Origin of the sequence: Sphingopyxis selenitireducens (assembly GCF_051550705.1) — a bacterium.
In the GTDB taxonomy this organism is placed as follows: Bacteria; Pseudomonadota; Alphaproteobacteria; order Sphingomonadales; family Sphingomonadaceae; genus Sphingopyxis.
In genome coordinates this window covers 111253-168484 of record NZ_JBPULG010000003.1, presented here as the reverse complement: position 1 = coordinate 168484, position 57232 = coordinate 111253, and the positions used below count along the sequence as shown (strand labels likewise).

52 protein-coding genes and 1 pseudogene (2 of these 53 running past the window's edge) are annotated in these 57232 nt (G+C 63.7%); 23 read left to right on the top strand and 30 right to left on the bottom strand.

What is annotated here, in order from left to right; all coding sequences use genetic code 11:
* The 14 genes from ACSYDV_RS10870 to ACSYDV_RS10805 form a co-directional block, all read right to left on the bottom strand.
* Positions 1-440 carry the start of a peptide MFS transporter gene (locus ACSYDV_RS10870; protein WP_438323830.1) on the bottom strand. The gene continues 847 nt to the left of window position 1, outside the view, so 440 of the gene's 1287 nt are visible here — the first part of the coding sequence; the start codon lies at positions 438-440; its stop codon lies off the left edge, out of view.
* Positions 437-1447, bottom strand: a complete 1011-nt coding sequence (locus ACSYDV_RS10865) for a dipeptide epimerase (RefSeq protein ID WP_438323829.1) — start codon at positions 1445-1447, stop codon at positions 437-439. Before ACSYDV_RS10865 ends, ACSYDV_RS10870 begins: the two co-directional genes overlap by 4 nt.
* Positions 1447-3411: a serine hydrolase domain-containing protein gene (locus ACSYDV_RS10860; protein ID WP_438323828.1), complete on the bottom strand. Its 1965-nt coding sequence runs from the start codon at positions 3409-3411 to the stop codon at positions 1447-1449. The genes ACSYDV_RS10865 and ACSYDV_RS10860 overlap by 1 nt, the downstream gene beginning before the upstream one ends.
* A gap of 145 nt (positions 3412-3556) precedes the next feature.
* The gene (locus ACSYDV_RS10855) at positions 3557-4849 is read right to left on the bottom strand and encodes a metal-dependent hydrolase family protein (RefSeq protein WP_438323827.1); all 1293 of its coding nucleotides are present in this window, start codon (positions 4847-4849) and stop codon (positions 3557-3559) included.
* Between the two features lie 27 nt (positions 4850-4876).
* The gene (locus ACSYDV_RS10850; protein WP_438323826.1) at positions 4877-5887 is read right to left on the bottom strand and encodes a dipeptide epimerase; all 1011 of its coding nucleotides are present in this window, start codon (positions 5885-5887) and stop codon (positions 4877-4879) included.
* A gap of 21 nt (positions 5888-5908) precedes the next feature.
* Positions 5909-7354 (bottom strand): serine hydrolase domain-containing protein, encoded by a 1446-nt coding sequence (locus ACSYDV_RS10845; protein ID WP_438323825.1) that lies wholly within the window; start codon positions 7352-7354, stop codon positions 5909-5911.
* 10 nt (positions 7355-7364) lie between these two features.
* The gene (locus tag ACSYDV_RS10840; RefSeq protein WP_438323824.1) at positions 7365-8987 is read right to left on the bottom strand and encodes an N-acyl-D-amino-acid deacylase family protein; all 1623 of its coding nucleotides are present in this window, start codon (positions 8985-8987) and stop codon (positions 7365-7367) included.
* A 44-nt stretch (positions 8988-9031) separates the two neighbouring features.
* Complete coding sequence (locus ACSYDV_RS10835; protein ID WP_438323823.1) at positions 9032-10111, bottom strand: alpha/beta hydrolase; 1080 nt, start codon at positions 10109-10111, stop codon at positions 9032-9034.
* Positions 10108-11703, bottom strand: a complete 1596-nt coding sequence (locus ACSYDV_RS10830) for a serine hydrolase (protein WP_438323822.1) — start codon at positions 11701-11703, stop codon at positions 10108-10110. Before ACSYDV_RS10830 ends, ACSYDV_RS10835 begins: the two co-directional genes overlap by 4 nt.
* Positions 11700-12869 carry a YkvI family membrane protein gene (locus tag ACSYDV_RS10825; protein ID WP_438323821.1) on the bottom strand — a complete coding sequence of 390 codons (1170 nt, stop codon included), beginning with the start codon at positions 12867-12869 and terminating at the stop codon, positions 11700-11702. The genes ACSYDV_RS10830 and ACSYDV_RS10825 overlap by 4 nt, the downstream gene beginning before the upstream one ends.
* Positions 12866-13912: an N-acetyltransferase DgcN family protein gene (locus ACSYDV_RS10820; protein WP_438323820.1), complete on the bottom strand. Its 1047-nt coding sequence runs from the start codon at positions 13910-13912 to the stop codon at positions 12866-12868. The genes ACSYDV_RS10825 and ACSYDV_RS10820 overlap by 4 nt, the downstream gene beginning before the upstream one ends.
* A gap of 182 nt (positions 13913-14094) precedes the next feature.
* Positions 14095-16077 carry a serine hydrolase domain-containing protein gene (locus tag ACSYDV_RS10815; RefSeq protein WP_438323819.1) on the bottom strand — a complete coding sequence of 661 codons (1983 nt, stop codon included), beginning with the start codon at positions 16075-16077 and terminating at the stop codon, positions 14095-14097.
* Between the two features lie 250 nt (positions 16078-16327).
* Entirely contained in the window at positions 16328-17038 is a 711-nt protein-coding gene (locus tag ACSYDV_RS10810) for a helix-turn-helix domain-containing protein (protein WP_438323818.1), read from the bottom strand.
* A 117-nt stretch (positions 17039-17155) separates the two neighbouring features.
* Positions 17156-17620, bottom strand: coding sequence for an Lrp/AsnC family transcriptional regulator (locus ACSYDV_RS10805; RefSeq protein WP_438323817.1), 465 nt, complete (start codon positions 17618-17620; stop codon positions 17156-17158).
* 132 nt (positions 17621-17752) lie between these two features.
* On the opposite strand from ACSYDV_RS10805, the gene ACSYDV_RS10800 reads away from it, so the two are divergent.
* Genes ACSYDV_RS10800 through ACSYDV_RS10790 form a run of 3 tightly spaced genes read left to right on the top strand, consistent with a single transcriptional unit; the run spans position 17753 to position 21318 of the window.
* Positions 17753-19003: a thiamine pyrophosphate-dependent enzyme gene (locus ACSYDV_RS10800; RefSeq protein WP_438323816.1), complete on the top strand. Its 1251-nt coding sequence runs from the start codon at positions 17753-17755 to the stop codon at positions 19001-19003.
* Positions 19004-19016: 13 nt separating this feature from the next.
* Positions 19017-20024, top strand: a complete 1008-nt coding sequence (locus ACSYDV_RS10795; RefSeq protein ID WP_438323815.1) for an alpha-ketoacid dehydrogenase subunit beta — start codon at positions 19017-19019, stop codon at positions 20022-20024.
* Between the two features lies 1 nt (position 20025).
* The gene (locus ACSYDV_RS10790) at positions 20026-21318 is read left to right on the top strand and encodes a dihydrolipoamide acetyltransferase family protein (RefSeq protein WP_438323814.1); all 1293 of its coding nucleotides are present in this window, start codon (positions 20026-20028) and stop codon (positions 21316-21318) included.
* Positions 21319-21420: 102 nt separating this feature from the next.
* Here ACSYDV_RS10790 and ACSYDV_RS10785 read toward each other — a convergent pair whose 3' ends face one another.
* Genes ACSYDV_RS10785 through ACSYDV_RS10770 form a run of 4 tightly spaced genes read right to left on the bottom strand, consistent with a single transcriptional unit; the run spans position 21421 to position 26882 of the window.
* Positions 21421-22533 carry an NAD(P)-dependent alcohol dehydrogenase gene (locus tag ACSYDV_RS10785; protein WP_438323813.1) on the bottom strand — a complete coding sequence of 371 codons (1113 nt, stop codon included), beginning with the start codon at positions 22531-22533 and terminating at the stop codon, positions 21421-21423.
* A gap of 10 nt (positions 22534-22543) precedes the next feature.
* Complete coding sequence (locus ACSYDV_RS10780; RefSeq protein WP_438323812.1) at positions 22544-23434, bottom strand: helix-turn-helix domain-containing protein; 891 nt, start codon at positions 23432-23434, stop codon at positions 22544-22546.
* Entirely contained in the window at positions 23431-24648 is a 1218-nt protein-coding gene (locus ACSYDV_RS10775; protein ID WP_438323811.1) for a cytochrome P450, read from the bottom strand. The genes ACSYDV_RS10780 and ACSYDV_RS10775 overlap by 4 nt, the downstream gene beginning before the upstream one ends.
* Before the next feature lie 2 nt (positions 24649-24650).
* The gene (locus tag ACSYDV_RS10770; RefSeq protein WP_438323810.1) at positions 24651-26882 is read right to left on the bottom strand and encodes a TonB-dependent receptor; all 2232 of its coding nucleotides are present in this window, start codon (positions 26880-26882) and stop codon (positions 24651-24653) included.
* 233 nt (positions 26883-27115) lie between these two features.
* On the opposite strand from ACSYDV_RS10770, the gene ACSYDV_RS10765 reads away from it, so the two are divergent.
* Positions 27116-27883: a hypothetical protein gene (locus tag ACSYDV_RS10765; protein ID WP_438323809.1), complete on the top strand. Its 768-nt coding sequence runs from the start codon at positions 27116-27118 to the stop codon at positions 27881-27883.
* 2 nt (positions 27884-27885) lie between these two features.
* Here ACSYDV_RS10765 and ACSYDV_RS10760 read toward each other — a convergent pair whose 3' ends face one another.
* Together ACSYDV_RS10760 and ACSYDV_RS10755 are read right to left on the bottom strand one after the other, a co-directional pair.
* Complete coding sequence (locus ACSYDV_RS10760) at positions 27886-28941, bottom strand: NADP-dependent oxidoreductase (protein WP_438323808.1); 1056 nt, start codon at positions 28939-28941, stop codon at positions 27886-27888.
* Between the two features lie 104 nt (positions 28942-29045).
* Entirely contained in the window at positions 29046-29810 is a 765-nt protein-coding gene (locus ACSYDV_RS10755) for an SDR family oxidoreductase (RefSeq protein WP_438323807.1), read from the bottom strand.
* 150 nt (positions 29811-29960) lie between these two features.
* Here ACSYDV_RS10755 and ACSYDV_RS10750 point away from each other — a divergent pair, with 150 nt between their 5' ends.
* Genes ACSYDV_RS10750 through ACSYDV_RS10690 form a run of 13 tightly spaced genes read left to right on the top strand, consistent with a single transcriptional unit; the run spans position 29961 to position 42200 of the window.
* Positions 29961-30836 (top strand): CoA transferase subunit A, encoded by an 876-nt coding sequence (locus tag ACSYDV_RS10750; protein WP_438323806.1) that lies wholly within the window; start codon positions 29961-29963, stop codon positions 30834-30836.
* 12 nt (positions 30837-30848) lie between these two features.
* On the top strand, positions 30849-31649 hold the full coding sequence (locus ACSYDV_RS10745; RefSeq protein WP_438323805.1) for a CoA-transferase subunit beta: 801 nt from the start codon (positions 30849-30851) through the stop codon (positions 31647-31649).
* A gap of 3 nt (positions 31650-31652) precedes the next feature.
* Complete coding sequence (locus tag ACSYDV_RS10740) at positions 31653-32561, top strand: enoyl-CoA hydratase (protein WP_438323804.1); 909 nt, start codon at positions 31653-31655, stop codon at positions 32559-32561.
* A complete protein-coding gene (locus tag ACSYDV_RS10735; RefSeq protein WP_438323803.1) occupies positions 32561-33640 on the top strand; it encodes an NAD(P)H-dependent flavin oxidoreductase in 1080 nt (359 codons plus the stop codon). Before ACSYDV_RS10740 ends, ACSYDV_RS10735 begins: the two co-directional genes overlap by 1 nt.
* Positions 33641-33643: 3 nt before the next feature.
* Entirely contained in the window at positions 33644-34399 is a 756-nt protein-coding gene (locus ACSYDV_RS10730; protein ID WP_438323802.1) for an enoyl-CoA hydratase family protein, read from the top strand.
* Positions 34399-35550 carry an acyl-CoA dehydrogenase family protein gene (locus ACSYDV_RS10725; RefSeq protein WP_438323801.1) on the top strand — a complete coding sequence of 384 codons (1152 nt, stop codon included), beginning with the start codon at positions 34399-34401 and terminating at the stop codon, positions 35548-35550. The genes ACSYDV_RS10730 and ACSYDV_RS10725 overlap by 1 nt, the downstream gene beginning before the upstream one ends.
* A gap of 6 nt (positions 35551-35556) precedes the next feature.
* Positions 35557-36630: an acyl-CoA dehydrogenase family protein gene (locus ACSYDV_RS10720; protein ID WP_438323800.1), complete on the top strand. Its 1074-nt coding sequence runs from the start codon at positions 35557-35559 to the stop codon at positions 36628-36630.
* A gap of 11 nt (positions 36631-36641) precedes the next feature.
* On the top strand, positions 36642-37793 hold the full coding sequence (locus ACSYDV_RS10715) for an acetyl-CoA C-acetyltransferase (protein WP_438323799.1): 1152 nt from the start codon (positions 36642-36644) through the stop codon (positions 37791-37793).
* Positions 37794-37798: 5 nt separating this feature from the next.
* Positions 37799-38701 carry an SDR family oxidoreductase gene (locus ACSYDV_RS10710; RefSeq protein ID WP_438323798.1) on the top strand — a complete coding sequence of 301 codons (903 nt, stop codon included), beginning with the start codon at positions 37799-37801 and terminating at the stop codon, positions 38699-38701.
* Position 38702: 1 nt separating this feature from the next.
* The gene (locus ACSYDV_RS10705) at positions 38703-39767 is read left to right on the top strand and encodes an acyl-CoA dehydrogenase family protein (protein ID WP_438323797.1); all 1065 of its coding nucleotides are present in this window, start codon (positions 38703-38705) and stop codon (positions 39765-39767) included.
* On the top strand, positions 39764-40945 hold the full coding sequence (locus ACSYDV_RS10700; protein WP_438323796.1) for an acyl-CoA dehydrogenase family protein: 1182 nt from the start codon (positions 39764-39766) through the stop codon (positions 40943-40945). The genes ACSYDV_RS10705 and ACSYDV_RS10700 overlap by 4 nt, the downstream gene beginning before the upstream one ends.
* Before the next feature lie 11 nt (positions 40946-40956).
* Positions 40957-41739 (top strand): SDR family oxidoreductase, encoded by a 783-nt coding sequence (locus ACSYDV_RS10695; RefSeq protein WP_438323795.1) that lies wholly within the window; start codon positions 40957-40959, stop codon positions 41737-41739.
* Positions 41736-42200, top strand: a complete 465-nt coding sequence (locus ACSYDV_RS10690; RefSeq protein ID WP_438323794.1) for a MaoC family dehydratase — start codon at positions 41736-41738, stop codon at positions 42198-42200. The genes ACSYDV_RS10695 and ACSYDV_RS10690 overlap by 4 nt, the downstream gene beginning before the upstream one ends.
* A 40-nt stretch (positions 42201-42240) precedes the next feature.
* On the opposite strand, the pseudogene ACSYDV_RS10685 reads toward ACSYDV_RS10690, so the two are convergent.
* Positions 42241-42982, bottom strand: a pseudogene (locus tag ACSYDV_RS10685) (IS30 family transposase).
* 200 nt (positions 42983-43182) lie between these two features.
* Between ACSYDV_RS10685 and ACSYDV_RS10680 the strand changes: the two are divergent.
* Positions 43183-44661 carry a DUF4403 family protein gene (locus tag ACSYDV_RS10680; protein ID WP_438323793.1) on the top strand — a complete coding sequence of 493 codons (1479 nt, stop codon included), beginning with the start codon at positions 43183-43185 and terminating at the stop codon, positions 44659-44661.
* A 3-nt stretch (positions 44662-44664) separates the two neighbouring features.
* On the opposite strand, the gene ACSYDV_RS10675 is transcribed toward ACSYDV_RS10680, so the two are convergent.
* The 3 genes from ACSYDV_RS10675 to ACSYDV_RS10665 form a co-directional block, all read right to left on the bottom strand.
* Entirely contained in the window at positions 44665-45126 is a 462-nt protein-coding gene (locus ACSYDV_RS10675; protein WP_438323792.1) for a DUF1579 domain-containing protein, read from the bottom strand.
* 72 nt (positions 45127-45198) lie between these two features.
* Positions 45199-46212 (bottom strand): inorganic phosphate transporter, encoded by a 1014-nt coding sequence (locus ACSYDV_RS10670; protein WP_438323791.1) that lies wholly within the window; start codon positions 46210-46212, stop codon positions 45199-45201.
* Positions 46213-46227: 15 nt separating this feature from the next.
* Positions 46228-47352: a DUF47 family protein gene (locus ACSYDV_RS10665; RefSeq protein ID WP_438323790.1), complete on the bottom strand. Its 1125-nt coding sequence runs from the start codon at positions 47350-47352 to the stop codon at positions 46228-46230.
* A 207-nt stretch (positions 47353-47559) separates the two neighbouring features.
* Here ACSYDV_RS10665 and ACSYDV_RS10660 point away from each other — a divergent pair, with 207 nt between their 5' ends.
* Entirely contained in the window at positions 47560-49098 is a 1539-nt protein-coding gene (locus tag ACSYDV_RS10660; protein WP_438323789.1) for a flavin-containing monooxygenase, read from the top strand.
* A 3-nt stretch (positions 49099-49101) separates the two neighbouring features.
* Here the strand turns inward: ACSYDV_RS10660 and ACSYDV_RS10655 are convergent, their stop codons facing one another.
* The 4 genes from ACSYDV_RS10655 to ACSYDV_RS10640 are packed head-to-tail and all read right to left on the bottom strand — an operon-like array spanning position 49102 to position 51722.
* Positions 49102-49665 (bottom strand): hypothetical protein, encoded by a 564-nt coding sequence (locus ACSYDV_RS10655; protein WP_438323788.1) that lies wholly within the window; start codon positions 49663-49665, stop codon positions 49102-49104.
* A 59-nt stretch (positions 49666-49724) separates the two neighbouring features.
* Positions 49725-49907 (bottom strand): DUF3008 family protein, encoded by a 183-nt coding sequence (locus ACSYDV_RS10650; protein WP_438323787.1) that lies wholly within the window; start codon positions 49905-49907, stop codon positions 49725-49727.
* A gap of 21 nt (positions 49908-49928) precedes the next feature.
* A complete protein-coding gene (locus tag ACSYDV_RS10645; RefSeq protein WP_438323786.1) occupies positions 49929-50864 on the bottom strand; it encodes an SDR family oxidoreductase in 936 nt (311 codons plus the stop codon).
* A gap of 15 nt (positions 50865-50879) precedes the next feature.
* Positions 50880-51722: a DUF4163 domain-containing protein gene (locus ACSYDV_RS10640; protein ID WP_438323785.1), complete on the bottom strand. Its 843-nt coding sequence runs from the start codon at positions 51720-51722 to the stop codon at positions 50880-50882.
* Positions 51723-51776: 54 nt separating this feature from the next.
* Here ACSYDV_RS10640 and ACSYDV_RS10635 point away from each other — a divergent pair, with 54 nt between their 5' ends.
* The 3 genes from ACSYDV_RS10635 to argC all read left to right on the top strand — a co-directional run bounded on the left by ACSYDV_RS10635 (position 51777) and on the right by argC (position 55139).
* On the top strand, positions 51777-53189 hold the full coding sequence (locus tag ACSYDV_RS10635; RefSeq protein ID WP_438323784.1) for a leucyl aminopeptidase family protein: 1413 nt from the start codon (positions 51777-51779) through the stop codon (positions 53187-53189).
* Positions 53190-53264: 75 nt separating this feature from the next.
* Positions 53265-54209 carry a C40 family peptidase gene (locus ACSYDV_RS10630; RefSeq protein ID WP_438323783.1) on the top strand — a complete coding sequence of 315 codons (945 nt, stop codon included), beginning with the start codon at positions 53265-53267 and terminating at the stop codon, positions 54207-54209.
* Positions 54210-54212: 3 nt separating this feature from the next.
* Positions 54213-55139: an N-acetyl-gamma-glutamyl-phosphate reductase gene (argC, locus tag ACSYDV_RS10625; RefSeq protein ID WP_438323782.1), complete on the top strand. Its 927-nt coding sequence runs from the start codon at positions 54213-54215 to the stop codon at positions 55137-55139.
* A 2-nt stretch (positions 55140-55141) separates the two neighbouring features.
* On the opposite strand, the gene ACSYDV_RS10620 is transcribed toward argC, so the two are convergent.
* A complete protein-coding gene (locus tag ACSYDV_RS10620) occupies positions 55142-55357 on the bottom strand; it encodes a hypothetical protein (RefSeq protein ID WP_438323781.1) in 216 nt (71 codons plus the stop codon).
* Between the two features lie 182 nt (positions 55358-55539).
* Here ACSYDV_RS10620 and ACSYDV_RS10615 point away from each other — a divergent pair, with 182 nt between their 5' ends.
* Entirely contained in the window at positions 55540-56883 is a 1344-nt protein-coding gene (locus ACSYDV_RS10615) for a PQQ-dependent sugar dehydrogenase (RefSeq protein ID WP_438323780.1), read from the top strand.
* Between the two features lie 184 nt (positions 56884-57067).
* Here ACSYDV_RS10615 and dnaN read toward each other — a convergent pair whose 3' ends face one another.
* A protein-coding gene (gene dnaN / locus ACSYDV_RS10610; protein ID WP_438323779.1) for a DNA polymerase III subunit beta crosses the window boundary here: on the bottom strand, positions 57068-57232 show its 3' end. It continues 951 nt past the right edge of the window; the window shows 165 of its 1116 coding nt (coding positions 952-1116); its start codon lies off the right edge, out of view — the gene reads right to left on this strand; the stop codon is at positions 57068-57070.

Sequence of the window (57232 nt, the reverse complement as noted above, 5' to 3'; positions counted from 1 at the left end):
ACATAATAGACATTATAGGCCCAGCCGCGCCGCGGATCGCCCGCCTTGTACAGGTCGTTGATCTGGCTGGGCAGGCTGGGGAGGAAAAGCCCGTTGCCAAGCGCGATCGTTCCGAGCGCGAAGTAGAACATCGGCTCGAACGCCATCATGAAATGGCCGATCGCCATGATGGTGGCGCCCAGCACGACCGCGCGCCGCTTTCCGAGCAGCCGGTCGGCGATCACGCCGCCGACGATCGGGGTAAAATAGGCGCAGGCGGTATAGGCGCCATAGACGAAGCTGCTGTGACCCTGCGTCATCAGCAGCTCTTTGGTCATATAATAGACCAGCAGCGCGCGCATCCCGTAGTAGGAGAATTGCTCCCACATATTGGTCAGGAACAGCACGGTCAGCCCGCGCGGCTGCCCGAACCAGGTGGGCTCGCTCGCTTGGCCGGTCATGCGGTGGCCACCGCCCGCGCGCCCCAGACCGCTTCGTCGCACCAGATGGTGCCGTCCTTATATACCACGCCCGGCGTCCGGTCCTGCTTCAGGAAGGTCGGTCCGTCGAGGTCGACCAGATCGCAAAGCTGCCCGACAACAAAGCCCGGCGCGGCGCCAAGGCTGCTGCACACCATGCATCCGACCATCACGTCCAGCCCGGCTTCGCGCGACGCGGCAGCGATCATCAGCGCCTCGGTCAGCCCGCCGCATTTGTCGAGCTTGATGTTGAAGACGTCGAAGCGGCCCTTCAGCCCCGCGACATCGTCCAGCGTCAGCGCGCTTTCGTCGGCCGCCAGCGGAATGGGTGCGTCATAACCGTCGAGATCGGCCTCGCGTCCGCGCGCCAGCGGCTGCTCGATCAGCGAGACGTCAGCCGCGACCATCGCCGCGACGAGCCCGTCGAGGTCGCCGATCACAAAGCCCTGATTGGCGTCGACGCCCAGCCATACATCGGGCCGCGCCGCACGGATCGCATTCACCCGCGCGACATCGAGGTCAAGGTCGCCGGTCAGCTTGATCTTGATCGACAGCGCCTGACGATAGGCGGCGGCTTCCGCCGCCATCTTAGCGGGCTCGTCTGCCCCGACCGTGAAGGTCGTGCGCAGCGGGCGCGGGGCGTCGAGCCCCGCGAGCGCCCACACCGGCTTGCCCGACTGTTTCGATTCCAGCTCCCACAAGGCCGCATCGACGGCGTTGCGTGCCCCGCCCGCGGGCAGGATCGACCGCAGCTCGGCGCGCGAAGGGCCGGCCTCGATCGCGTCGCGGGCGCGGTCCAGATCGGCGAGCATATGGGCGAGGTCGTCGCCGATATAATAGACGCCCGTCGCCTCGCCCCGCCCGACATGGGTGCCGTCGTCGAGGGTGACGATGACCGCATCGCGCCCGTCAAAGACATGGCCCGAAATACGAAAGGGAGCGGCAAGGCGGAGCGTCTCGACCGAGACGCCCAGTTTCAAACGTGACATCAGTAATTCACCGTCATCGAAATAAGGCCAAAGGTCCATGCGACATAGAAGGTCAGCAGGACCGCGAGCAGGACGAGCGTCGCCCAGAGCGTGCGGAACCAGCCGCGCTTTTCCCGGGTCACGTCCCGCAGGTTGAGCGCCGCCAGAACGGTGCCGCCGACCAGAATGACCAGCCCGGCGATCTGCAGGAACCACAGCCACGGATCATAGGAAGGCAGCGCCTTCAGCGTCGACAGGCTGACCGCCCATGCGGCGACCAGTGCCACCACCAGCCCCGACGCAGCACGAACCCCGCGATAGACCCGCAGCGAACGGCGCGAAAGCGTCAGCGGCGCCTTGTAATGACGGCGGATCAGCGCCGACACCGGCCACTGCAGCAAGGTGATCAAAAGGACGCCAAGGCCGACATACATCGCGGGCAAAATCCATGCGGAGGATTTCGACGCCGGGGCGCGATCGAACACCATGAAGGGCGATATGCCGTCGATGCTCCAGCGCACGACTTTGCCATCGACGACCTTTGCAGAAAGCCGTCCATGGCCGTCGGCATTGTGCCAGACGAAGGGCGAGGTCTCGACCCATTTCGCAGGCTTGCCGCTGAGGTCGCGGCCGGCCGGAACGATCAGTTCACCCTTGGCATTGACGCCGATCTTCACCTGACCGAACAGCGAAGCGAGCGCATAGAAGTTCGTCTCCGCGCGGCGGCTGTTCAGCCAGTTCCCGACCAGCATCTTCGCATGTTCCACCGAGGTCTTCGCATCGACGCGGGTGTCCGGCATTTCCTTGCCCGGAAAATAGCGATCGGCGAAATCTTCGAACAGGACGCGGCGCACCGGCCCGACCGAGGCCTTCTCGCCCGTCGCGTTGAACGACATGTAAATGCCGACATTTTCTTTCATGAACAGGTGGAGCGCGGTGTGGAACGCCTGCGTGTCCCCCAGATGCCCGATCACCTGACGGCCGTTGATGTTGGTTTCAAAGAAGCCCAGCTCCATCCGGTTGAGCGGCGGCAGGATGGTCAGCGGCGTATCGTGCATCGTCCGCGCAGTTTCGGGCTTCATCAGACCCGCGCCCTGATTGAGATGCGAAATCATGAATTTGCCCATGTCGGCGCCGGTCGAAGACAGGCCGCCCGCGGGCGAAGGACCGACAATCTCGAACTTGTACGGCCCGGTCGAAAGCTGGCGATATCCGGTCGCCATCCACGGCGCGAAAGCCCCCGGCAGCGGCTGGCGGAAGGTCGATTGCGCCATGCCGAGCGGCTGGAAAATCCGCTGCTCGACATAATCGTCGAAGGACATCTTCGAAACGCGCTCGACGATATAACCCGCCAGCGCGGTGCCATAGTTCGAATAGGACGGCGTCGATCCCGCAGCGTAAATGCGCGAGGGAATACCGCCCTTCACCAGATCGCCCAGCGAAATCTGGAATTTCGGATTGTCGAACATGGTCAGCTTGCCATGCTCCTCAAACCCCGACGTATGCGTCATCAACTGGCGCATCGTGACCGGCTTGCCGTCCTTCAGCGGGATTTTGAAATCGAGGTAGGTGTTGACGTCGGCGTCGAGGTCGATCTTCCCAGCCTCGACCTGCTGCATCACCGCAGTCCAGGTGAACAGCTTCGACACCGATCCGGGACGGAAGAGCGTGCGCGCGGGGTCGACCGGCGTGCGCTTCGCCGCATCGGCATAGCCAAAGCCGCGCTGCGTCAGAACCTGCCCGTCCTTGACGACCACCACCACGGCGCCGGCCAGATCCCCCCTCCGCAGTGCGAAGGGCATCATGCCGTCGAGCCAGGTATCGACGTCCTGTTTCGTCAGCGAGGCCGGGGCGGGAAAGACCGAGGGAGCAACACTCGACGCACTCGGCGCCGCAGCGGGCACCGGCGGAGCAGAAGGCTTCGATGCGGCGGTCCCGACCACCAGAGCCAGCGGCAACAGCGCGAACAGCTTGAACTTTCGCATCCCAATTCCCCTTAGTTTCAAAGCATCGGCGACAGCCGGTTCAGCGCACGGCCACGCATTTCAGAATATTTTCTGATATGAAACATAATGGTCAAAATTGAAAATTGTCAATATGATTTGGAAAGAAGCGCTCGTGCGCCAGGCCTCAGTCGCCGTTCGCCCGCACCACGACGCCGCGCGCCATGACAAAGCCCATTTTTTCCAGCACGCTGATATCGGCCAGCGGATCGCCCTTCACCGCGACGATGTCGGCGGCCTTTCCGGCAGCGAGCGTGCCGACTTCCTTTTCAAGCCCGGTGTGCGCTGCACCCCATGTGGTCGCCGAACGGATCGCATCGAGCGGCGTAAGCCCGGCCTTCACCATCAGGGCAAATTCGCGCGCATTCTCGCCATGCGCTGACACGGCGGAATCGGTGCCGAATGCGATACGCACCCCCGCCCGGTGGGCGCGGCGCGTCGCGTCGATCATCAGCGGTCCGACCGTCCGCGCCTTGGCGCGAACCGGGGCCGGCATCCAGTCGGCGGTTTCCGCCTGCCGGGCGACGGTATCGCCCGCCAGCAAGGTGGGAACCAGATAGCTGCCTTTCGCCTTGAACAGCCGGATCGATTCCTCGTCGAGATACGTGCCATGCTCGACCGAATCGACGCCCGCACGCAGCGCGGCATTGACCCCGTCGGTGCCATGCGCGTGCGCCGCGACCTTGCGCCCCAGCCGGTGCGCGGTTTCGACGATCGCGGTGAGTTCGGCGTCGCTCATCTGCTGGCCAAGCCCCGCCGCAGTGTTCGACATGACCCCGCCCGTCGACGCCGTCTTGATGACGTCCGCGCCCTGTTGCACCGCCAGCCGGACTGCACGCGCGCAATCGTCGGCGCCCGAGCACAGTGTCGGCGCGCGGAACAAATCCATGATTTCCTGACGATATCCATGGATATCGCCGTGACCGCCATGCGCGGCGACGCCGCCTGCCGCAATGATACGCGGCCCAACGACTTTGCCCGTCGCGGTGGCGTCGCGCAGCGCATTGATCGCTTGCGGGTCGGACCCCAGGTCCACGACGGTCGTGAACCCCGCGCGGACCGTCCGCCCGGCAAAGACGACCCCGTCGAACGCCTGATCGGTCGCCGATTTGGTCACCGCGTCGAGGCGGCTGGTCGGGCTGGATTCGAAAGTCAGATGGACATGGCTGTCGATAAAGCCCGGCATTACAAACTGGTCGCGGAGGTCGACAATCCTGCCTTCGCCGACGAAGCCGTCGCGAATTGCGGCGACCTTCCCTGCCTCCACAACGATCGTCTTGTTCGTCTCGACGCGGCCGCTTGCCGGATCGGCCAACAGCCGTCCGGCGTGGATATAGGTGGTCGCCGACACGGTTTCCTGCGCCGCGAGCGGCTGTGCCAAAGCGGCAAGCGCGACAGCGCCGAACAGGATCTTCTTCATATCATCCACCCCAATATATCGTCGCGATCAAACGTCTGTACGGCCCCAGATCGCTTCTCCGCACCAAGCATTGCCGTCGGTATATTCGATGGACGGTTCGCGGTCGGCGGCAAGGAAGATCGGCCCGTCGAGATCGACGATATCGCAAAGCTGGCCGAGGATAAACGCCGGCGCCATCGCAAGGCTGGAACTCACCATATTGCCGACCATAACGCCCAGCCCAAGCTCGCGCGCGCGCCGCGCCATCGCCAGCCCTTCGGTCAGGCCGCCGCACTTGTCGAGCTTGATGTTGACAACATCGAAGCGACCGACCAACCCGTCCACATCGCCGAGCGTCAGCACGCTTTCGTCGGCGGCGATCGGAATCGGGCATTGATAGCCGGTAAGGTCAGCTTCGCGGCCACGTGCCAGCGGCTGTTCGAGCAGCTTCACATCGGCCGCAACAAGCGCCGCAACCAGCCGGTCGAGATCGCCGATTTCAAAACCCTGATTGGCATCGACACCCATCCAGCATTCGGGTCGCGCGGCACGCACCGCCTGCACCCGCGCAATATCGACGTCGAGATCGCCGGTGAGCTTCAGCTTGAGCGCGCGCGCCTGCGCATAATCCAGTGCGCCTTGTGCCATGATATCGGGATCGTCGGCACCGAGGGTGAAAGTTGTCAGCAGCGGGCGGGGTTCGGGAAGCCCGGCGAGTTCCCACACCGGAACGCAGCTGCGCCGCGCGTCGAGTTCCCACAGGGCTGCGTCGATCGCGTTGCGCGCGCCATTGGCGGGCAGCAAGCTCTGCAATTCTTCGCGCGTGATCCCGGCGGTAACCGCGTCGCGAACGCTTTCGATCCCCGCCGTCATCGTCGCAACGTCGTCGTTCAGATAATAGACCCCCGACGCTTCGCCGCGCCCGACATGTTCGCCGTCGGACAGCGTGACCACAACGAGCGATGCATCGGTGAAGACGTGTCCCGAAATGCGAAACGGCTTGGCAAACGGGAAAGATTCGACCGCAAGATCGAGCGAAAGGCGGGTATGCGAGGTCATCGAAATCTGTCCTTCAGGGGGTCACTTTACGGGCGCAACTGCGGCCGGCGCCAGCGCCGCCGCGATCTGGCCCACATATTTGTTCCAGTCGAATTTCTGCCCTTCCGGCGTCCAGCCAAGACGGACGATCACCGCATCCTGCGAGGGAATGGCCGCGACGATCTGAAAATTATGCCCGCGTGCCATCACGGTATCGGCGGGAACATCCGCAAAGAGCTTCCGGCGCTCGCCATCGGCTTCAGCGACGTTTAACCACAGCTGCGCACCATAGAAGGGCTGCGGCGCGGCCGGGGTCGGTGCCACCGCGAAATCCATCCATTGCTGCGAAAGCAATTGCTTGCCCCCTGCCCTGCCCTTGTTGAGGTGGAGCAGTCCATAGCGCGCCCAGTCGCGCGCCGTCGCATAGGCATAGGAACTGCCGATCTGCACGCCCGCTTCATCGGGTTCGATCAGCGCACTGGTCATGCCCGTGGGCTCGAACAACCGTTTCTGCGCAAAGCGCGCCATGCCCTCCAGCGTGCCGCCGGTCGCCTGAAACACGATGCGCGACAAGATATTGGTCGTACCCGACGAATAGCTCCATTTTGTACCGGGTTCATGCTTCAGCGGCTGCGCCGCCGCCATCGCGCCCATGTCGCCGGCCTCGAACAGCATCTTGATCGAGTCGTTCCCCGGCACATAGCTTTCGCTAAAACTGAGACCGCTCGACATCGTCAGCAATTGGCGCATCGTGATCTTGCCGCGCGGATCGCCCTCGCCTTTCCACTCCGGAACCGGCGCGGGATCGTCAAGCTTGAGCACGCCGTCATCGACGAGCAAACCGACCAATGTTCCCATGACGCTCTTGCTCGCCGACCAGCCGAGCAGTTCGGTGTTCTGGTCGAAACCCGGCGCATAGCGTTCGGCGACGATCGCCCCGCCCTGCACGACCACTATCGCCCGTGTGTCGGGATAGCCGTCCTTATTCTGTTCGTCGAAGGCGGCGCTCACTGCCTTGTCGAGCGCGGCCCGGTCGAGCCTCGCTTCGGCGGCCGCCTGCGCCTTGCGAACCGGCGCGTCGCCCATCGGCCACGGCTTCGCCGCTTGCGACCGCAGCGGCTTGAGCCGCGCCGCCTGCGCGTCGAGCGTCGCAGTCGACACATCACCGGTGAGCAATGTGCAGCCCACCGCCGGACGATAGAGCGCCGTGCGCATCGCGGCGCCGGGCGCCGATGCGGTCACAGTGCGCGCCTTGCGGTCGACCGCCAGCGTCACAGCTTGTGTGAAGGGCGCTAGCGCATGGACATCATCGCGCAGCACGTCGGCCTCGGCACGCCCCGCAACGAAGATGCTCGCACAGGAAACCTGCGCCGACACCGCGACGCCAAGGTCGGCGGGAGTGGCGACCGGCGGCGCGGCGGCGAGCGCCGGGATCGACGCCGAAAGCGCGAACCCGGCAAGGCCCAAAGTGGCAACATATCTGGTCATGAGAAGCCTATCAGCTTTTGGCGCGGCATGGGTGACGCAGCACTGCGCCTGCCCGTGCCCCGGTATGCTTGCCGCCATCGAGCGTCACGACGCCGTTGACGATCACCGTATCGATGCCGGTCGGCGCCGCCAGCGGGTTGTCCCAGGTCGCGCCATCGTCGAGCTTGCCCAGATCGAAGACAACGATATCGGCACGCATTCCGTCGCGGATCAGACCGCGATCGGACAGACCCATGCGCTGCGCGGGCCAGCTCGTCATCTTGCGGACCGCATCCTCGAGCGACAGCACGGGGCGCCGCTTCACATATTCGGCGATGATGCGCGGAAACGTACCATAGGCGCGCGGATGCGGCAGGCCGAGCGCGTCCATCTCGCCGAAATTCTGCGACGCCGCAGCATCGCTGCCGATACTGACCCACGGCTGCTTGAGCGCGGTTTCGATGTCCTCTTCGCTCATCATGAAATAGAGAGCGACTGAACGGTTCGGCAGGCCTTCAAGCGCAATATCCCAGGCGGCATCCGCCGGGTCGATGTTCAAGGCAGCGCCGATTTCCGCGAGGCTCTTGCCATGAAAACGCTCATATTTTTTGCTGAAACCATTGGCCAGCCGCACATTGGCAAAACCGCCCGAGGCGTGAACAAGGTTCGACCAGCCGGGCATCGATCCCGCAGCGACTTCCTTCTTCATCCGTTCGCGCACCTTGGGATCGCGCAGCCGTTCGATGCCTTTCTGCAGACCGTCAGCCCACACCCAGCTCGGGGCGATGATTTCAAGCCCGGTGCCGCCGGCGGTATAGGGATAAAGATCAGCCGCGACATCCACGCCGCGCGCGCGTGCTGCGTTGATCGTCGCCACCGCCTGCGGCATCAGCTTGCCCCAACCGGGGGCGAAGGCGGCTTTCAGGTGGAAAATCTCAACCTTCACGCCGCCCTTTTCACCAATCTCGATCGCTTCCTCGACGGCCTGGACCAGTCCTTCGCTTTCGTCGCGCATATGCGTCGCATAAAAGCCGTCACACTGCGCCGCGACCTTCGCCAGCGAGACGAGATCCGACGTGCTCTGAAAGCTGCTCGGCGCATAAATAAGCGCGCTGGTAATGCCGAACGCGCCATTCTCCATTGCGATCTTGACCTCGCGGCCCATCTCTTCGAGTTGCGCGGGCGTCGGCGATCCGGCTCCGTCGCCCATCACCTTCATCCGCGCCTGCGTCGACGAATAATAGGTGCCGTAATTGACCGAAATGCCCTGCTTTTCCAGCGTCTGAAAATAGGCCGGGATCTCGGCCGCCGCCGCCGGCGGCCCACCTTCGCCGGCGATGACGGTCGTCACCCCCATGCGCAACTTATTCTCTGCAGCACCGCTTTTGAGCAGGACGCGGCCCGACTGGTCCATCATGTCGATAAAGCCCGGCGACACATAGCGGCCCTTGGCGTCGATTTCCTTCGTTCCGCGACCGGGGATTTGCCCGATACGAACGACCTTGCCGTCCTTGACCGCGACATCGGCGCGAACCCATGGGTTTCCGGCGCCGTCAAGGACGCGGCCACCGCGAATGACGATGTCATATTCGGGCGCCGGGGCATTGGCGACAAGCAGCATCGACAAGGCGCCGAAGAGAATCTTGTGCTTCATATTATCATCTCCCTGTCGGCGGCCGGGGGACCGCCGAATTCCTGTCACTTCTTCGCGGCAGCCGGCGCATCGGCGCGCACCGCATCGACCACCTCGCGGACGGCGGCGATCACCACTTCGGGCCGATCGACCTGGATATAATGGGTGGCGTCGGGTACGGTCTGCTGACGCCCACGGGTAGAAAACGCCGCCTGCTCGACATGGAGTTGCTTCCATTCTTGCTTGAAGCGCGCGCCGACTTCCGCCGTCAGCCCCATCCCCTTCAGTTGCTCGGGCTTCATCGGTGCCATCGCGGTCAGCACGATCAACGGTCGATTGCCAAAACTGTGAACCGCGCGCGCATCCGCCATCGTGTCGTCGAAGCCGGTGAGTTCGGACCGCGAACCCGTCACCGATGTACTTCCATAGGCGGCCGATATCGCCAGCGCGTCACCAAGCCTTTTGGTCTCGGCGGCAGTGCGGAGTTTCGGCTTGTCGCCGCGTGAGATCATAAAGCGGGTCAGGCCCGTCCACGACAGCGCCGTCGCCACGCGCATGATGGTCGACGCCTGCTTCGGATGGACATCAATCCCGGCCACTTTGCCGAGCCGCGCGACCTGATCAGGGTGGGAGGGATCGACCATCACCAGCCCGGCGACCTGATCGCCATATTTGCCGACATAGGTCCGCGTATAAGGGCCGCCGATCGAATGGCCGACCAGCACCAGCTGGTCGTTGATCCCGGCACCCTTCAACAGCGCATGCAGATCATCGACCACCGCCGAAGCACGCTGCGGCGTATCCTTGGGGTCGCTCCACATGATCCCTGCGCGATCATAAGCGCAGGTGCGGGTAAAACCGGCGATCTCGTCATGAACCAGCGTCCAGTCGGTCGTCCCGCCTGTTCCCAATCCCGATTCAAGGATCACCGTCGGCGATCCCGTGCCGCGGCAATCGATGTGCATCTTGCGCCCGCCAACATCGACCAGCTGTCCGCGCGGCGGATAATTCGCCTGAGCATTTCTGCGTCCCAGCGCTTCATAGATCATGCCGACCACAAGCGCGGCGATCAACAGCGCGAGGAGCCCCAGCAAGATGCGCTTCGCCCAGCGGCGAACGCGCCGCCAACCTGTCAGCTTCGTCATTTCGCGTCCTTCGCCGGGGTGAACAGAAGATCCTGATAATCATAGCTGAAGTCGGCGATCGGCGAGACGGGCTTCATCGTCACCCGATCGACCTTGCCATCAGCGTCGAGGCCGAAGGTCACATAGGCGGGCTCGATCGACTTATCCTCGAACCGCGTGATGAAGCTGTCATATTGCCAATGCTCCAGTGTCCCGCGCATCCGGGGGGTCGAGCGGAAATCGATCGTCAACCGCCCCTTATCCTCGCGCACCGCAATATTGCCGTACCAGGGATCATTATAGTCGCCGGCATAGCGCGCGCGCGGCAGCGAGGGGCCGATTTTCGCGGGCTTTGCCTGAACCGCCTTCAGCGTTTTTTGCGCTTCGGCGACCCGGTCCTTGGTCCGCGCCAGCCATTTTTCCGGCCAGCCCGCCTTGGGACGCCCCAGATAATGATCGAGCAGTTCATAGGTAAGGCCGTGGATGACCTCGCTATCTTCCGAATTGATCGTGATGGAAAAGCCAACCCCTTTTTCGGGGATCAGCATGACCATCGTCAAAAATCCGAACACCGCGCCGCGATGCGTCACGAGCTTGGCGCCCTGATAGTCGCGCACCATCCAGCCGAGCGCATAGGTGTCGAAATTCGGCTGCGTCGCTTCGAACGCTTCGGGAACCGGAGCGATCGGCATGAGCACCTCGGGCTTCCACATCTCACGCGACGCCGCTTCACTGAACAGGCGGCCTTCGCCCTCCGGCAACTTGCCCTGCGCGAGCTGGATTTGCAGCCAGCGCGCAAGGTCGCTCGCACTCATCGCCATGCCACCGGCGGGTGCAGCGTTACGGCCGAGCTCGTCATGCTCGTCGAGCAATTCCTGATCGCCGGCGCCACGCAGCCCACCGTTCATCCGCGCATGCGGAAAGGCCCGGTTGGCGGTTGCAAAACGCGCCTCGCTCTCGCTGGTCGATTCCTGCATTCCCGCGGCCTCGATAATATGCTCGCGGGTAAATGCTTCCCATGTCTGGCCGGAGACCGCCTCGATCAGCTCGCCCGCGACCATGTAAAGCACATTGTCATATGCATAGCCGCTGCGAAAACTGGTCGCCGGCTTGATGTGGCGCAGGCGCTTGACGCTCTCGCTGCGGCTGAGGTTGGTGCGCGGAACGAACAGCAGGTCGCCCGCCCCCAGCCCAAGGCCGCTGCGATGAACCAGCAGGTCGCGGATCGTCATTTCGCGCGTCACCCACGGGTCGTACATCTGGAAACCCGGCAGGTGATCGGTCACCTTGTCGTCCCATTTGATCTTGCCCTGGTCGACCAGCACCGCGAGCGCGGCCACGGTCACGGCCTTGCCGGTCGATCCGGTCGGAAAGATGGTGTCGGCATCGACCTTTTCGCTGCCGCCCAGCTTGCGCGTGCCAAAGCCCTCAGCGAGCGTGACCTTGCCTTGTTCGACGATCGCGACCGACATGCCGGGGACGCCCGCGGCGCTGCGGATCGCCTCGATACGCGCCTCGATGCCCTCGGGCGGAGTCGCGAAGGCAAAACCGGGGGCAAACGTCGCGGCGGCAAGCAGGCAGGCCAGGCGGCGGCGGTTAGCGGATGAAATCATGACGGGCTTTCCTGGACAGCGCTTTGAAGCGCCTGCTTCTTGTTGGCGACATGGCTGCGGACCAAACGATACAGTCCGAATGTCAGCAGCGGCACGACATAGGTCGCGAGAAAAATATAGGCGAGCGCGCGATAGCCGCTTGCGATCAGCGCGACGAGACCGAAGCGATCGGCGATGAACATGCACCCGATCAGCAGCACACCTGCGATCGCACCGCGCGCCCGGTTACTCAGGGAACGCCCGCGCCGCGCCTTCAACGCCGCATCGATACGTTCGTTAATCGCGTGCACGGACCCGGCCCCGCTTTCGAGCAACGCGGCGAAGATCATCAGCTGAAAGAGCAGGTGAAAGATCGGCAGTTCCAGCTTCTGGAGCATGAAGTCCGACGGCAACGTCTCATCGATGATGCCAGGGTAAAAGGCGATCATCGCGATGAAGAACAGCACCGCGGGCACCATCGCAAGCGGTCCGGCGATCAGCCCCGAGACGATCGCATCGCGCTGGCTGGTCATGTGGCGGACGACGGGCAGGATCACCACCGCACCGACGACATTATAGCTGGCATAGGTCAGACCGCCCAATGCCCAGCCATCGGTGGGCGTCGGAATGGCAAAGCGCGCGGAGATCAGATCGCCGAAGCTGCTCAGCGCAAGCACCATGAACAGCGCATAGACACCATAGAGCAGGAAGGAGACATATTTGAACAGCCCCTCGACCGAGCTGTTGCCGAAGGTGACGAACAGCGCAATGAGCGCCGCGAGACAGATGGTGCCGGCAATCGACGGCAAGCCGAAGACCGCGCTGCCGATTTCGCCCGCCGCGGCGCCGAACACCGCAAGGATCAGTGTGACGAACAGGACGTAGGCAATCTCGAACAGGACCCAGCCGCGCCCCAGCAATGTCTCGAAAAAGCTGCGATAATCAAACGCCCCCACCGCGCGGGCAAAGGCAAAGGTCGCGGCGCAGATGATGCTCCACAGCAGCATCGCAAGCAGCATCGCCGCCAATCCGCCCCAAGGCCCGCTCGGCAGGAAGAATTCCGCGAGCTCGCGTCCGGTGGCATAGCCGCCCCCGATTACGACAGCCTTGAAGGCGAAACCCGGCAGCAGGAACCGCTGGAACCAGGAGGATCCAGCTGTCGCTGCCGAGGCTGCCGCGCCGCTCATGCGAGGCAGTTATCCACCAGGCGGGCGAAAGCATCGCCGCCGCGGATCGGGTCGGCAACGGGCAGTCCCAGCCGCAGGCTTTCCTCAGCCATCAGCGTTGTGGCCTCCTCCTCGCTGAGATGCGAAGTATTGAAAGAGACGCCGCCACAACGGATCGCTGCATTGGTCCGCGCGCCGAGGCGCAGGTTCAGATCAATCGCTTCCTCGATGCTCGGCACCGCATAGCCGGGAGTGCCCAGCATCTGCTCGCGCCCCGGCTGATGACAGACGACGATCACGTCGGGCTGACTGCCGTGCAACAGGCCCAGCGACACTGCGGCGTAGGCGGGATGCAAAAGCGACCCCTGCCCCTCGACAATATCCCAGTGCGCGGGATCGGCGTCGGGGCTCAGCATCTCGGCCGCACCCGCTTCGAAATCGGATATTACAGCGTCCATCGGAATGCCGCCGCCGGCGATCATGATCCCGGTCTGGCCGCTCGCACGGAAATCAACATCGATCCCGCGCTCGGCAAAGGCCCGCGAAATGGCGAGCGCGGTATATTTCTTGCCCAGCGCGCAATCGGTTCCGACCGTCAGCAGCCGCTTGCCCGAACGCTTGCGCCCGTTACCGATCAACAGATTACGCGGCGGATCGCGCACGTCGATCAACTGCCGACCAAGCCGTTCAGCCAATTCCGCAAGGCCGGGGACATCCGACAGGCGGACATGCATGCCGCTGACGATATCCAACCCTGCCTCCAGCGCCTCTGCCAGCGCGGGGATCCAGCTTGCCGGGATGATGCCACCGCTGTTGGCAACCCCGATCAACAGCGAACGCGCGCCCTTTGCCGCGGCTTCCGCCGGTGTCAGAACCGCCAGCCCGGTGCTGACCTTTGCGGCGGGCAACGCATATTCGCCAACGCATTTTTCGGGGGCCCAGTCGCGCAACCCATAAGCTGTTTTCGCGAAACCGCTCTCGGTCGTGTCGCCAAGGAACAGCAAATAGGGCTGAGGCAGACTCAGCGCATCGGCGGCAGTGTCGAGGGATGTTTGAATGTTCACGGTTCTCACCAAAATCTGAAGGGAGACACGGATACCGCGCCACTGTGGCAACGAGCCCACGCCCACCTTCGCTGTTGACCTTTTTCAAGTCTATTTTCAAAATTTGATAATATCAAGAAAATTTGAAAAATTCTTCCGTCGGTACGGTCGGTCGAGCGCGCACTGCGCGCCCGGCGTCATATTCAGAAATGGGTGTCAAACGCGATCAGGTGGAAGCCCAGGGCGATCCACAGCAGCACAACCGCAGAGATCAGCAGTACAAGGCTCCAGAATTTCGCGAACCGGCCGCGCTTACCGGTCCAGACATGCCAGAGGTTCCACGCGGCGCTGGCCAGCAGCCCGACGAAGACAATCGGGGTGGCGATCAGCAACGTGATCAGCGCCCAGTCGAGTTCACCGCTCATCGACGAGAAATCGGACAAGAGCGCAGAGGCGAACAGGAACCACCCGGCGAAGATCGCGACTGCAAGCCCGGCCAGTCCGCGCGTCAGGCGATAGCTTTTCAGCGCCGCGGGCGAGAGCGCCGATTTCACGCCATAGTGGCGCCGCGCCCATGCCGAGACCGGCCAGGCAATCGCGGTGAGCAACAGCGCGCCAAGACTGAACAGAAAGGCGGGCGTCAGCCAAGCGCTCGAAAGATACCAAGGCACCGGTTCGAACAGCATGAAGGGCGCCGAGGAATCGAGGCCGATCCGGGTAACCCGCCCGTTTTCAACCTTCGCAGCGAGGCGCATCTTGCTGCCTTCGTCGCGCCAGACGAAAGGTTCGATCTCGACCCATTTGCGGGCCTGGCCGCCGAGGCCCGACGAAGCACCGAAAACAATCCCTCCATCGCGGTCGAGCGTGACCTTGAACTGCCCTGAAAGCTCCATCGCCTTCAGGAAGCTCGTTTCGAGACGGCGGGTCTTGTTATAGGTGCCGACCATCATCCGCGCATGCTCGCGCGCTGTGGCGGCATCGACCCGTCCATCGCGCTGCTCGAACGGGAAATAGCGGTCGGCAAAGGCTTCGAACAAATAGCTGCGGATCGGGCCCGACACATTTTGCGTGCCCGCCGCGTTCATCGACATGTAAATGCCGACATTCTCCTCGGGGAAGAGCCAGAGCTGGCTATGGAAATTGAGGCTGTCGCCGGCGTGCGAAATCGCTTTGCGGCCGTTGATATTCTGCTCGTAGAAACCCAGTGCCATGCCGTTGAGCGCCGGAATCGCCCGCGATATGGTTCCGTGCATTTGCGCTGCGGTCGCGGGCTTCAGCAAGGCGCCGCCATTGTTCAGATGCGCGATCATGAAGCGCCCCATATCAGCACCCGAAGCGGTCAGGCCGCCAGCGGGCGCAAGATTGCTCATCTCGAACGGCCCCGGCTTGCCCGACCCCAGCTTGTATCCGCTGGCCATCAACGGGCTCAGTGCTGCGGGGAGCGGCTGGCGAAAGCTCGACCGCACCATGCCTGCGGGCGTAAAAATGCGCTGCTCGACATAGGTGTTGAACGGCACGCCCGACACGCGCTCGACGACATAGGCCGCCAGCGCCGTTCCATAGTTGGAATAGGCCGGGGTCGATCCTGGTGCATAAATGCGCTTCGGCAGCGAACGCTTCAACATGTCGCCCAGCGGCGGCACGCCCTTGGGATTATAGCTGTTGAGCTCGCGCTGCACCTCGTCGAAGCCGCCGGTATGGGTCAGCAGGTTACGCATCGTCACCGGCTTGCCGGCATAGGCCGGAATTTTGAAATCGAGATAGGCGTTGACGTCGCGATCGAGATCGATCTTGCCCTGCTCGACCATCTGCATCACCGCGGTCCAGGTAAAGAGCTTCGAAACCGATGCCTGGCGGAACAGCGTCGTCTCGGGATCGACGGGCCGCCGTGCCTTGACGTCGGCATAGCCGAACCCCCGCTGCGTCAGCACCGCGCCATCCTTGACCACGACCACGACCGCACCCGCAGCATCGCCGCGTTTCAGGGCATAGGGCATATAGCCATCGAGCCAAGCGTCGACGTCACTTTTGACCATCGCAGGAGCGGAAGGCGACACGCGCCCGTCCCGCGCCTCTGCCGATGAGGGCACAGCGGCCGGACGCGCCGCAGATTCGGTCGCGGGGGATGCCATGAACCCGACGAGCACCGTCGCAGCCAGCAATCCGCGTAAATTCAGGAACCGCATTCATCCTCCCCTTTCGGCCGGCCGTCACGCATGACCGCACAACAGGAATTTCTTATTCTGAAATATTTTCAATTCCAGATATAGACATGTTGTGCGAAAATTTGTCAACGGCTGCAGCCATACAGCCAATGGGCAGGAGGCTTGCGGAGGCGGCCCGATAGCGACGCCATTTTTCAATAAGGGGCAGGATGGACGAAAACCCGTTGCGTTTGAGCGGTGAAGCGCAACATCGCCCGCATCGGCGAAGGCGCTATTCGCTCTCGACGGGGTGAAGCGCCGATTTCAGATCCGCGTCGGTGGCGGAGCATACCGACAAAATGCGGCACGGTCCGTCGCCGACCGCAACATAACCATGCCCCATCGAAGCATCGAAATAGACCGAATCACCCGTCTTGAGGCGTGACGGTGCGTATATGTCGCTGTGAAACTCACACTCCCCCTCAAGAACCATGACATATTCTTCGCCCGTATGGCGCATCAGGTCACCGAAATCGTCAATCGAGCGCACCTTTACCTCGATAATCATCGGATTCAGGAGTTTGTTGAGCAGGTCCGCCGAAGGATAGGTGTAATTATAGGTCGCGGTCTGGATCGAAGGCCCCTCACCCAAAGGCGTGATGCTGCGCCGTCCGGTGGCGACATGCGCGGCTGCCGGCTGCGATGTGGCAGCCGAAAACAACTGCGTGATATCAATCTCAAGCCCGCGGCTAAGCCGCAGAAGCTTCTCATAGCTGAGGGACATTTTGCCGGTTTCAATCTTTGACAAGGTTGAAACAGGGATCGCCGTCCGCTCACTGACCTCGGCGAGCGTCCAGCCCTTCTCGTTCCGTAGCTCGCGCAGAAATATCCCCGGATTGCTGTCGACGGAGGGCCGTCGATCGCGTCCGGGCGAACTCAACTGACTGGTAGATGACATCTGGGTCCTTTCAATCTTTTTCCCTTTTAGCACATATTTGCTCATTCTTCCTATCTATCAAGCGTGTCAGCATGCGAAATCGCAACAATTGGAAAAGAAAATTACGCGCCAGATGGGAAAAAGGCCTTTTTCGGTCGCGCAAACCCGGCACAGGTCGCCATTTCAAACAGGAACGGCAGTGGTTACCTTGATCGGCTTCAAGGCAAAGTTCGAGTTGATCGCTCCTACGCCGGGCATATGGAGAAGGGTTTTACGCAAGAAGCGTTCATAATCCTCAATGCTGCTCGCCAATACCCGGAGTACATAATCGCTGTCGCCGCTCATCGCGAAACATTCGACGATTTCGGCATGACCACGCACCGCCGCTTCAAAGGCCTCCAGCACCGATTCTTCGTGGTTGCGAATTTTGATATGGGCAAAGACGCTCACCGGATAACCCAGTGCCGCCGCATCGAGAAGGAAGGAGCGCCCAAGAATCAGGCCCGCTTCCTCCATTCGGCGCACCCGGCGCCAGCACGGTGTATGCGACAAACCGACCCGCTCGGCGACATCGACCATCGAAAGCTGCGGCTCGTCCTGCAAGCAGCGCAATATCTTGCGGTCGAATGCGTCAATCTTGAAATCCACTCGCGCACCTTACTCGTTAAACTGTCATTGCATTGCATGAATATGCAATTTCTCGCAATGTGATTACGAAATTTCATCAAATTCGCGCAAACAACGCAATCCCATTTCAGCGCGTTCGCGATAAAAAGCCGCGTGTCCAAATCTCTCAACTCGCGGCGGAACAGCCAGGCCTTGCAGCTCTACATTCCGGAGCCTGCGACGCGTCCTGGCGATACGCCCACCTTCGCCCATCTCGCGCTGGCGGGAGCCGGCGAGGTCGAACGCCCCGATGTGGCGGCCGACGAGGCGGGCATTCGCCACCTCCCCTACACGCTCGTCCGCGTGCTGGACGACGACGGCCAGGCGGTCGGACCGTGGAACCCGCGGCTTGACCCCGCCCTGCTCGTATCAGGCCTGACGGCAATGCTGCGCACGCGCATTTTCGACGACCGGCTGTTTCGGGCCCATCGTCAGGGCAAGACCAGCTTTTACATGAAATGCACCGGCGAGGAGGCGATCGCGGTCGCGCAGAGCATGGCGCTCGCCAGCGAGGATATGTGCTTTCCGACCTATCGCATGCTCGGCTGGCTGATGGCGCGAGATTATCCCCTCGACGCGCTGGTGAACCAGATTTTCTCCAACGCCGCCGATCCATTGGCAGGGCGCCAGTTGCCCATCCTGTATTCGGCCCGCGACTATGGCTTTTATTCGCTGTCGGGCAATCTTGGCAGCCGCTTCGGCCATGCCGTCGGCTGGGCAATGGCGTCGGCCTATCGTGGCGACGAGGGGATCGCGCTCGGCATGGTCGGTGACGGCACGACCGCCGAAGGGGATTTTCACGAAGCGCTGACCTTCGCCGCGGTTTATCGTGCGCCGGTCATCCTGTGCGTGACGAACAACCAGTGGGCGATCTCCAGCTTCACCGGAATCGCGGGCGCCGAAACCGCCACCTTTGCCGCCAAGGCGCTCGCCTATGGGATTCCGGGGCTGCGGGTTGACGGCAATGACTTCCTCGCGGTGTGGGCGGCGACGCAATGGGCGGCCGAACGCGCGCGCGCGAACCTTGGCTCCACCCTCATCGAATTCGTCACCTATCGCGTCGCAGGCCACTCGACCAGCGACGACCCGACGCAATATCGACCCAAGGACGAGGCTGATCACTGGCCGCTCGGCGATCCGGTCGACCGCCTCAAGGCCCATCTCATCGCGATCGGCGCTTGGGACGAGGCGCGGCACGAAGCCCTGACGAAGCAACTCGACGGTGAGGTGAAGGCAGCGGTCAAGGCGGCCGAAGCCGTCGGCACCCTGGGCGCGTCGAAGCCGCCTGTCGGCGAAATGTTCGAATGTGTCTTCAAGGATGCAGACTGGCGTATCGACGAACAACGAGCAGAGCTGGGACTTTAAGACCATGCCATCCATGACGATGATCCAGGCGCTCAATTCGGCGCTGGCAGACAAGCTCGCCGACGACGCCGATATGCTCATTTTCGGCGAAGATGTCGGATATTTCGGCGGTGTTTTCCGCGTCACTGCCGGATTGCAGGAACGCTTCGGCCTGCAACGCTGCTTCGACACGCCGATCGCCGAAAGCGGCATCATCGCGACCGCGATCGGCATGGGCGCCTATGGTCTGCGCCCGGTCCCCGAAATCCAGTTCGCCGACTATATCCTGCCCGCATATGATCAGCTCGTGTCCGAAGCAGCGCGGCTGCGCTATCGTTCGTCGGGCGAATTTACCGCGCCCATCACCGTGCGTTCGCCCTATGGCGGCGGAATTTTCGGCGGTCAGACGCACAGCCAGTCCCCCGAGGCGATCTTCGCCCATATCACCGGGCTCAAGACGGTGATCCCCTCGACGCCCTATGACGCCAAGGGGCTGCTGATCGCAGCGATCGAGGATGATGACCCCGTGATCTTCCTCGAACCCAAGCGGCTCTATAACGGGCCGTTCGATGGGCGCCCCGATCAGCAGGTTCCGGGCTGGCACGGCCATCCCGCCGCCGAAGTGCCCGAAGGGCTCTACCGCGTCCCGCTCGGCAAGGCGGCAACCGTGCGAGAGGGTGAGGCGGCGACCGTGCTTGCCTATGGCACGATGGTCCATGTCGCACTGTCGGCGATCGAGGAATGCGGGATCGACGCCGAACTGATCGACCTGCGCTCGATCGTCCCGCTCGATATCGATGCGATCGTCGCGTCGGTACAAAAGACCGGACGCTGTGTGATTCTGCACGAAGCCTCGCGCTTCGGCGGTTTTGGCGGCGAGCTGTCGGCGCTGGTGCAGGAACGCTGCTTCTATCATCTCGAAGCCCCGATCGAGCGCGTCTGCGGCTGGGACACGCCCTATCCGCATGCGTTCGAATGGGATTATTTTCCGGGCCCCGGGCGGCTCATCAAGGCGCTGCGGCGCGTCACTGGGGAAGCCTGACATGGCCCGCTATTCATTCCGCCTGCCCGACATTGGCGAAGGCATTGCCGAGGCCGAAATCGTCGCCTGGCACGTGAAAATCGGCGAGCGCGTCGAGGAAGACGCGCAGCTTGCCGACATGATGACCGACAAGGCGACCGTCGAAATGGAATCGCCCGTGTCGGGGATCGTCGTCGAGCTGGCAGGCGAGGTCGGCGACCTGATTCCGATCGGCTCGACGCTCGCGGTGATCGAAACCGACGACGATACGGCCGAAGAACTGCCGGCCGCGGAAACTCTCACCGTTGAAGTTCCGGCGCCTGTGCAACTTGCTGCGCAGACGCCCAAGCCGGCGCCGATCTCTCCCCCGGCGCCGGCCTCTGTTTCTGACGTCGAGGTGGCGGTGCCAGCGCCGACGCCCGCGCCGGCGGCGGTCGTAGCCGCCGATCATAGCCGCGCCGTGCTCGCCTCGCCCGCAGTCCGCGCGCGCGCCAGGGATCTCGGCGTCGATCTGGGTCAGGTCCACGCCGAGGGCGACCGCATCCGCCACGCCGATCTCGACGCGTTCCTGCGCTACAGCAGCGGTCAGGGCTATCATGCCCCCGGCGCATCGCGCGCCCGTGCCGACGAGCCGATCAAGGTTATCGGTATGCGCCGCAAGATCGCCGAGAATATGGCGGCGTCGAAACGCGCGATCCCGCACTTCACCTATGTCGACGAAATGGACGTCACCGCGCTCGAAGAGATGCGCGCTGACCTCAATGCGAACCGTGGCGGACGGCCCAAGCTGACGATGCTGCCCTTCCTGATCGTCGCGATCTGCCGCACCATCCCGCAATTCCCGATGATCAATGCGCGCTATGACGACGAAGCCGGTATCGTGACGCGCCATGGCGCAGTGCACCTCGGCATGGCGACGCAGACCGACGCAGGGCTGATGGTGCCGGTGATCCGCGACGCGCAGGATATGAATGTCTGGCAGCTCGCGAGCGAGATCGGTCGCCTCGCGGAAGCCGCGCGCACCGGCAAGGCGAAGGTCGACGAGCTGTCGGGCTCGACGCTGACGATAACCTCGCTCGGCCCGCTCGGCGGGATCGCGACGACGCCAGTGATCAATCGCCCCGAAGTCGCGATCATCGGCCCGAACAAGATCGTCGAACGTCCGGTCTTTGACGGCGACGAGATCCGCCGCGCGAAGCTCATGAACCTGTCGATCAGCTGCGACCACCGCGTCGTCGATGGCTGGGATGCGGCGAGCTATGTGCAGGCGCTCAAGAAGCTGGTCGAAACGCCGGTCCTGCTGTTCGCGGACTGATCATTCCGTCCCCTCGTTCGTCATGCCGCACTTGATCCGAGCTGGCACAGAGGCCGGAGACCGAGTCCAGCATATCTCATTCGCCAGATTTCGGTTTGGCCGTCAGGGGATCAGCACGACCTTGATACACTCGCCGCGCGCCTGAGCCGCTATCGCCGAATTGATCTGATCAAGCGGGAACGTCGTGATGAGCTTGTCGAACGGGAAACGCCCTGCTGCATGATGCGCGATCAGTTCAGGGATGAAACTCTGCGGATCGCTGTCGCCTTCGATTATCCCGATGATGCGATGCCCGGGCGTCATTAGCGCCGCGATATTCACACTGATCGCGGCACCGGCCTTGGACGGTACCCCGACAAGGCCGATCGCACCATGACTTCCCAGCGCGGCGAGACCCGCCTCGATCACGGGAACGACACCACTGGTATCGAAGGCAAAGTCGAGCCCAGCCGGAACAATAGCACGCAGGGCTTCCGTCAGGTTTCCAGCCTCGGCTGGATCGATAACATGCGTTGCCCCGAAATCGCTCGCGATCGCGCGCCGGGCGGCGATCGGCTCGACAAGGATGATCGTGTCGCAACCTTGGATCACCGCCCCCATCACCGCGGCAAGCCCCACCGGCCCACCACCAAAAATCGCAATGCTCGACCCGGAAGGGCAAGCGAGTGAGCGCATGACGCCACCCGCGCCGGTCTGGAACCCGCAGCCCAGTGGCCCGAGCAATTCGAGCGCGACCTTCGAGGTGTCGACCTTCACGACATTGCGCGCACGCGTGACGGTGAGCGCGGAGAAAGAGGATTGACCGAAGAAATGAGAGGTCAGGCGCGCGCCGTCCTTCGCATAGGCGGTCGATCCATCCTCAAGCCGCATCCCGGCATAGTTTAGCGGCACGAAACTCTGGCAATAGCTCGGCAGATGCTCGGCGCAGCGCGGACAAGCCCCGCAGCTTGAGAAACCGATGACGACCTCATCGCCTACGGTAAGGCCTTCGACCTCTTCGCCCACCGCCTCGATCACCCCGGCCCCCTCATGACCAAGCACACCGGGAAGCGCGAAAGGGGCCAGCTGGTCGCGAAAGATCAGGTCGGTGTGACACAGGCCGACGCCCGCAATACGCACACGCACCTCATCTGCGCGCGGCGCCTCGATCGCGATCGTCTCGATCGTGAAATCGCCGCCCGGCTGATGCGCCACGGCCGCCTGTGCCTCTGTCATCCCTGTCTCCTCAATCGAGCCGTCGCATTTCCTGCTGACGATAGCTGCTTGGCGCCATGCCGAACCAGGCGCGAAAGGCGCGGCTGAAATGGCTTTGGCTGGTAAAACCCGTGGCCTCCGACAGAGCCGCGAGGCTGAGATCGGTCTGGACCAGCATCTGCTGCGCGCGATCGAGCCGCGCCTTCATTACATATTGGTGCGGCGAAATGCCCGTCGCCTTTTTAAACAAGCGGCAAAAATGCGGCGGCGTGACACCCGCCGCCGCCGCCATCGCTTCCAGGCTATGCTCGTCCGCCGGATCGGCGAGGATCGCGTTCATGATCTTGTGGAGACGGTAAGCCGAAAAATCGGACACCGGAATTTCGGCCGGGTTGCCGTGCGCGGGTGGGCCCGACAGGATGTGCGCTTTTAACGCCCCCACCATCGCCGCAACATAGGCGGTTCGTTCTTCGGCCTGCGGCGCATAAAGTTCAGCGAGGATCTGGCGCGTCAGCGCGACCCCCAGCGGGTCAGCAAAAGCGAACCGCAGCTTGTTGAACTGGTCGGCATAGGGCTGCCCGGCAAGCACATCCGACGACATCGACAAGGTCACGACGTCCAGCTCGCCATCGACGAGCCAGCCGGTCGGCATCCCTGCCGGAACGATCGTCGCACATCCGGGGATAGAGCTTGTTTCGGTCCAGCCGTCACGGTCCCAGGTTTTGACCTGCGGCTTACCCGCGACATGGACGGTGAAGATAGGCTGCGGCAGCGCAGGCAGCGTATAGCTGCCCACGAACTGGCGCCAGCGGCACAGCGACCAGCCATCGCCGATCGACCCCATCTCGACGTCGGGCGCGCGTCCCAGCACATCGCAGATGATGTCCTTGTTCTGCCAATCGCTGCCCTGTGCTGTCGTCACGCCACCAGCCTGACCTTGAGCCGTTTAAAGCCGTTGATGAAGTTGGAACGCACCCGGTCCGGCACGCCCGCTACTTCGAAGCGACGAACATGCCGCGCCATACGCGCAAAGGCCAGCCGCAATTGCATTTCGGCCAGTCGCGATCCCACACAGACATGTGTGCCCGCGCCGAACGCAAGGTGCTGGCGGATCGGGCGCGCCACGTCGAAACGGTCGGGATCGGTGAATACGGCTTCGTCACGATTGCCGCTGGGGTAAAAGACAACGACCTTGTCGCCCTTGCGGATCACCTGCCCGCCCAGTTCGGTATCGCGCGTCGCGGTGCGGCGCATGTGAATCACCGGACTGGCAAAACGAACCATTTCCTTGACCGCATTCGGCAACAGGCCGGGGTCGGCGCGGATCGCATCCCACTGGTCGGGATTGTTCGCGAAAGCGATGATACTGTGATTGATCGAATTGCGCGTCGTCTCATTCCCTCCGACAAGCGCGAGGATCAGGTTGCCCACGAAATCCCCGAGCGGCACCGGAACGCCGTGGATTTCCGTATTGGCGAGCAGCGAAGCGATATCGGGTCCGGGATGGGCGCGGCGTTCGTCGAACAGCGCCGCCGAAAATCCCATGAACTCGCCGAGAATTTCCGCCATGGCTTCCGGCGACTGGCGGAATTCGGGATCGTCCTCACCGACAAAGGCATCGGTCCAGCGATGGAGGTCGTGCCACGTCTCGGCAGGCAGGCCGAGCAGTTCGGCAAGCGTGAGCAAAGGCAGCGGAACGGTAAACAGCGGCAGGATATCGATCGCCTCGTTCAATGGTACATCGGCAAACAGCCGGTCGACCCGCTCGGCGATGCGCGCCTCGATCCCTTCAAGCCGTCCGGGGGACAGCGCGGGCATTACGAATTTGCGATATTGGGTGTGCGTCGGCGGGTCGCGCGAGATGAAGGGGATGCCGATCGCCGACTCCCCCGCTCCCGTCAGCCCAACCTCATTTTCGTTGAAAATGCGGTGCCCGCCATTTTCATAGGCCGACGAGAAGAGATCCGCCTGCCGCGACACGGCAATGATGTCGTCGAACCCCAACACCGCCCAGAATCCCGTGCCATCCTCTTCGGGATTCCAGTGAACCGACCCCTTGGCGCGCAAATCCGCCAGTTCGGCATAGGGCATGCCACCGACATAAAGATCGGGGTTCTTGAGGTCGACGGCCGCCATTGTCAGAAGCCGTAACGCAGGCTGACGCCATAGGTGCGCGGCGCGCTAGGCACGAGGAAGTTGTACGGAAAGCCCGCACCGCGCAGATCGAGGCCATAGCCATAGGTTTTGCGCTCGAAGATATTGTTCGCAAACGCCCGGACCGTCAGATTGTCGTTGCCCCAGCTCAGCGACGCATTGACCTTCGCATTGGCGCCCTGTTGCAGTTCGGCATTGACCTGCGGCGTCCCCGGGGCGTCCTTCTCGTTGAAGGGCGAGAAATATTGGCGGCTCGAATAAGCGATATTGGGGGCGAAGGTCAGAGTCCCGCCGCCCATCTCGACCACATCCCATTCGAAACCCAGCTGCGCGGTGAGCTTGGGCGCAAAGGGTAGAGAATTGCCCGAAAGATCGGCGCCCTGCAGCGTCAGCTCCTTATATTTCGAGTGCAACCAGCCAAGCGACGCATCGATGCGAAAGCCATCGGCCGGGCGCATCGTGGTTTCGATTTCGAAACCATAAACCTCCGACGCAGGGGCGTTGACGAGGAAGGATACCGGGCCGGCGCGCGTGTCCTGCAACTGCTGGTTGGAATAGTCGTAATAGAAAGCGGAGGCGGCATATGTCAGCAAACGCCCGCCCGCACGCCCCTTGATCCCGACCTCATAGGCGTTGACCCGTTCAGGCTCGATATAGCCGATCCCGCTCGACGAGGTGTAGCCGCCGCCATTAACCGCGCCGGCACGATAGCCCCGATTATAGCTCGCATAGACGAGCGGGCCGTCTTCGAAGCTATAGCTCAAGGCGACCCGGCCGGTCAGCGCGTTGTTGGTGTCGGCGAGCGCGAAACGCGCCGCGGGATCATAGGCGCAGGTGCCCGCAACTCCGGGGCAAGGCACCGTGGTAGCAAGCGGCGTCGGCACATCGTCGATCCCACCCACGAACAGATAGGCGAAGGCATCGTCATAGCGCGACTTATCCTTGGTGTAGCGCGCGCCGATCGTCAGCACGAGCCGGTCGGCAAGATCGATGTCGGCCTGCCCGAACACTGCGTAGCTTTTCCGCACCTGCCGGTAATGCTGAAAAAAGCCGCCCGCCGGGGGCAGCGGCAGGTTGAAGCGATTGTCGGTGACGTTGCGATCCCAGCCATAGAAGAGCCCACCGACAAAGGTCAGACCATCGCCCTCGTAATTGGCGCGCAATTCCTGGCTGAACTGGCGATAGCGCGATCGCCAGTTGATATCGAGCAGGTCGAGGGGCGAGCCATCGGCCGCCTGCTGCAAATCCTGCTTGCCGCCGTCATAGCTGGTGATCGAGGTCAGGCTGATCGTGTCGGTCAGTTCCAGCGCGATATTGGCGGAAAAGCCCCATGCTTCGGTGTTGTTGTCGCCGATCCGATTCTCGTTGGTCTCGAAAAAGCCCAGCCCGGTGCGAAAGGGTTCGAGCCCATGCACCGCCGCCTGCGTCCCGCGATCGCGGCCGGCATAAGCGCGCAGCACGACGTCGAGGCTCTCGGTCGGCTTGATGCGCAGCGACGCACGGCCCTGCAATGTGTCGACCGACGCCGCGTCGCGGCCGCCCGGAAAGACATTTTTGATCTGCCCGTCGCCCTTGGCATAATTGACCGCGAGGCGCAGTCCCGCGACATCCTCCGCCAACGTCGCCTCGACCGCGCCCTGCGCGGTAATCGTGTCGAAATTGCCATAACCCAGCTGAACATAGCCGTTCGTGCCGGAAAGGCCCGGTTTCTTGGTGATGAAGTTGATAGCCCCGCCGGTGGTGTTGCGTCCGAACAGCGTTCCCTGCGGCCCGCGCAGGACTTCAATCCGGTCGAGGTCGAACAACCCCATGCCGTGACTGGTGCGCGGCGCGAGATAGACGTCGTCGAGATAGACGCCGACAGGCGAGGCCTGGTTGCTGTTATATTCGTTCGCGACCCCGATTCCGCGCAGTGAGAAATTCGGCTGCGTGTTGCCATAGGGGCTGTTGATCTGAAGATTGGGAACCGCCTCGCCAAGCTGCGCGGAATTGACAATCCCGCGTTCCGCCAGCGTATCGCCGCCGAGCGCAGTCACAGCAAGCGGCACGTCGAGCAGCGATTGCTCCCGGCGCTGTGCGGTGACGACGATGTCGCCGTCGCTGGCGCTATCGGCGGCCGGGATGTCCGCAGGCGGCGCATCCTGCGCGATTGCCATTGTCGATGTCGAAACCGCCAGCATCGCAAGCGATGCGCGTATAAATGACAAAGCTGCCATAGTCCTTCTCCCTCAAAATCGGGGCTTCTGCGAGCCCGGTTGAGAGAAAATCTAAGGCATCGGGCGTCATCTGGCTTTAGCGCAGCTTGCAACGAGTTTTCACATTTCTTGCGTTCTGCCGCGCGCGATCTTCTTCCATCAGGCGGACCTCACGCTTGTCAAAGGCCTGGCGCCCCACTATCCGTCGCCTTTGTAGCTCCGGGCGTCTTGGCCAGCGGCGCCGCCACCAAAGATTGCTTCCGCTGACCCCTGTTCCAGCCACCCCCTACGTCGAACAGCTCAACATCGGGCTTGGGCGCCGCACGCTTGCGATCAGCCTGGCCGTTCTGATCCCGGCACTCCTGCTGCTCCTTCTGCTTTTCTTTGGTTCAGAGGAACAGCCCGATCATCGCGAGCTGCGCGTCAGCGTGGTGAGTCTTGAGGCCACCGAGCTTTCTGAGGAAGCGCCCGAACCAAGCAGTGCGAAGCGCGAGCGGACCGAGGATCGGCCCGTCCCGCCACAACCGGAAACCAGCGAACCGTTACCGCCGCAACCGGCCGCGCCCTTGCCTCCGCAACCTGCGCCGCCGCCGGCCCCACCGACGATACCGTCGCCTGCGATTCCTCAAAGCACGGCTCGCCCATCGGGCGGACAGGTTTACGGGCCACCCGACAAGGGACGCTCCTCCTCCTCCCGCGATACGGAGCGGGTGGGGACGGCTCCCAACGGTGAACCACTTTATGCGGCCGCCTGGTATCGCGAGCCAAGAGATGACGAACTGCGCGGCTATTTGTCGACTGCCAGCGGGCCCGGCTGGGGACTCATCGCTTGCCGCACGGCGCCGGACTATCGTGTCGAGGATTGCGTCGGGCTCGACGAATATCCGAATGGATCGCAGATCAACCGCGCTGTGCTCGCCGCAGCCTGGGCGTTCCAGGTACGGCCTCCGCGGCTTGGCGGACGCCCCATGGTGGGCAGTTGGGTTCGGATCAGGATCGATTACGGCGCCGGAAAGCGTTAGTTTCAACTCACGCCATCGGTTGCGCCACCCGCTACTTCGTCGATCCGCAGCAGTTGCTTGCCCTGATTGGAGCCGTCGAACAGGCGCAGGAATGTTTGCGGGATGGCGTCGAAGCCATGCTGGACGTCGGTGCGATAGCGGATCTGACCGCTGCTCGCCCATTGCCTGAGTTCGGCCATTGCCGCGGGCACCCGGTCAAGATGGTCAAGCAGGATGAAGCCGCGCATCTCGGCGCGCTGCGGAATCAGTCGCGTCAGATTGCGCGGTCCCGGAGCGTCCTGCATGTCGTTATAGCCCGAAATGGCGCCGCACAGCACAATCCGCCCGAAGCGCGCAATATGTGCGATCCCGGCCTCCAGCGTCGCACCGCCCACATTGTCGAAGAACAGGTCGATCCCATCGGGTGCGAGCAGCTTGAGCCGCGCCCGGACATCCTCATTGCGATAATCTATCGCAGCGTCGGCGCCATAATCCTCGACCAGCCAGCGGCATTTTTCGGGGCCCCCGGCGATCCCGATCACGCGCGCGCCGGCGAGCCGTGCGATCTGGATGGCGACCGATCCGACTGCCCCCGCCGCGCCAGAGACGAGCACGACGTCCCCCGCGCGAAGCCGGCCGACATCATTTATGCCAACATAGGCAGTGAGGCTTGCCGCACCGAATATTCCCAACGCCTCTTCGGGCGCCGTCCCTTCCGCTATGGACACCGGGTCGGCATCGCCAGCGCGGGCCGCAACGGCATAATCCTGCCATCCGAACAAACCACGCACCATCGAACCTTCCGGATAGGCCGGGTTGGCCGACGCGATCACACGTGCCGCCGCGCTGCCGCGCACAGGCTCGCCAATTGCGATGGGGGGCAGATAGCTCGGGGCATCGTCCATCCATCCGCGCTGCGCAGGATCGAAGCCGAACATGAGGTTGCGAACGAGGATTTCGCCGGCAGCCAGATTGGCCTGCGGCACAGATGCATCGTGCCGCAAAAAATCGTCCACCCTGACCAGCCCTCTCGGGCGCCGCGCGAGCAGCCATTGGCGATTGACGGTCTCTGCAGGCATGGCGGGACTCCGGTACAAAAGTGGACGGTGGCCCACTATCGCAACGGTCCGGCACCTTCGCTAGGTCGCGATTGTCCTGCGCCAAGCACAATATGTTTTCGAGATCAGTCCGTCTGGGCAAGGCCCAGAAAGATCGGACGCTCGCCGCCGCCGTGCGCGGCAATCCTTGCGCCGCTGACATAGGCCGCGTCTGGCGACGCAAGAAAGCTCACGACACCTGCGATATCTGGCCCCCGCGCCATGCGGCCGAGCGGCAGCATCGCGTCGATACGCTTCATCCCCGCCTCGCCGCCATAATGATCGGCCGCCGCGTCGGTGGCGACCAGACCCACGATGATCGCGTTTACGCGCACTTTCGGCCCCCATTCCATCGCGAGCGATTCGGTGAGGCTGAGCAGCCCAGCCTTGGCTGCACCATAGACCGCCGTTCCCGGTGACGGTCGCGCGCCCGAGACGCTGGCGATATTGACAATGTTTCCGCCATCCTCCTGCGCCTGCATGATGCGATTGGCGGCCTGCGCGACATGCAGCGGCGCGAGCAGATTGAGCGCGAGAACGCGCTCCGAAAAGCGCGGCGAAGCGGACGCCGCATCAGCTTCGGGCGAGCCGCCGGCATTGTTCACGACCAAATCGAGTCGACCGTGGCGTTGGAAAATCCGGTCGACCATCGACTGAACCTCGTCCGCCGAACGCACGTCGCACGCCTCGAACTCCGCTGTCGCATCATGGCGGCGCGGCAGCTCATCCGGAGCATTGCGACCACAGATCACAACGCGCATCCCGTCTTCCAGCAGTCGCTCCGCAATTGCGCGGCCGATACCGCGGCTTCCCCCGGTCACGAGCGCCACGCGCTGTTTGTCGTCCGCCATAACCATCTCCATTTCCCGTCTGGCTCTCTCGTGCCGGGCGGCGTGAAAGTCTCTCTCCATATGGTGGTATCGGGCGAACGACCAGCGCGCCTATCCATCCAGCGACATCGCGGGTGCCCTTGTGCCCGGCGCCTGTGGCTGGAGAGTGGATTGAACAAGCAACTGACCGTCGAGCAGTTCGTCGCCTCGCTGAAGAGCGGGATGACGATCGGGATTGGGGGATGGGGCCCGCGTCGCAAGCCGATGGCGCTGGTCCGCGCGATCCTGCGTTCGGATCTCAAGGACCTGACGATCGTCGCCTATGGCGGCCCCGAGGTCGGCATGCTGTGCGCCGCTGGCAAGGTGAAGAAGCTGATCTTCGGCTTTGTCTCGATGGACGCGATCCCGCTCGAACCCTATTTCCGAAAGGCGCGTGAGGCCGGGACGCTCGACATTCTCGAACTCGACGAAGGCATGCTGCAATGGGGGCTCAAGGCCGCGGCGTTCCGCCTGCCCTTCCTGCCGACGCATGTCGGGCTCGGCACCGACGTGATGAAGCACGGCGGTTTCAAGACCGTCCAGTCGCCGTATGACGACGGCGAAGTGCTGCTCGCGATGCCCGCGCTCAAGCTCGACGCCGCGCTCCTCCACGTCCATCGCGCCGACAAGCTCGGTAATATCCAGGCGCTCGGCCCCGACACCTATTATGACGAATGGTTCGCGCGCGCGGCCGACAAGACATTTGTCTCGGCCGAAGAAATCGTAGACCGGATGGACCATAGCTATCCCGAAGACGCCCGTGCGAGCATCGTCGAACGTTGCTTCGTCCACGCCGTCATCGACGCGCCGCTAGGCGCGCATCCGACCTCGATGCCGCCCACCTATGGCTGGGACATGAAGCACCTTAAAACCTATGCCGCGAGCGCGCGCGAAGACGGCGGCTGGAGCGCTTATGTCGCCGACATGATCGGCGCGGACGAGGCGGACTATCTCGATCGTGTTGGCGGCAAGGATGCCGTCGTCGCCCTCCCCCTTCCCATTTTCTGAGGCGGCCGACACATGACCACCGCACCCGAATTCACTCTCTGCGAACAGATAATCGTCGCCGCATCCGAAGCCTGGCGCGGCAATGGCGAACTCGTCGCGACCGGCATCGGCCCGGCGCCGCGCCTCGCCGCGTCGCTCGCCAAGCTGACGCACACCCCCGAGCTGATGATGACCGACGGCGAGGCGTATCTGGTCGAAGATCCGGTGCCGCTCGGCCCGCGCGGTTATGACGACCGCAAGGCCGCGGGTTATCTCCCCTTCTCGCGCTTCTTCGATGCCGCGGTCTGGTCGGGCAAACGCCACGCAATGGTCACGCCGAGCCAGATCGACCGCTTCGGACAGACGAACATCTCCTACCTCGGCGGCACGTACGACCAGCCGAAAGTGCAGATGCTCGGCGCGCGCGGCTTTCCGGGGAACAGCATCTGCCACATCAATTCGATGTTCGTCCCCGCGCATTCGAAGCGCATCTTCGTCGAGGGCGAGGTCGATATGGTGTCGAGCGTCGGCTTCAACCCGGCGCGCCGCACCCCTGGCGTGAACTTCAGCCGCGTTGACCTGCGCCTCATCGTCACCGACCTTTGCGTGATGGATTTCGGCGGCCAAAATAACGCAGTCCGCGTCGTCATGCTCCACCCCGGCGTGACCTTCGATCAGGTGCAGGAAGCGACGGGCTTCGCGCTGGAGGCCGCGGCCGAGATCAGGGCCACCCCCGCCCCGACCGCCGAGCAGCTCGCGATCATCGCGCGGCTCGACCCGCACGATCTGCGCGCAACCGTGATCAAGGACAATCCCGGGGGTAAAAGGAGCTGAGCGATGAGCGAGCAGAATGACGGGCTGGTCCCGCCGGTCGAAGAAACCCCGGTTTACGAAACCGACACGCCGGTGCTCTACGAGGCGGCGGACGGCATTGCATGGGTGACGCTCAACCGCCCGCAATATCACAATGTCCAGAACAGCCAGATGACCTATGCGCTCGACGACGCCTTCTTTCGCGCGGTCGACGACGATGCGGTCAAGGTCATCGTCCTGAAATCGGGCGCCAAGCATTTCAGCGCCGGTCACGACATCGGCACCCCGGGGCGCGACTTTCATTCGCCGGTCGAGCGCCGACTGATGTGGTACGATCATTCGACGAAGGCGGGCGCCGAAAAGGCCTATGCCCGCGAGCATGAACAATATCTGGGCATGTGCAAAAGGTGGCGGGACATTCCCAAGCCGACCATCGCGCAGGTCCATGGCGGCTGCATCGCCGGCGGGCTGATGCTCGCATGGGTGTGCGACCTGATCATCGCCTCCGACGATGCCTTTTTTCAGGACCCGGTGCTGCAGATGGGTTTTCCGGGCCTCGAATATTTCGCGCATTGCCACGAACTCAATGTCCGGCTGGCGAAGGAATTCCTGTTCCTCGGCGAACGGATGGGCGCCGAGCGCGCGCGCGAAGCCGGGATGGTCAACCGCGTCGTGCCGCGCGCCGAGCTGGCCGATGAGGTGAAGCGCGTTGCCGAACGGATCGCGACGCAGCCGCGCCTCGCACTGCAACTCGCGAAACAGGCGTGCAACCATATGGAGACGCTGGCGGGCAAGAATGCCGGGATCGACGCGGCATTCGGCTATCACCATTTCGCCCACGCCAACAACAGCCTTGTCAAGGGCGACTATATCGCCGGGTTCGACGGCAAGAAGATGGCCGAAGCGAACAAGAAGGACGTGAAGGAAGGTTGATGGCCGATCCGCTCGCCACGATCCTGACCGAACGCCTCGGCTGCCGGCTGCCGGTGATCCAGACCGCGATGGGCTGGATCGCGAAGCCGGGACTCGTGATCGCGTCGAGCGAGGCGGGCGCCTTCAGCTTCCTTGCGGGCGCGGTGATGCAACCAGCCGAACTCGAGGCCGCAATCGTCATGGTCAAGCAGGGCACGAAACAGCCCTTCGGCGTCAATTTCCACATGTTCCAGCCGGGCGCCGGGGAGATCGTCGAAATCATCCTGAAGCACGGCGATCAGGTCCGTGCGGTCAGCTTCGGGCGCGGGCCCGAGGCGAAAATGATCGGGCGCTTCAAGGATGCGGGCATCCTCTGCGTGCCAACCGTCGGCGCGGTCAAGCATGCGCAGAAGATGGTGCAGCTTGGCGTCGACATGGTCACGGTGCAGGGCGGCGAAGGCGGCGGGCATACCGGATCGGTCGCCTCGACCATCCTCCTCCCACAGGTCCTCGACGCGGTGAAGGTGCCGGTGATCGCGGCGGGCGGCTTCGGCGACGGGCGCGGGCTCGCGGCGGCGCTAGCCTATGGCGCGGTCGGCATCGCGATGGGCACGCGCTTCCTCATGACGCGCGAAAGTCCGATCCCCGACGTGACCAAGGCGCGCTACGTCAAGGCGGGCACCGACGACATTCTGGTTTCAACCAAGGTCGACGGCATGCCCCAACGCATGATCAAGAACGCGCTGCTCAACCGGATCGAGCGTTCGACCGGCCTCGGCATCTGGCGCCGCGCGATCGAAAACGGGCTCGCCATGAAACGCCAGACCGGCGCCTCGTTCGCGGAATTGTTCAAGGCTGCCAAGGGCATGACCAGCCACGGCGGGCTCACCCTGCCACAGGCAATGATGGCGGCCTCCGCACCGATGCTGATCCAGAAAGCCGTGGTCGAAGGCGACCCCGACCACGGCCTGATGGCGACCGGCCTCGTCGCCGGACGCCTCGACGATCTGCCAAGCTGCGCCGACCTGCTTGGCAATATCGAGCGCGAAGCCCGCGCGCGCCTCGCCGCGCTTTCCTCTTCTTCGTCAACAGGGGCCTGACCCATGCCGATCCATACCGAAATCAAGGACCGCATCGCCGAGATCGTCTTCGACGTCCCGCCGGTCAACGCGTTCGACAGCACGACCTGGAGCAGCCTGCCCGCAATCATCCGCGATGCCGGGCAAAACCCTGAGGTCAATGTCGTCCTCATCCGCGCCGCCGAAAGCGCGCGCGGTTTCTGCGGCGGGGTCGACATCAAGGAAATGCAGGCGCACCCCGAACGCATCACCCTGCTCAATCGCGGCAATTATCTGACCTTCAAGGCGGTGCGCGACTGCGAGGTCCCCGTCGTCGTCGCGGTGCATAAATTCGTGATCGGCGGCGGCATCGGCATCTGCGGCGCGTCGGACACGATCATCGCCGCCGACGACGCCTATTTCTCGCTGCCCGAGGTCGATCGCGGCGCGATGGGCGGTGCATCGCACCTGTCGCGCATGCTGCCGCTGCACAAGGTGCGCGCGGCCTTCTTCACCGGCGGCAATATCCCGGTCGAGGAAGCCTATCGCCTCGGTGCGGTCGAGAAGATCGTACCGCGCGACGCACTCGTCGAAGAGGCGCGCGCCTTTGCCAGCATCATTGCGGGCAAATCGCGCAAGGCGCTGGTGATCGCGAAGGAAGCGCTCAACGGGCTCGAAGCACGCGACGTCGATCGCGGCTATCGCTGGGAACAGGGCTTCACGCTCGAAATGTATATGCACGAGGACAGCCAGAAATCGCGCGACGCCTTTGTCGACACGGGCAAGGCGGCCGAATTCTGATGGATCTCGCCTATACCTCCGAACAACAGGCCTTCCGCGCCGAAGTCCGCGCGTGGATGGAAGCGAATGTGCCGACGAAACCGCTCGTCACGCTCGAACGCGAGGACGGCTATCACCAGCATGTCGAATGGGAGCGGAGGCTCGCGAGCGGCAACTGGGGCATGGTCACCTGGCCCGAAGCCTATGGCGGGCACGGGCTCGACCTCATCCGGTGGCTGATCTTCGAGGAAGAATATTATCGCGCCGGCGCGCCGCTGCGCGTCAACCAGAACGGCATCTTCCTGCTCGGACCAACGGTCATGGAGTTCGGCACCGACGAACAGAAAGCGCGCTTCCTGACCCCGATGGCGAAGGGCGAGCTGATCTGGGCGCAGGCCTGGTCCGAACCCAATGCCGGGTCCGACATGGCGGCGATCACCTCCAAGGCGATCCGCGACGGCGACCATTATGTCATCAGCGGGCAAAAAACCTGGTCGAGCCGCGCGAGCTTTGCCGACTGGGGTTTCGGCCTGTTCCGCACCGATCCGGAGTCGAAGCGGCACAAGGGGCTGAGCTTCATCCTGTTCGACCTCAACGCCCCCGGCGTCACGCGCCGCCCGATCCGCCAGCTTCACGGCGATCCGGGCTTTGCCGAGCTGTTCTTCGATGAAGTCCGCGTGCCCGTCGCAAACCGCATCGCGGGCGAAGGCGAAGGCTGGAACGTCGCGATGGCGACCGCGGGCTTCGAACGCGGGTTGATGCTGCGCTCGCCCGCGCGCTTTCAGGCGGTGGCCGATCGTCTCGTCAAACTGTTCCGGGCGAATGAGGCCAAGGCCGCCCCCGCCGCGCGCGAGCAGGTTTGCCAAGCGTGGATGGACGCGCAGGCCTATGCGTACAACACCTATGCCGTCGCCTCGAAGATCATAGCGGGCGGGCATATCGGCGCCGAGGCGAGTCTCAACAAGATCTTCTGGTCCGAACTCGACCGCGCCTCGCACCGCACCGCGATGCAGCTGCTCGGCGCGTCGGCCGAGCTGCGGCACCTCGACGGCGGCGCGCTCAACGCATGGCTCGAAGGCTATATCTTCTCGCTTTCGGGCCCGATCTACGCCGGGTCGAACGAGATCCAACGCAACATCATCGCCGAGCGCCTGCTCGGCCTGCCAAGGTAAGCGGCCATGGATTTCACCATCACCGAAGATCAGGCGACGCTGACGCAGGGCGTGCGCGACTATCTGGCAGGCGTCCACACACCTGAAATATTGCGCGCGCTCGACGCGAGCGACAGCCGCCGTTCGGCCGACGTCTGGCGCGGACTCACCGAAATGGGCCTGCCCGGCCTGCTCGTCCCCGAGGCGCAAGGCGGGCTCGACCTGTCCTTGCTCGACGCGGTGCTGATCGCCGCCGAACTCGGCCGTGCCGGGGTCGCCGAACCGCTCGCCGACACCGCGCTTGTTGCGGCGCCATTGCTCGCCAAAGCAGGCAATCAGGATGCGCTGCTCGCTGCGATCGCCAAGGGCGAGGCGAAGGTCGCGCTCCAGCATCCGGTCAATCCGTGGGTTGCCGATCTGGATGATGCGAGCCACATCCTGTCGGTCAAAGGCAAGGCCCTGCGCCTCGCTTCCTGCTCCCCGGCGAAAGCCGGGGTCCAAGAAACCAAGGTCGATGGGCCCCGGCTTTCGCCGGGGAACACGGAATACACTCCGTTCGACAGCGTCGACCCGCTTCGTCGCCTCTTCGCACCGGTTGCAGTTGAGGGCGTCGAGGTCGGCTCGGCCGACGCATTGCTCGACCATGCCGCGCTGATCACCGCCGCGCAGCTCGTCGGCGTCGCCGACGCGATGCTCGAACAAGCGACCGACTATGCCAAAAACCGCAGCCAGTTCGGCCAGCCGATCGGCAGCTTTCAGGCGGTCAAACACCATCTCGCAACCACAGTCGTGAAGATCGAATTCGCCAAGCCGGTGATCCAGCGCGCCGCGATAGCCTTAGAAGAAGGCTCGCCCAGCGCATCGGTCCATGTCAGCCACGCCAAGCTCGCCGCAAGCGACGCCGCATGGGCGATGAGCGAGACCGCGATCCAGACGCACGGCGCGATGGGCTATACCTATGAAGTCGACCTGCATTTCTGGATGAAGCGCGCATGGGCGCTGTCCGGCGCATGGGGCGACCGCGCCTTTCACCTCGCGCGCATCGACGCCGCCGTCATCGGCGGCGCGCTGCCGATCGGCCCCGGCCACAGCCTCGCATAAGGAACAAGAATATGGCTGAAGCCTATATCATCGACGCCGTCCGCACCCCGATCGGACGCAAGAAGGGCAGCCTCGCCGCCGTCCACCCCGCCGACCTCGCCGCGCACCCGATAAAGGCGCTGGTCGAGCGCACCGGCATCGATGCCAATCTGGTCGACGATGTCGTCTGGGGCTGTTGCGACACGATCGGGCCGCAGGCGGGCGACATCGGCCGCACCGCATGGCTCGTTGCGGGGCTTCCCGAACATGTTCCCGGCACGACGATCGACCGCCAGTGCGGATCGTCGCAACAGGCGGTCCATTTCGCCGCGCAGGGGGTGATGAGCGGGACGCAGGATCTGGTCGTCGCGGGCGGCAGTCAAGCGATGAACGCCATCCCGATTTCGGCGGCGATGTACGCGGGGCAGGCTTATGGTTTCGACAGCCCCTTTCTCGGCTCGCCCGGCTGGCTCGCGCGTTATGGCGATGAGGAAATCAACCAGATCAAATCGGCCGAAATGATCGCCGGCAAATGGAATATCAGCCGTGAGGCGATGGAGCTGTTCGCAGCAGAATCGCACCGCCGTGCGCAGACTGCGATCGACAATGGCTGGTTTGCAGGCGAAATCGCGCCGCTCGCCGGTCTGGCGCAGGACGAAACCGTTCGCCCAGCCACAACGCCCGAGGGTCTGGCCACGCTCCGGACCGTCAACGAAGGCGGGGTGATCACCGCAGGTATCGCCAGCCAGAATTGCGACGGCGCCGCGGCGATCCTGATCGCCAGCGAGGCTGCGGTCAAAACGCACGGGTTGAAACCGCGCGCGCGCATCCATCACCTCTCGGTCCGTGCCGACAATCCGGTGTGGATGCTGACCGGCCCGATCCCCGCGACCAAATATGCGCTCGAAAAGGCGGGCATGACGGTGGAGGACATCGACCTGTTCGAATGCAACGAGGCGTTCGCGAGCATCCCGATGGCGTGGATGCAGGAACTCGGCGTCCCACATGAAAAGGTCAATGTGCAGGGCGGCGCGATCGCGCTCGGCCATCCGATCGGCGCGACCGGCGCGCGCCTCATGACGACCTTGCTCGGCGCGCTCGAACGCACCGGCGGCCGCTATGGCCTCCAGACCATGTGCGAAGGCGGCGGTCAGGCCAACGTCACCATCATCGAAAGGCTTTGAGCATCATGGGTATCTGCGACGGAAGAACCGTCATCATCACCGGCGCGGCGCGCGGGCTCGGGCGGTCCTATGCACTCGCCTTCGCCGCCGAGGGTGCGAATGTCGTCGTCAACGACATCGGTACCAGCCTGGCGGGCGAAGGCCGCGACACCTCGGCCGCCGATAGCGTGGTGGCCGAGATCAAAGCGGCGGGCGGTAACGCCATCGCCAATTACGAGGACATCACCGACTGGGACGCCGCGAAGCGCATCGTCGATGCCGCGGTCGCGGCGTTCGGCGACCTGCATGTCGTCGTCAACAACGCCGGCATCGTCCGCGACCGCATGTTCGTGTCGGCAACGCCCGCGGAATGGGATGCGACGATGCACGTCCATCTGCGCGGCCATTTCTGCGTCAGCCGCCACGCGGTCGACTATTGGCGCGGCCAGCGAAAGGCAGGCAAACCCGTCGATGCACGCATCATCAACACGACCAGCGGTGCCGGACTGCAAGGTTCGATCGCGCAGGCGGCCTATTCGACGGCGAAGGGCGGTATCGCCGCGCTGACGCTCGTTCAGGCGGCCGAACTCGGTCGCTACGGTATCACCGCTAACGCGCTCGCCCCCGCGGCCCGCACCCGGATGACCGAAGGCGCCTTTGCCGACAAGATGGCCGCGGTCGAAACCGGCTTCGACGCGCAGGACCCCGACAATATCGCGCCGACCGTCGTATGGCTGGGCTCGGAAGCATCGAAGCATGTCACTGGTTGCGTCTTCGAACTCGAGGGCGGCCGGATCACGATCGAGGATGGCTGGAAGCTCGGCCCGACGGTCGACCAGCAAGCGAAGTGGGCGCCCGCCGACGTCGGCGCGGCGGTCGATGCCCTGCTCGCAGAGCGCGCCGAACCCCGTAAGGTCTGGGGCAGCTAGCATGCATTTCGCCTTCACCGACGAACAGGCGATGATCGCCGAAACGGTGAAGGCCTTCTTTGCCGAAAATGCGACGAGCGAGCGCACCCGCGCCGCGATGGCCGCCACCGGCGTCGATGAGGCGCTGTGGCAGGCGTTCACCGCCGAACTGGGCCTCGGCGGGGTTGCAATCCCCGAGACTGAGGGCGGCGTCGGGCTCGGCATGATCGAGCTCGCCATCCTCGCCGAGGAAGCCGGGCGGCACGTCGCCGCGCTGCCCCTGCTCGCCAGCATCGGCCTCGCTATCCCAGCGATCCTCGCCGGCGGCAGCACCGAACAAAAGGCGCGCCTCCTCCCCCGTCTCGCCGCGGGCGAACTGGTCGCGAGCTTTGCCGAGGCCATGCCGGACACGACGGCGAGCGACGGCGCGCTAACGGGCGCCGCGCTGTACGTCCCGCATGGCGCGCGCGCCGACCTGTTCGTCGTCGCAGCCGGCGACGGCATGTTCCTCGTTGAACGCGACGCGCCCGGCATTGCTATTGCCCCGCTCACCAGCATGGATCAGACGCGCCCCTATGCCCAGCTCGATTTCGGCGCCGTCACTGCGGAAGCACTGACCGACCCCGCCGCGGCGCTGGCGGCAGTGCATGCAACAGGCGCGATTGCCATCGCCGCCGACGCGCTCGGCGGCGCGCAGGCGTGTCTCGACCGGACGGTCGCTTATGCCAAGGAGCGCGTCCAGTTCGGCCGCGCGATCGGCAGCTTCCAGGCGGTCAAGCACCGGCTCGCCGATATGATGGTCGCCGTCGAACAGGCGCGATCGGCGGTCTATTGGGCCGCGTGCGCGATCGACGAGGGATCGGACGAAGCAGCCTTTGGGGTCCACGCCGCCAAGGCGTTCGCCTGCGACACCTACACGCATTGCGCGGGCGAGATGATCCAGCTCCACGGCGGCATCGGCTTCACCTGGGAGCATGACGCGCACCTCTATTTCAAACGCGCGCGCAGCAACGCGAACCTGCTCGGCACCCCCGACTGGCACCGCGAACAAATCGCCGCGCTCGCCGGACTGGATGAGGCAGCATGAAGCTCGGATTTTCGCCCGAGGAAGAAGCCTTCCGCGCCGAAGCCGCGGGATGGCTTTCCGCGGAGCTCAGCGGCGCATTCGCCGATGTCCGCGGGCTCACCAGCCTCACCGAAATGCCCGAACGCCGCCGCGACTGGGAAAAACGCCTCGGCGAAGCGGGTTGGAGCTGCGTCGGCTGGCCACGCGCCTATGGCGGCCGCGACGCGACGCTCGCGCAGCAGGTGATCTTCGCCGAGGAATATGCGCGCGCCGCCGCGCCGCCGCGGCTCAACCATATCGGCATCGAGCTGGCCGGCCCCACCATCCTCGCCTTCGGCACCGACAAGCAGAAGGCCCGCTTCCTTCCGCGGATCGCGCGCGGCGAGGAAATATGGTGTCAGGGCTATTCCGAACCGGGGGCCGGTTCCGACCTTGCCAATGTCCGCACCCGCGCCTGGCGCGAGGGCGACGAATGGGTGGTCGAGGGCCAGAAGGTCTGGACCAGCCTCGCGCAATTTTCCGACTGGATTTTCGTCATCGCGCGCAGCGAGGAAGGCTCGAAGGGCCCGAAAGGCCTCGCCTTCCTGCTCTTCCCCGTCGATCAGCCCGGCGTCACCGTCCGCCCGATCCACCAGATCACCGGCGAGGCTGAATTCAACGAGACCTTTTTCGACGGCGCCCGCACCGACGCCGCGAACATCCTCGGCGAACCCGGCGATGGCTGGAAGGTCGCCATGGGCCTCCTCGGCTTCGAGCGCGGCGTCTCGACCCTCGCGCAGCAGATGGGCTTCCGCAATGAACTCGATGCAGTGATCGCGGCAGCGCGCGCCAATGGCGCAGCGAAGAGCCCGCTGATCCGCCAACGCATCGCAAAGGCCGAGATTGGGCTGAAGCTGATGCGTTATGGCGCGCTCCGGATGCTCACCGATGCGGAGGGGGGCAAGCTCAACCCGTCGGCGCTCACTCACAAGATTCAGTGGGCAACGTGGCGCCGCGACCTCGGCGAACTCGCCATGGACGTCCTTGGCATCGCGGGCGAGACCGTGGCGGGGCATGACTATGCCTTCCCCACGCTGCCCAACCTGTTCCTCTACAGCCGCGCCGACACAATTTACGGCGGCACCAACGAGATTCAGCGCAACATCATCGCCGAGCGCGCGCTCGGCCTTCCGCGCGAGCCGCGCGGCGACCTCAAGTAAAGGAACGAAGCGTGGCACGACCCGCCCCCGACTATCCCACCCCCACCGGCCTGCTCAAGGGCAAGACCGTGCTGATCACCGCTGCCGCGGGCAGCGGCATCGGCGGCGCGGTCGCGCAGCGCGCGGCGGAGGAAGGCGCAACGCTCTTCCTCTCCGACATGCACGAACGCCGCCTCGGCGAAACCGCCGACCGGATCGCCGCCCTCGGCTTCGCGCGTCCCGACACCCTCGTCTGCGATGTCACCGACGAGACGCAGGTGCAGGCACTGGTTTCGGACGCGATCACCGCGATGGGGCATGTCGATGTGCTGATCAACAACGCCGGCCTTGGCGGCGCGGCGTCCGTCGTCGAAATGACCGACGACCAGTGGCACAAGGTGCTCGACGTCACGCTCACCAGCGTCTTCCGCATGACGCGCGCGATGCTGCCGCACATGTACGAACGGCAGAAGGGCGCGATCGTCAACAATGCCTCAGTGCTCGGCTGGCGCGCGCAGAAATTGCAGGCGCATTATGCCGCAGCCAAAGCTGGCGTGATGGCCTTCACCCGCTGCTCGGCGCTCGAAGCCGCCGAGCATGGCGTGCGCATCAACGCCGTCTCGCCCAGCCTGGCAATGCACGCCTCGCTGTCGAAGGTGACGCCGCCGGGCCTGCTCGAGGAACTGACCGAGAAGGAAGCCTTTGGCCGCTATGCCGAACCGTGGGAGATCGCGAACGTCATGCTGTTCCTCGCAAGCGACCTGTCCTCCTACATGGCTGGCGAAGTCGTTTCGGTCTCGAGCCAGCAGGCATGAGCGCGCGCATCTTCGACACCCCCGCCGCACTGCTCGACGCGGTCGGTGAAAGCTTCGGTCCGACCGACTGGATCGCGATCAAACAGGATCGCATTGACCTGTTCGCGCAGGCGACCGACGATCACCAATGGATCCATATCGCCCCCGAGCGCGCGAAGAACGGCCCGTTCGGCGGCACGATCGCGCATGGCTATCTCACGATGAGCCTCGTCAACCGCTTCCTTCCCGAACTGATCGAGGTTTGTGGCGTATCGATGGGAGTCAACATCGGTACCGACAATCTGCGCTTCCTGAACCCCGTGCGTTCGGGCGCCCGCATTCGAGGGATTGGCGAGCTGGTCAAGGCCGAGGAAGCCAAGGGCGGTGTGCAGGCGGTCGTGCGCGTGACGGTGGAGATCGAGGATCAGGAAAAGCCCGCATGCGTCGTCGATACAATCAGCCGCTTCTATCCGGAGACGTAACAAGGGCGGTTTTGGGGTGGGGAGCTGACCTCTTATTTCGTCATCCCGGGTTTGATCCGGGTGTGGATTCACATTTGAAGTGCAACGGGTTGAAGATTTCGGCTGGTGTGAGGAAGCCGAGGCATTTTCTGGGGGTGTTGTTGTAGTTGGCGATGATGCCGTCGATGTTGTTGGGTGACAAGTCGTCGAGGTTTGTTTTTCGGGGGAGGTTGCGGCGCAGCCGCCCGATGGCGTTTTCGACCCCGCCTTTCTGCCACGGCGCGCGGGGGGCGCAGAAGCAGGCGTCGAGTTCGAGCTGACTGGCGATGCGCTGATGGCGGTTAAACTCGGTTCCATGTCGAAGTGATGGAGCGCCTGAGCGTGTTGGGCATGGCATGCACCATCGCGACGAGGGCGTCGACGACAGGATCGGCCTTGAGGCTGCTCTGCCGCAAGGCGATGGTAATCCGCGAGTGGCGCTGATGCGCGATGAGGATCGCCTGCCCCGGTGTCGAGAAGATCATGGCGCCGGCTTCCCAATGGCTTGGCTGCCTGCGGTTGGCGACGCGGTCCGGGCGGTCGTGGATCGACAGGCGTTCGGTGTAGCGGCGGGCATCGGCCTGCGCCTGCGCATAGGCGGGTCGGTAACCCTTCTTGGCCACCGCGTTCCGCTTCAACTCGCGCGCGATCGTCGACGGCCGGCGATCCAGAGTTGCAGCGATTTGCCGGATCGATTGCCCGTCTTCATGAAGACGGGCAATCGAACAGCGTTCCTCCATCGATAACTGGCGGTATCTCGATATGGCAGCACCTGTGTGAGGTGTTGCACTTCGTTTGTGAACTCAGACCCGGATCAAGTCCGGGGTGAAGAAAGCAAGAAGCGCCCACGCAAAAAAGCAATTTCAGTGTGAAGTTAGACGGATTTCCGTCACTATTTACTCCGGCAGGAACGGCTTTACGCATTCGATGTTATAATGAGCAGATACCGCAGCAGGGGCACAGCATGCGTTTAGTCCGACTGGCAATCGCCACATTGCTCATCCCGGCCGCGCTCGCCGGCTGCGATCGTCAGACCAAGGTCGAGGCGCCGCCGCGCGCGACCGATACCGCTCCCTCGCCGACCCAGAAATCGCTGATCGCGGTGCCGATCAACGCCAGCACCGCCTCGCTCAAACAGGCGCTCGAACGTGCGGTGCCGCGCACCCTGTGGACGATCGACAAGCGCGAGCCAGCCTGCGTCAAGCCGCAGCGGGTCAAGGTCTTTGGCAAGAAGGTCAAGGTGACCCCGCCGATCGCCTGCACCATCGTCGGGCAAGTGACGCGCGGGCCACTCCGCCTGCGCGGCGAAGGCAGCGAGATTGTCGTCGATATGCCGATCCATGCGACGATCCGCGCGCGTGATGTCGGCGGGGTGCTGAAGGGCGAAACCGCGACCGGCGCCGCGATGGCGCATGCGCGCATCCGTGTCGAGCTCACCCCCGACTGGCGAACGCAGGGCAAGGCGCGGATCAGCTATGGCTGGACGCAGCCGCCGGGGATCGACTTCCTTGGGCGTCGCATCACCTTCACCGATCAGGCCGACGCCAAGCTCGCCCCCGTCGTGCGCGACATCGAGCGCGAAGTTGGCCGCGAGATTGCCAGGATCAATATCCGCAAACAGGCGGCCGACGTGTGGCGACAGAGCTTCACCGCACTCGAACTCAACCATGAGAACCCGCCGGTGTGGATGCGCGTGACGCCGCAGCGCATCCTCTATGGCGGCTATCGGATCGAGGGGCAGCGGATGAACCTCAACCTCGGGCTGGAGGCGGTTACCGAAACCTTCGTCTCGGGTCGCCCAACCGATCCGGCGCCGACGCCCCTGCCCCGCCTCGTCCGCGAAATGCCGCGCCCGCACCTCGACGTGCGCGTCCCGGTGATCGCCGACTATGCCATCCTCCAGCCTGTCGTCGATCGCGCCCTCACGAAACGATCGGCTCGTCCCTTCGTCCTGCCAAAGCTCGGACCGATGATGGTCACCTTCGGGCCATCGACCATCTATGGAGCGCCCGGCGGCCGCATCGCGGTCGGCGTCGATGTCGATGCCAAGCTGAAGGCACGCACGGGCAAGCCGACCCACGGGCGCATTTGGATGACCGCAATCCCCGTCAACAAGCCGGGATCGGCCGAGGTCCACTTCACCGATCTTTCGATCAACGGCGACACCGATGGGGTCGGCGGCGACCTGCTCATCCTGCTCGGCCGCAGCGAGGGCTTCGCGCCGCTGATCGCCGACGCGCTGACACAGAATTTCACCCGTGATCTGGACGAATTACAGGGCAAGATCAAACGCGCGGTCGATCGGCGCCGCGAAGGTCCATTCGTCATTCGTACCCGTGTCGACAGTTTCGAAACCGGCGAGATCAAGGCCTATGGTAATGGTCTCTATCTGCCGGTGCGGCTGGTCGGCGGCGCCAGCGTCGATTACCGCCCGGCGAAATGACCGCTACACCCGCGTGAAATCCATCGTCCAGTTCACTTCCCATGTCGCGCCGCCGTCAACCGACATCGCCTGCTCCCAGCGCGGCGAAGCGCCGTCGGTACGGCTCCAGACGAAGCGCAATCGGATCGGCCGGCCGTCGAGCGTATCGTCGGCATAAAAGCGACCCACGCCATCCTCGAACCGGCCGATAACCGGCACGTCCAGATTGTGCGGGCTCCGCGCATCGAGCCACCAGATCGCCCAGCTCTTCTGAACGGGGTCAAAGGATCGCAGCGCAATCGCCCGATAGGTTCCGCCGGGGATATGGAGGACATTATCCTCGACATTGCCGTTGCCGCCAAGGATCGGCCGCATGTCGCACGTGCCGTCGAACTCTTCCCACTCGTCGCAGTTCGCCAGACGCGCTTTCAGGCGGCGGTGCCGCACCTGCCAGCTGCCAATCTGGAAATCGAAATCACCGGCCATGACGGGTTCTCCGCTATCGGATTGCTCATCATGTTCTTATTACGTTCTCACTCGAACGCAACCCCTGCCCGGTCAGAACAGGCGCGTAATTCCGTAAAACGCCGCTGCGACGACCGCGCTCGCCGGGATGGTGATGAACCAGGCCGCGACGACGTTGCTCGCAACGCCCCAACGCACCGCGCTGGCGCGGCGGGCGACACCGGCGCCGATGATGCTGCCCGTGATCGTGTGCGTCGTCGACACCGGAATGCCGAGAAGGCTGGCGGTGAACACCATGATCGAACCGCCGGTCGAGGCGGCAAAGCCCTGATGGTGCGACAGCTTGGTGATACGGCCGCCCATCGTTTCGATGATCTTCCACCCGCCCGACAGAGTGCCCAGTGCAATCGCGACATAACAGCTGAAAGCCACCCAGTGCGGGATATGAAATTCGCCGCCCAGATAGCCGGTCGAATAGAGAAGCACGGTGATAATGCCCATCGTCTTCTGCGCATCGTTCAGCCCGTGGCTGATCGAATAGGCGGCCGAGGAGAGGAGATGCAGGCGGCGGAAGGTCTTTTCGGCGAAGCTCGCGGTCACGCGGCGCAGCGCCCAGCTGCTCGCCAGCATCACCAGCATCGCGAGCATCATGCCGAGCAGCGGCGAGAGGAAGATCGCGATGACGGTCTTGTTAAGCCCCGTCCACTCGATCCCCTCGAACCCCGCATGCGCGACGCCTGCGCCGACGATCCCGCCGACCAGCGCATGGCTCGACGACGACGGAATGCCCTTCAGCCAGGTGACGATGTTCCAGAACATCGCGCCGACCAGCGCGCCGAACACGACCGCGGGGGTCACCAGATCCTTGTCGATAATTCCCTTGCCGATCGTTTCGGCAACCTTGTGCAATTCAGGGAAGATCACCGAAAGAAAGTAAGCGGCAAAGTTAAAGAAGGCGGCAAACAGCACTGCCTGTACCGGCCGGAGCAGGCGGGTCGCGACGACGGTCGCGATGCTGTTCGCGGCATCGTGCAGCCCGTTCAGAAAGTCGAACGCCAGCGCCAGAATGACGAGGCCGACGAGAAGGGGAAAAGCGAGTTCGTACATGGGTGCGCCCCTCGCTTATGCGTGGTCGATGACCAGACCGTCGATCTCGTTCGCGACATCCTCGAAACTGTCGGTGACGCGTTCGAGATGGCGGTAGATTTCACGTGCGATCAGGAAGTGAACGGTGTTCGACTCCCCATGTTCCTTGAACAGGCGGCGGAGGCCCGCAGCGTGGATTTCGTCCGCATGCCCCTCCATCCGCACCAGACGTTCGGTGAGTTCGTGCAGGCGCGCACCATTGGCGCCGATGTTGCGGAGCAACGGCAGCGCCTCTGCGGTCAGCCGCGCGGCATCGACGATGATGCCCGCGATGTCGCGCATTTCGGGGTCGAATTCCTTGACGTCGTACAGATCGACCGCGCCGGCGGTCTTCTGCATCTCGTCGATCGCATCGTCCATCGAGGCGATCAGGCTGGTGATCGCACTGCGGTCGAACGGCGTCAGGAAGGTGCGGCGGACGGTCTGCAACACTTCGCGGGTGATCGCATCGGCATCATGTTCGCGCTCGATGACTTCCTGGATATGGTCGGCCATGCCCTCGCCGCCCTGCAACATACGCGACAAGGCGTTGGCACCGGCGACGAGCGTCGCGGCGTGGCTTTCGAACAGTTCGAAAAAATTCCCCTGTCGCGGCAGCAAACGCTGAAACCATGCGAACATCCAGCTAACCCCTGTCTTCTCTGCTACATTTTGGACGACACCGCGCGGCTGGGCGACGGCGCGAAAGCCGGTATCGCCGAACGAGCGAATCAGCGCCTGAAGATCGGGCTCCTCAACCGCTGCGGCAGCGGCGTCAAAGGAAAACCACTGGCGGTCGCGCTCGTCCATTTCCTTCCATTCGGAAAGCTCACGCGTCACGGCCAGCGGAAAGACCTCGACATTGTACATGATCTGCGCGCCGTTGGCGCGGCGCTTTCGATATTCATAGCTGCCGATCGCCGTCGGGCAGACGGCGCCGAGCACCCCGGCCTCTTCCTCGGCCTCGATCGCGGCGGCGGCATGGCGCTCCATGCCGGTCAGCGGATTGCCCTTGGGAATCACCCAGCGCTTCGTCTCACGCGACGTGATTAGCAGAATCTCGGTCGGCCCATCCTGCGCGGGACCCCCGAAACGATAGGGAAGGACAGCGATCTGGCGCAACGGGCTTCATCCTTTCCATGGAATTCAGCGGGGCGGAACGCCCGGCGGCTGATAAAAACGCTACGCCCCTATGACAATATTGTGACAGCGACAAGCAGGCTTCGCCGGAGCCCCCGTTTCCTCCCCTGCTTTCATCCCTGTCAATTCGATTGCAAAATGAAACGCGGTGCGTAAGCTGTCGACAAAATATAGTCGGGAGACAGGAATATGGCAGGCACCGCAACGATGGAACGCCCCGCGAACGGAACGGTCGCTCCGGTCGATCAGGATGTGCTGATCGTTGGCGCCGGGATTTCCGGCATCGGCATGGCGGTGCATCTTCAGCAATATAGCCCGGACCGCAGCTTCGCACTGGTTGAGCGCCGCGCCAATCTTGGTGGCACCTGGGACCTGTTCCGCTATCCCGGCATCCGCTCGGACAGCGATATGCACACGCTGGGCTTCGTCTTCGAACCGTGGAAGCATGAAAAATCGATCGCCGACGGTCCGTCGATTCTCGACTATCTGAATCGCATCGTCGACGAGCGCCATATCCGCGAACATATCCGCCTCAACCGCAAGGTGGTGGGCGCCGACTGGGACAGCGGCGCCGCGCGCTGGACCGTGACGATGGAGGATGACAAAGGCGCGACATCGACGACGACCGCGCGCTGGCTTTATCTGGGCGCCGGCTATTATGATTATGACGAGGCTTTCGACGCCAATTTCACCGGCCGCGACGATTTCCAGGGTCAGATCATCCACCCGCAATTCTGGCCACAAGATCTCCGGTATAAAGACAAGAAGGTCGTCGTCATCGGTTCGGGGGCGACCGCAGTGACGATCGTTCCGTCGATGGCGAAAGATGCGGCGCATGTGACCATGCTGCAACGCACCCCAACCTGGTACGCGATCCGCCCTGCCAAGGATGGCTTCGCCAATTTCCTGCGCAAGATCCTGCCCGAGAAACTTGCGTACAAGATCACGCGCTTCAAAAATGTGAAGTTGCAGGACATCGTCTTCAAAAAGGCCCGCGACAAGCCGCAGCAGGTCAAGGACTTCCTGACCAAGAAGGTCAAAGCCGCGCTCGGCGACCGCTATGACGCCGAAGCCTTCACCCCACCTTATAATCCCTGGGACCAGCGCCTGTGCCTCGTCCCCGACGCCGACCTGTTCGAGGCGATCAAAGCCGATAAGGCCGCGGTCGTTACCGATCATATCGACCATTTCGACGCCGCAGGTATTCAGCTCAAATCGGGCAAGCATCTCGACGCCGACATCATCGTCACCGCGACGGGCCTGAAACTCGCGGTCGCAGGCAAGATTCCGGTGCGTGTCGATGGCACCCCCGTCGATTGGCACGACCATTTCTACTATAAGGCCTGCATGTTTTCGAACGTGCCGAACTTCTCGGCCGTCTTCGGCTACCTCAACGCGAGTTGGACGCTGCGCGCCGACATCGTGTCCGAATATGTGTGCCGCGTACTCAACCATATGCGCGATACGGGAACCACCGTCGCAACCCCGGCACTCGCCGATCCGTCGAGCCTCGAAGAGGAAAATGTCTTCGATTTCTCGTCAGGCTATATCCAGCGTTCGCTGCACATCATGCCCAAAAGCACGGTCGCACTGCCGTGGCGGCTCAGCCAGAATTATGTGCAGGACCGCATCGACATGAAAACCGGCGCGATTGCCGACGGAGTGCTCACGTTCAGCAACGCCCGCGCGGCGGTCGCCGCCCCGGCGGAATTACAGGCGGCCGAATAATGATCAGGCAGCGCGCTTCGCGCGCTGTCGCCGCACCAGCCAGACCACCAATGCAGCAATCGCGAGCAGCGCCACCGGAACGGCAATGCGCGCGATTTCGGCGGTGCGGTTATAGCCCTCGATAAACTCCAGAGCCGGTGGGCGGGTCTTGCTGGCGATCACGCGCCAATAGACGATCCTGGCGGGTTCGTCGTTGCGGGCATAAAAGCGCACCTCCACCATCGACCATTTTCCGGGCGCCGATCCAACAACGACGACCTCTTCCTGCCGCTCGCTGAGACCGGCCGTAATATTGCTGTTCCATTTGTACGAAGCCAGTTCCCACCTGGCACCAGCCGGTGGACATTCGCGCGGCAGCGCGGGGATGGCGGCGTCCAGCGTGGCCGTGATTTCCGGGTGCATCTCGCGTTTCACGCTCGTCGGATCGGTACAGAAACGTCGAGCGATGTCGATGATCTCACGCTGGCGTTCCGGCTTGACCATCTTGTCGAGGGTCGACTGAAAGCTGCAGGCAGGCAGCGACGAAAAGCACAGGACTGCTAGCAGCCCGGCATAAAACTGGCGCAAAATCACCTCCCCAACGCGGCTCTGTTCGCTTGGGAGGATGGCTTATCCGCCGAACTCGATCAATCGACGTGTTCGGGCTTGCCCTTGGTCGAGCCCTTGGCGAAATCCTCAAGCTGGGTTTCGCTCATGCTTTCGAGCATCTCCTTCGATGCGCCCTTGAGCTTCGACTTGGGCGTGTCGCCGCGCTTCGCGCTCAATGCGGCACCGGCGGCCTTCTGCTGTGCTTTGGACTTGGCTGGCATGACATTTCTCCTGCCTGCCCCCTACCCATTAACGATCGTACCGCCGTTGGGATGCAGCACCTGACCCGACATATAGCTACTGTCGTCGCAGGCGAGGAACAGGAAGGCAGGCGCAATCTCATTGGGTTCGCCCGGCCGCTTCATCGGCGTATTCTCACCAAAATGCTCGACCTTTTCGGCCGGCGCGCCACCTCGGGGATTGAGCGGGGTCCAGACCGGGCCGGGAGCGACGCCGTTGACGCGAATTCCCTTGGCCACCAGATTTTCACTGAGCGACCGGGTGAACGCCGTGATCGCGCCCTTGGTCGCGCTGTAATCGAGCAACCCTTCCGAACCCTGATACATGGTGACGCTGGTGCAATTGACGATTGCCGCGCCCTTTTTCAGATGTGGTAACGCGGCCTGGACAAGGTAAAACATGCCGAAGATATTGGTTGCGAAGGTTCGCTGGAGTTGATCGACGCTGATCTCGCGAATGTCGGCAGCCGGATGCTGCTCGCCCGCATTGTTGGCCAATATGTCGAGCCGGCCGAAGGCTTTCACCGTGCCGGCAACGATTTTTTCGCCTGCGGCCTGCTTTCCGACGTCGGCCTTGATCGCGATCGCGCGGCGCCCTTCGGCCTCGACGATCGCGGCCGTGTCGGCTGCATCCTGCTTGTTGTCGAGATAGACGATGGCGACGTCGGCGCCTTCGCGCGCGAACAGCGCGCAGACCGCGCGGCCAATGCCGCTATCGCCGCCGGTGACGATCGCGACCTTCCCCTGAAGCCGCCCAGATCCGGGATAGCGCGGCTGCCATCGAGGTGCGCGGTCAAGCTCCGCCTCGCGGTCGGAAGGCGGCCGGGCTATCGTCTTGGCCTCCCCCACCTCGCCGCGCAACTTTTCGGCAGCGCGGCGTTTGCCCTTCTTTTCCTTCAGCGTTTCACCGATCTTGCCGGCTTTGGGCTGCTTGGCCATGCACCTGTCCTTCGATCACTTGGCGGGAAGAAAATCGCGCGCGAACTCCTTTTTCGCCGCATCGACGACCGCCCGGTTCATCGGCACGTTGATCTTGTAGCTGCCCTCGGCATAGGGGCCGATTTCATAGGGCGCGATCGCGATCGTCAGCCGGTCGAGATAGCGCCCGTCGGAGGAACCGAGCCAGATGGTCTGCGCCGATGCGGGCGGGCATTTGGCGAAGGGACTGTCGGGTTCATCGGGGAGCTCTATTCCTTTCGCCGCCTTCGCACGCGCGATAGCCGCGCAGAAATCGTCGCGGATCGCGGCATCGAACGCAGCGCCGCTGGTGAACAGATCGAGCGGCTTGAGCTGGATGCCGCGGTTGCGGTCCCACAACAGGCTGTCAAAACTGACCATGCCGTGCGCTCCGCCGGTATAGGTCTGGATTTCGCTCGAAAGGCTGAGGAAGCGCGGCGTGTCGGTGATCTTTTCCCATTTCTGCGAATGCGTATGAGCGCGATAAGGGAAGCCTTCCTTTTTGGCGCCTGCCTGGTCGCGCTTGGCCGCATCGACGAGCGCCGTTCGTATCGTCGCCCGATCATTGTCGAGCCACGCGGCGAGTTTCGGAATCTGCGCCGCTTCGGCTGGATAGCCATAGGCGAATTCGATGAGGTCGCTATTTTCCTTCACATCGGATGCGGGCGCATTTTTCGCGGCAAGATCGGCGGAGCCGCCCGGCGGAGCGCCGGGAACGGCAGTCGCCGCCGCCGTGTCGGCCGTGTCGGCCGGCGCATCGCTTTCGCCCGAGCAGGCGGCGAAAAGAAGAAAGCCCGGCAGGATCAGGGCGCGGCAGAGGGAGGATGTTGCAACTGTCATCTTGGCATAACTCCGGGAATCGACAAAGTTTCCCGGCAGGCCTAGCAGAAAATCATGATCGACTATTCCGACATGATTCAGCCCGACAAGGGGCAGGACGCCCGCACCATCCATCTCGTCGACACGCAAAGCTATGACGAATGGCTGAAGAGCCGTAGCGCCCGCGAGCGCGCCCACCTTGCTGCGGTCGGTTTCAAACCCGATGCCTATGTCCATGCGATCCTGCCGGGCGACGACCCCGAAAAATGGGCGGTCGTCACGACGGTCGCCAAGGTCGATGAACTGTCCGCATGGTGCCTCGCCAAGCTGGGTCAAATTCTTCCCGAGGGTCGCTATCGCCTCGAAGATCGTCAGCCGGGCAAGGCCCTGTTCGGATGGATGAGCGCGCAATATCGTTTCGACCGTTATCGATCGAAAACCAGCATCAAAGGTCCTCGCGTCCTGCTGACTAGCGACGTCGGCGCGATCGCGCCGACGGTGGCGGAGATGCGCGCGGTTGCGCTCGTTCGCGACCTCGTCAACACACCGGCTGCCGACATGGGACCGGCGGCCATCGAAAAGGAAGCCGAACGCATCGCCAAGGCGCATGGCGGCAAGCTGAGCGTGACCAAGGGCGAAGCGCTGGAACAGGGCTATCCCATGATCCACGCGGTCGGGCGTGCGGCGGCGAAACATCATGCCCCGCGCCTGATCGAGATCGTCTGGGGCAAGGACGATCATCCCCGCGTTGCGCTCGTCGGCAAGGGGATCAGCTTCGACAGCGGCGGGCTCGACATCAAGCCCGCGTCGGGCATGCGGCTGATGAAAAAGGATATGGGCGGCGCCGCGCATGTCCTCGCGCTCGCCGAACTGATTATGGCATCGGGACTGCCGATCCGCCTCCACTGCCTGGTTGCGGCCGCCGAAAATGCCATTTCGTCCGATGCCTTTCGCCCCGGCGATGTACTCCACAGCCGCCTCGGCCTGACGGTCGAAATCGGCAACACCGACGCCGAAGGCCGGCTGGTGCTGGGCGACGCGCTGGCGAAGGCGGGCGAGGACAAGCCCGAACTGATCGTCGATTTCGCAACGCTGACCGGGGCGGCGCGCACGGCGCTCGGCCCTGACCTGCCCGCGCTTTTTGCCAATGACGATGCACTCGCCGCCGACATGCTCGCGGGAGGGACCGAACGCGACGACCCGCTGTGGCGGATGCCGCTGTGGGACGGCTATTCCGACCTGCTTGAAACCGACATTGCCGACCTTGGCAATGCCGGTAGCTCGCCCTTCGCGGGGTCGATCACGGCAGCCCTGTTCCTCAAGCGTTTTATTCCCGAGGGCACGCCCTGGGCGCATTTCGACACCTTTGCCTGGCGCCCTTCGGCGAAACCGGGACGGCCTAAGGGCGGCGCGGCGCTGGGACTGCGCGCGGCGTGGGCGATGCTGCAGGCACGCTATGACCGCCGCGGCCGAAGTGAAGCGTCTTGATAAAGCGCCGCCTGCTGGTCTAATGGCGCGCGATTATCCGTCAGCGGCGGACCACCGGCATTTACAGGACGGCAAGTGACAGCGGAGACAGGCGAACATTCAGCGGCGAGCCGCGTGCGTATGGGGCGCCCCGGTACGGCGGGCGCTGGCCGCGGCCGCTTCGGGCTGACCGGCACGTCGCAGTCCTATGATCCGCGCATCGTCGCAATCCGCCCCGACCTTGCCGATATTGCCGTCGCCGGCCAGCATTTCGCGCCGCATTATGCCGCGCCGATGATGCGCAGCGGTGTGCTGCCCGCCGCTTCATTGCGCGCCGAGCCGTCGCTTCAGGCCGAGCAGACGAGCGAACTGTTGTTCGGCGAGGGCTTTGCGCTGCTCGACCTGACGGGCGGTTGGGCATGGGGTTATTGCCTGGCGGATCATTATGTCGGCTATCTCGCCGCCGACGCGCTCGGCACGCCGATCGCACCGACCCACCGGGTCGGCATGATCGAGGCGATGCTGCACAGCGCCCCCGACGCCGCGAGCGGCGGTCCCGGGGTCCTGCCACGCGGCGCGCAGGTGATGGGCGAGGAACAGGGCGAATGGCTCGCGACCGCGCACGGCTTCCTGCCGCTCGCCGCAATGGCCGAAGTCGGGACACGGCACGTCGACCCTGCCGCGCTCGCCGAAGAGATGATCGGCGCACCTTACGTCTGGGGCGGCCGCACCGCAAAGGGTATAGATTGCTCGGGGCTCGTCCAGCTGGCGTGGGGCGCCGCAGGGATCCAGCTGCCGCGCGACAGCGATTTGCAGCTTGCATCGCTGGCTGCCGACAAGGATGTCGCACCGGCCGATCTCGCGCGCGGTGATCTGGTCTTTTTCCCCGGCCATGTCGGCATCATGGCCGATGACCGGAATATCATTCATGCAAGCCGACGATGGATGGCGGTCAAAACCGAACCGCTCGCCGACGTGATCGCACGGTCGGCGGCGAAGGACCATGATCCGCCGGTTTCCGGCTATAAACGACTGAAATAACCCATGACCAATAATGTGTTCATCGACGGCGCGGCGGGAACGACGGGCCTGGAAATCGCCGAACGGCTGTCCGGCCGGAGTGAGTTCGCCCTCATCACGCTTGACGAAGCGCGTCGCAAGGATGCCGCCGCGCGGCGCGAAGCGCTGAACGAAGCCGATTTCGTTATCCTCTGTCTGCCCGATGCCGCCGCGATCGACGCGGTTGCGATGATCGACAACGACCGCACGCGCGTCATCGATGCCTCGACCGCGCATCGTGTCGCGCCGGGCTGGATCTATGGCTTTCCCGAGGTCAGCGGGCATGCGGCCGTCGCCGAAGCGAAGCGCGTGTCGAATCCCGGCTGCTATTCGACCGGTTTCATCGCGCTGGTCGCGCCGCTCGTCCAGGCAGGCCTGCTCCCCGCCGACTGGCCCTATATTTGCCACGCGGTCAGCGGCTATTCAGGCGGCGGCAAGGCGCTGATCGAACGCTTCGAGGATGACCGCGACATCGCCTGGCGTGGCTATGCGCTGCAACTGGGTCACAAGCATGTGCCCGAGATGCAGGCACGCTGTGGCTTGACGATTGCGCCGCTTTTCTCACCCGCCGTCGTTGCCGCACATCGCGGGATGGTGGTCGAAATTCCGCTCCATCTGGGCGCCATGTCGGGCGCGGCGTCGCCGGACGCGCTTCGCGACGCGCTCGCCGAATTTTATGCCGGCAGCCCCGTCGTGGTCATGGGCGAACCGCCCGCCGACGGCGAAATGCTGCTACGCGCATCCGGCGCGGGCAGCGACCTGCTGGAACTGTTCGTATTCGGTGACGCCACCGGCGGTCAGGCGCGCCTCGTCGCGCGGCTCGACAATCTGGGCAAGGGGGCAAGCGGCGCCTGCGTCCAGAATCTGAATATCATGGCGGGATTGCCCGAAACGGCGGGCCTGCAGCTCTGAGTTCAGTGCACCGTGTCGAGCGCGGTATCGATCGACAAATAGGTGATCAACCGTTCGATCTGACGCCAGCGGGCGAAATGCACATGGTTGCCGAGCACGCGATATTGTTCGGCGCGGGCGGCGGCGGCGAAGCCGGCTTCCTCACCATGCTGGTCGATCAGCATATGAGCATCGTCAACCGCTGCGCGGTCGGCAAGAAAGGGTGCTGACAGTTCCATGACGTCCCGGTGCGTTGCTTCGAACCTGTCCTCTAGCCCCCTGCCCTCACCGCCCCGTTCCCAACCATAATGAACAAATGGGTAAGGTTAATTAGGGCGACGCCAACATTTACCGTCCTCCGACAGCTGCCGCGCATGTTTCGCCTCTTTGCCGCCGCGCCATCGCCGTGTAGACAGGGATCATGCGCAAGATCCTGAAATATACCGCCCTCGCCCTGTTGCCGATCGCCGTTGCGGGGGGCGTCACGCTTTATGTCATGTCGCGGCCCGACGTCGCGCGCTTCTCGACCGCCGAACTCAGCGGCCGCGTGCCGGTGATGGCGTCGCAGCGCACCGAGGTCTTTCCGACGATCAACGTGCCAGAGGCGACGAGCTGGCCCGCAGGACAGGCGCCGCGCGCCGCCGAGGGGCTGGCGGTCGCCCGCTTTGCCGAAGGGCTCGATCATCCTCGCAACATGCTCGTGCTGCCCAATGGCGACGTGCTGGTTGCCGAGGCGCAGAGCCCGCCGCGCGACACATCGGGGGTCGAGGGCAAGATCATGGGCAATCTGATGAGCAAGGGCGGCACGGGCCGCCGTCCGTCAGCCAACCGCATCACCCTGCTCCGCGACGCCGACGGCGACGGCAAGGCGGAGGTCAAGACCGCCTATCTCACCGGCCTCAACTCACCCTATGGCATGGCGCTGGTCGGCACGACGCTTTACGTCGCCAACACCGACGCGCTGCTCGCCTTTCCCTATGTGGCGGGCGAGACGAAGATGAGCGGCAAGGCCGAAAAGATCGTCGACCTGCCCGCGAAGGGCACCAACCGCCATTGGACCAAAAGCCTTGCCGCCGCGCCCAATGGCTGGCTCTACATCGGGGTCGGCGCCGATTCGAATATCGGCGAAAAGGGCATGGGCCATGAGGTCCGCCGCGCCAGCATATTGGAAGTGCGGCCCGAACAAAAATATGTGCGGACCTTTGCCGCGGGCATTCGCAACCCCGTCGGGCTGGGCTTCTATCCCGACGGCGGCCGGCTGTGGACCGTCGTCAACGAACGCGACATGCTGGGCAGCGATCTGGTTCCCGACTATCTGACCGATGTGACCGAGGGCGATTTCTATGGCTGGCCCTGGTATTATTGGGGCGGCGTCATCGACCCCCGCGTCGAGCCCGAGGCCGAAGATCGCCGCCAATATGTCAAGCGCCCCAAATATGGGCTGGGGGCGCATACCGCGCCGCTGGGCATGACCTTCACCCAAGGCCTCGACATCGGCGAGCGCTGGGCGAATGGCGCACTGGTCGCGCTGCACGGTTCGTGGAACCGCGAACCCGTCGCGGGTTACAGCGTCGTCTTCGTCAAGTTCGGCGCCGGCGGCCGGCCGGTCGATGCACTGCCCGTCACGCTGCTCGACGAGTTCCTGTCCAAGGACGGCAAGACCACGCGCGGCCGCCCGGCCGATGTGAAGGTCGCAAAGGACGGCAGTGCGCTGGTCGCCGACGATACCGGCGGCGTCATCTGGCGGGTTGCGAAGGCCAATTAATCCCCTCCCCTTGATGGGGAGGCAATGAAACTGGCTGACTGGTTCGTTGGCTGCAGCGGGAGGGAGCGTGCGCTCTCGTCCGGAACGATGGCGGCATGACGCGCCATCACCCTCATCCAACTCCGCCTAATGCCTTTGGCATAAGGCTTCTTATCCTTCTCCCATCAAGGGAGAAGGATATTGCCTACACGCGCATCGGCATCAGCACGTACAGCGCCGGGCTCTTTTCGCTCTCGCGGATCAGCGTCGGGGCGTTGGCGTCGGCGAGGTGCAGTTCGACCGTGTCGCCATCGACCTGGCCGAGAATGTCGCTGAGGTAACGCGCGTTGAAACCGATCTCCATCGCCTC

Bases quoted from the DNA above. Each gene is read 5' to 3' on its own strand.
- ACSYDV_RS10865 (WP_438323829.1), bottom strand. From the start codon at position 1,447: ATGTCACGTTTGAAACTGGGCGTCTCGGTCGAGACGCTCCGCCTTGCC.
- ACSYDV_RS10860 (WP_438323828.1), bottom strand. From the start codon at position 3,411: ATGCGAAAGTTCAAGCTGTTCGCGCTGTTGCCGCTGGCTCTGGTGGTC.
- ACSYDV_RS10855 (WP_438323827.1), bottom strand. From the start codon at position 4,849: ATGAAGAAGATCCTGTTCGGCGCTGTCGCGCTTGCCGCTTTGGCACAG.
- ACSYDV_RS10850 (WP_438323826.1), bottom strand. From the start codon at position 5,887: ATGACCTCGCATACCCGCCTTTCGCTCGATCTTGCGGTCGAATCTTTC.
- ACSYDV_RS10845 (WP_438323825.1), bottom strand. From the start codon at position 7,354: ATGACCAGATATGTTGCCACTTTGGGCCTTGCCGGGTTCGCGCTTTCG.
- ACSYDV_RS10840 (WP_438323824.1), bottom strand. From the start codon at position 8,987: ATGAAGCACAAGATTCTCTTCGGCGCCTTGTCGATGCTGCTTGTCGCC.
- ACSYDV_RS10835 (WP_438323823.1), bottom strand. From the start codon at position 10,111: ATGACGAAGCTGACAGGTTGGCGGCGCGTTCGCCGCTGGGCGAAGCGC.
- ACSYDV_RS10830 (WP_438323822.1), bottom strand. From the start codon at position 11,703: ATGATTTCATCCGCTAACCGCCGCCGCCTGGCCTGCCTGCTTGCCGCC.
- ACSYDV_RS10825 (WP_438323821.1), bottom strand. From the start codon at position 12,869: ATGAGCGGCGCGGCAGCCTCGGCAGCGACAGCTGGATCCTCCTGGTTC.
- ACSYDV_RS10815 (WP_438323819.1), bottom strand. From the start codon at position 16,077: ATGCGGTTCCTGAATTTACGCGGATTGCTGGCTGCGACGGTGCTCGTC.
- ACSYDV_RS10810 (WP_438323818.1), bottom strand. From the start codon at position 17,038: ATGAGCAAATATGTGCTAAAAGGGAAAAAGATTGAAAGGACCCAGATG.
- ACSYDV_RS10795 (WP_438323815.1), top strand. From the start codon at position 19,017: ATGACGATGATCCAGGCGCTCAATTCGGCGCTGGCAGACAAGCTCGCC.
- ACSYDV_RS10790 (WP_438323814.1), top strand. From the start codon at position 20,026: ATGGCCCGCTATTCATTCCGCCTGCCCGACATTGGCGAAGGCATTGCC.
- ACSYDV_RS10785 (WP_438323813.1), bottom strand. From the start codon at position 22,533: ATGACAGAGGCACAGGCGGCCGTGGCGCATCAGCCGGGCGGCGATTTC.
- ACSYDV_RS10775 (WP_438323811.1), bottom strand. From the start codon at position 24,648: ATGGCGGCCGTCGACCTCAAGAACCCCGATCTTTATGTCGGTGGCATG.
- ACSYDV_RS10770 (WP_438323810.1), bottom strand. From the start codon at position 26,882: ATGGCAGCTTTGTCATTTATACGCGCATCGCTTGCGATGCTGGCGGTT.
- ACSYDV_RS10760 (WP_438323808.1), bottom strand. From the start codon at position 28,941: ATGCCTGCAGAGACCGTCAATCGCCAATGGCTGCTCGCGCGGCGCCCG.
- ACSYDV_RS10755 (WP_438323807.1), bottom strand. From the start codon at position 29,810: ATGGCGGACGACAAACAGCGCGTGGCGCTCGTGACCGGGGGAAGCCGC.
- ACSYDV_RS10745 (WP_438323805.1), top strand. From the start codon at position 30,849: ATGACCACCGCACCCGAATTCACTCTCTGCGAACAGATAATCGTCGCC.
- ACSYDV_RS10740 (WP_438323804.1), top strand. From the start codon at position 31,653: ATGAGCGAGCAGAATGACGGGCTGGTCCCGCCGGTCGAAGAAACCCCG.
- ACSYDV_RS10735 (WP_438323803.1), top strand. From the start codon at position 32,561: ATGGCCGATCCGCTCGCCACGATCCTGACCGAACGCCTCGGCTGCCGG.
- ACSYDV_RS10730 (WP_438323802.1), top strand. From the start codon at position 33,644: ATGCCGATCCATACCGAAATCAAGGACCGCATCGCCGAGATCGTCTTC.
- ACSYDV_RS10725 (WP_438323801.1), top strand. From the start codon at position 34,399: ATGGATCTCGCCTATACCTCCGAACAACAGGCCTTCCGCGCCGAAGTC.
- ACSYDV_RS10720 (WP_438323800.1), top strand. From the start codon at position 35,557: ATGGATTTCACCATCACCGAAGATCAGGCGACGCTGACGCAGGGCGTG.
- ACSYDV_RS10715 (WP_438323799.1), top strand. From the start codon at position 36,642: ATGGCTGAAGCCTATATCATCGACGCCGTCCGCACCCCGATCGGACGC.
- ACSYDV_RS10710 (WP_438323798.1), top strand. From the start codon at position 37,799: ATGGGTATCTGCGACGGAAGAACCGTCATCATCACCGGCGCGGCGCGC.
- ACSYDV_RS10705 (WP_438323797.1), top strand. From the start codon at position 38,703: ATGCATTTCGCCTTCACCGACGAACAGGCGATGATCGCCGAAACGGTG.
- ACSYDV_RS10700 (WP_438323796.1), top strand. From the start codon at position 39,764: ATGAAGCTCGGATTTTCGCCCGAGGAAGAAGCCTTCCGCGCCGAAGCC.
- ACSYDV_RS10690 (WP_438323794.1), top strand. From the start codon at position 41,736: ATGAGCGCGCGCATCTTCGACACCCCCGCCGCACTGCTCGACGCGGTC.
- ACSYDV_RS10680 (WP_438323793.1), top strand. From the start codon at position 43,183: ATGCGTTTAGTCCGACTGGCAATCGCCACATTGCTCATCCCGGCCGCG.
- ACSYDV_RS10675 (WP_438323792.1), bottom strand. From the start codon at position 45,126: ATGGCCGGTGATTTCGATTTCCAGATTGGCAGCTGGCAGGTGCGGCAC.
- ACSYDV_RS10670 (WP_438323791.1), bottom strand. From the start codon at position 46,212: ATGTACGAACTCGCTTTTCCCCTTCTCGTCGGCCTCGTCATTCTGGCG.
- ACSYDV_RS10660 (WP_438323789.1), top strand. From the start codon at position 47,560: ATGGCAGGCACCGCAACGATGGAACGCCCCGCGAACGGAACGGTCGCT.
- ACSYDV_RS10650 (WP_438323787.1), bottom strand. From the start codon at position 49,907: ATGCCAGCCAAGTCCAAAGCACAGCAGAAGGCCGCCGGTGCCGCATTG.
- ACSYDV_RS10645 (WP_438323786.1), bottom strand. From the start codon at position 50,864: ATGGCCAAGCAGCCCAAAGCCGGCAAGATCGGTGAAACGCTGAAGGAA.
- ACSYDV_RS10640 (WP_438323785.1), bottom strand. From the start codon at position 51,722: ATGACAGTTGCAACATCCTCCCTCTGCCGCGCCCTGATCCTGCCGGGC.
- ACSYDV_RS10635 (WP_438323784.1), top strand. From the start codon at position 51,777: ATGATCGACTATTCCGACATGATTCAGCCCGACAAGGGGCAGGACGCC.
- argC (WP_438323782.1), top strand. From the start codon at position 54,213: ATGACCAATAATGTGTTCATCGACGGCGCGGCGGGAACGACGGGCCTG.
- ACSYDV_RS10620 (WP_438323781.1), bottom strand. From the start codon at position 55,357: ATGGAACTGTCAGCACCCTTTCTTGCCGACCGCGCAGCGGTTGACGAT.
- ACSYDV_RS10615 (WP_438323780.1), top strand. From the start codon at position 55,540: ATGCGCAAGATCCTGAAATATACCGCCCTCGCCCTGTTGCCGATCGCC.